Consider the following 52,492-nt stretch of genomic DNA (forward strand, 5'->3'; position numbering starts at 1 on the left):
CCTTCAAATTTACATTTTGAAGATATAAAAGTATAATCAAACAGTATTTTACTGATAATTAATTTCTTTTTACTACTTTAGGGATCAACTATAACCTAAGTATGAGATTTATAATTGTCCTAATAGGAGTAGTGCTGTTTGCTTGTACTCCTCACAAAGAAGAAAGCAATCCTGTTAATGATTTCCCGTCTAATAGTAATGACCTTGCCACAAAAGTAGCTATAGATACAGCTGATTTACTTGATTTTCACTACCTAATAAATTCTGTAGGTAAAATACAGTCTCCGTCCTCTATTGTTATGAGGTGTGAGCGGGGCGGGATAGTTGAGAATGTTTTTGTTGAGATGGGAGATGCGGTTTCCAAAGGTCAAATTCTTCTGAAACTTAATAATGAGAACTTACTCCTGGAACGGGAAAAAGCAGAGTTGAAATTAAATCAGGCGGAGCTTGAATTTGATAACGTTTTGCTTGGGTTTCCTTCTTTAACATCCAAACAAAAATTGAAACAAGATTCACTCATGGTAAGGCTTCGTTTAGGCAGTGGGCTGAGAGAGGCAGAATTAGCATTAAAAGAAATCAATCTTAAAATTAAAGATAGTGAAATAAGGGCACCATTTTCCGGTATTATATATGACAGGAAAATTAGCAATGGTTCGTATGTTAATTCAGGAGATGAATTGTTAAGTATTTACCAAAAGTCTCCTTTACTCTTAATTGTTACTTTGTTAGAAAATGAGGCGCTTTTGCTTTCAAAAGGTATAAAGGTTGAAGTTAAGCCTACCGGTTTTGCGCATCAAAAAGTTCAGTATGGCTATATCAACTATATTAATCCAAATGTTAATGAGAAAGGCCTTGTAGAAGTTGGGATAATTCTTCCATCTCCAGGGAAAGAGCTCATATTAGGTATGAATGCGGAGGCAACTATAAAGGTGCCAAATGGTAAAAGGCTGTTAGTTCCTAAGAATGCTGTTGTTATCCGTTCAGGAAAAGAAGTGGTTTTTACGCTTGAAGAAGGCTTAGCTAAATGGAATTACGTTCAGACGGGTGTTGATAATGGAGTTAAACTAGAAATACTGGAGGGGATTTCCCCTAAAAGTGTAGTGATCACTTCTAATAATCTTCAGTTGGCTCATGATGCACCTGTTGAAGTAGAAAAACCATGACTAGTTATATTATTTCCAGGCCGATTGCAGTAATTATGAGTTTTACTGCACTAATAATCTTCAGCGTAATAGCTTACCTGAAATTACCTGTCTCTTTATTGCCTGACATTGATGTACCTGAGCTTGCTGTAAGGGTTGATTATCCTAATACCTCTCCGGAAGCCATTGAAGCGAATGTGTTAGCGCCAATAAGACAAAGCTTAGCCACTATGCAAGATATCAGAAAGATTGAATCAGTAGCTTCTAATGAAGCTGGCATGGTGAAAATAAGTTTTGAATATGGTGCCAGAATGGATTTAGCTTATGTAGAAGCCAATGAGAAAATTGATCGACTCATGGACCAGTTTCCGCGTGAGATGGAAAGACCGCAAGTGCTTAGGGTTAATTCAACAGACATACCTGTTGTAAGGGTACATGTAACCCCTACTAACAATAGAGATTTATTGGAGGCCTCCAAATTAACAGAAAATGTGCTTAGGAAGCGTCTTGAGCAGATTGAAGGGCTTTCGCTCGTGGATATCAATGGGTTAGTTTTTGAGGAAATTCAAATAGAGCCAAATAGTGAGAGAATGCGTATTTATGCAATTACTGAAGATGATATTCTTCAAAGCATACAAAATGCTAATCAAGAATTAGGAGGTATCCAGGTAAAAGATGGTCAGTATCAGTATTTTTTGCGTATGGCTAGTAGGTTGGTAGATACTGAAAGTATTGAAAGTATACCTATAATTAAGGATGGAGATTATATAGAGCTAAAAGAAATAGCCTCTGTTAGGTTTGCTAGTAAGAAAGAGAGTGGAAGTCATCTCTTAAATGGGAATAGTTCTATTGTTTTAAATCTACATAAAAAAAGTAGTACTGATATGACTTTGCTATTGCCAAAAGTAAAAGAGACATTATCAGTTTTTGAAAAAGATTACCCAAACATCAGTTTTACTACAACCCAGGATCAATCTATTTTTCTTAAGGCAGGAATAAATAACCTATTAAGTAGTTTGTTTTTTGGAGGATTTTTTGCCTTTGCTGTTCTATTTATTTTTATGGGGAATCCAAAGCTTCCTCTTATCATGGGAATCAGCCTACCATGCTCACTTACCATATCTTTCTTATTCTTTTATTTTTTTGGGTTGTCAATTAATATAATTTCTTTAAGTGGATTGGCTTTAGGTTTAGGTATGCTAATAGATAATGCTATTATTGTACTAGAGAATATTCATAGAAAGAGAGAAGAGGGAAAAGAGCTTATAGTGGCTTGTACAGAGGGTGTATCTGAGGTGAAAGGTGCTTTAGTAAGCTCTGTTCTTACTACTTTGGCAGTTTTTGTTCCTCTAATATTTTTAAATGGCATCAGTGGAGTCCTCTTTTACGATCAGGCATTATCAGTTGCTATCATTCTTACAGTTTCATTAGGCGTAGCTTTCATATTACTTCCGTTACTATACAAGCTTTTTTTTTCTAATTTCCAGGTTAAGGGCCAGACTGATTCGCTTTTTTTTAAAATATTAGTTAATAAATTTAATAAAATTCACAAGGCCGTTTTTAGCAAACCACTTATAGCCTTTTTTGTGATGCTTATTATATTACCCTTTGGTTACTTTGCTGCCATGCAATTACCAGTGCAAGGAATGCCAAGCATTAATAGAACTGACCTGATAGTAAAAATTAATTGGCAGGAACCTATAAGCCTTCAGGAAAATATAAGAAGAACGCAACAAATCATAGGTAACCCAAAGGATGGTTTATTAGAGAGCGATGCTGATATAGGTATTGCAGACTATTTACTTCAGATTTCTAATGCTAGTATTCAGGAAACAGTTGCCTATCTCAATTTTAATAGTACTCAATCCAGGAATAAAAATATTCTTAGCATAAAGAAAGAAATCGACTCTAAATACCCTAAAGCAAATGTTAATATTGAAGAGGCTCCTAATGCATTTGAATTACTATTTTCTACCAGTAACCCTTATATAAATATAAAATGGCGCTTGCCCTCTTCTGCAAAAGAAAATCTCAATGACTCTTTGCAGCAAAGTTTTCCAGTGACAGGTTTTGAAGCAGGAAAATCTTTAGTAAAAGAGACCAACATAGTTATCAATATTTTAAATAATAAATTATTACAATATAATATTCCTCAAGAACTACTTTACAACAAATTACAATATATTCTGACTAATTACCCCGTTACTAATCTAAAATCATTTAGCAAAGTTACCCCCATTGTATTGATGGAGTCCCATGATCGGACCCTTTCTCAATTAATAGCAAACAACATAATAACAACTTCCTCCGGTGTCAATTATCCTCTGAGTACTTTTGTTAAAATTGATTATGCACAAAGACCTAAGCATATTTTAGCTGATGCCTCAGGTATTTACTATAATATGATCTACAATCCATCCAATAAGGAAGAAAATCTTGAACAAAACCCAACCTTTCAACTAAGTAAAATTAGAAATTGGATTGTAGAGAATGGACTGCTGGCGGAAATAGAGGGGGAATATTTCTCCAATCAAAAAAACTTGCAGGATTTATTATTTATCTTACTAATTTCTATAGCCCTTTTGTATTTTATTCTCGCTGCTCAATTTGAAAGCTTTTGGCAGCCATTGATTGTGATATTTTCTTTACCTTTTGGTATAGCAGGGGCTATTCTGTTTTTGTGGATAGGAGGAGCAACCCTAAATATAATGTCTGCAATAGGAATGGTAGTAATGTTGGGTATAATGGTAAATGATGCAATCTTAAAGATTGATACGATCAACAGAAACCTTAGTAGTGGTATTCAATCTAATGTTCAGTTAACTGAAGCCATACACCTGGCAGGAATAGTTAGGTTAAAGCCTATACTGATGACATCTATTACCACTATTTTAGCACTATGCCCTGTTTTAATAGCAGGCGGTTTAGGAGCAGAACTACAAACTCCATTAGTTTTAAGTGTAATGGGAGGGTTAATCGTAGGTACTGGCACCGCCCTGTTTTTAATACCACTTGTTTATTACATTGTCAAAAGAAAGTTTGTCCAATGATTTTACTCTTTTAAAAGTTAGTAAATTGTCTTCTTTCCGTTCTATCATAGCGTTCATTGTAATTAGCATTTTAGGAATTTCATTGATTCCTGAACTTAGTGTCAATTTAAACCCTGTGAAGGTTGATAATACCCTGCAAATAAGTTATTCAATTGCTGATGCGAGCCCTCAGGAAGTTGAAAGATTGGCGTCAGCTCCTATTGAGAATGTAATGAGCCAATTACGCGATCTGGACAAAATAAGCTCTGTTTCAAGATATAATGGAGGCAATGTTTCTTTAGAATTTTCCAGGAATACTGATATGGGATATAAACGCTTTGAAGTGGCAGCCTTGCTAAGACAACTCTATCCTCAGTTAGCTAAGCGTGTTTCATATCCTTTTATAAGTCCATTACAAGATCAAAATCAGCAACAAGACTTATTGAGGTATACCTTAAGCGCACCTTTAGCAGCTTTTAAAATAGAGGAAGTATTAAAAGAATCAATTTTAAAAAAAATTCAAAGCACGGAAGGAGTTAAGGCTACCCCCATTTACGGAGCTACTCCACTTCAGGTGGGTATTTATTATAGCTCTACTAAATTAAGCTCTTATAGTTTTACACCTGCAGATTTAAAAAGAGCTTTAAGTAATGCTGGAGGGTTAAGATACCCTGGGCTGGCTAAGATGAACTCTCAGCAATTTTTGTCGATATTACTCGATGGACGATTCAAAAATATACAACAGCTGGGGGAAATGTATGTAACCAATAGTGAGGGGAGAAGCATGCGTTTAAAAAATCTGGCGGAGATTATTCCAGAAGAACAAACTCCTCAGAGCTATTATAGAATTAACGCTAAAAACTTCGTTACACTGGCCATAGAAGCAAGAGAAGGTGTAAACAGACTTCAATTAGCTAGATTGCTAAAGAGTGAAATTAACTCTGCCACAGAGTTGCTTCCTTCGGGTTATGAATTACGACTTGTTTCTGATGATACAGAATTTATTGAAAAAGAACTTGATAAACTTTACCAAAGATCGCTATTATCCATTCTTATTCTCATAGGCTTTATATTTTTGATTAATAGAGATTGGCGCTATTTGTTAGTTTTATTTAGTGGTATTGTAGTGAACTGTTGCCTTGCGATCATAGGTATCTGGCTGTTTGATATTCAAATACATATCTATTCGTTAGCAGGCCTCACTATTTCTTTTGGCCTCATTGTGGACAATGCCATAGTAATGATAGATCACATACATAAATATAAAAACAAGCATCTTTTTTTGGCATTATTTGCTGCATCTTTAACTACCATTGCAGCGTTACTGCTTGTTTTTTTACTTCCTGAAGATCAAAAAAATAATTTGATCGATTTCACCAAAATTGTCGCAGTTCTACTAGGTGTTTCTTTACTGGTAGCTTTATTTTTTACACCAGCTTTGTATCAGCTGTTATTTGAACAAAAAGCAGCTGGTTCAAAAAAGCAGTCCTATAAAGGGTTGCGTAGAAGAGTTAAGCTATTTAGAATTTATTATTTATTTATAGCTTGGAATGCTCATTATAGAAAATGGTGGTTTATAGCTTTTCTGCTAGCATTTGGATTGCCTGTTTTTTTGTTACCCAGCAAGTGGGAAGGGCAGGAGTGGTACAATAACACTATTGGATCAGATTTATATCAGGAAGATATTAGACCAATTAGTGACAAGCTATTGGGAGGAAGTTTGCGCTTATTCGTAAGGAATGTATACGAAAGATCCTCTTATAGAGAAAAAGAAAAGACCCGACTCTATGTAAATGCGCAGCTGCCTTATGGCAACACCCTGGAACAGATGAATGTTATTATTAAAGATTTTGAATCTTATCTTTTAGCTCAAAAAGGTATACAAACTTTCACTACTAATATACGATCTGGCCAATTTGCTTCCATAGAAATTGTTTTTGAAGAAGCGTATGAATTAGGAGGTTTGCCTTATCAATTAAAAGCACGGCTTTCTGCCAGAAGTACTAACTGGAGTGGAGTAAAGTGGAATATTTATGGAGTGGGGCAAGGTTTTTCTACAGGTTCCTCTGATCAAATTCCTTCTTTTAGAGTAGAAATGAAGGGGTACAACTACTTTGATTTAGAAAGAGAGGCAAAGAAATTGGCAGCTATGCTGTTAGAGCATCCCAGAATACAAGAAGTTAACACAAATGAAAGGCTTTCCTGGAATGATAAAAAAAGTGAGGAGTATGTACTTGTACCTGATGTTGCATTGTTGGCAAAAAAAGGAATTTCACTCTCAGATTTTGCTGACGGAATAAGGAGTGCAGCTAGAGCAGGCTCATTTAATAACTACTTCGAAATTGGAGGTCAATGGTGGCCAGTAAAAGTGCAGGAGACAACAGCAGGTAGATTTGATAAATATACCTTAGATAATAATAGTATCATGTATAGTGAGAAAAGAATTCCTGTTGCTGAGGTGAGTGAACTCTTTTTAGAAAGCACCAGCAATGCCATATATAAAGAAGACAGGAATTATATTAGATCAGTTTCTTTTGAATATTATGGTTCTGGCAGATTTGGAGATAAATACCTTAAAGAGGTTTTAGCAAAGTATGATAAAATGAAACCTTTAGGATACTCCGCTGCAAAAAAGACTTTTAGTTGGGGCTTTAATGAAGCTAAAAAGCAATATGGTTTATTGCTGATTTTGATTGTGGCTATCTTCTTTATCTGCTGCATATTGTTTGAAAGCTTTAGATTACCCTTTTTTATCCTGATTTTAATCCCTATTGCTTTTATAGGGCTCTTTCTAACTTTTGGTTGGTTTGAGTTTTACTTTGACCAGGGGGGGTATGCAGCTTTTATTATGTTAGGTGGACTCACTGTAAATGCTGGTATTTATATTTTATATGATTTTCAACACAGAAAAAGCCAAAATAATAGAAATTTTATGAAAGCTGTGAGCTATAAAAGTATGCCAATCTTACTCACTATTTTCTCAACTTGCTTTGGGCTTGTTCCTTTTGTATTGGGCGGGCAAAATGAAGTGTTTTGGTTTTCTTTAGCTGTGGGGACAATCGGAGGACTAATAGTAAGCTTGCTAGGTGTGTTTTTTTTGCTTCCTCTAATGGCTTTTAAAATCAAGAAATAGAGTACTATAATATTATCTAGATAAATGATTTCTTTTCTAAGAGTTATTTAATATATTTATTAACTGTTAATAAATATATTAAACCATAACCTTATGAGTGGACTTAAGCATTTTGAGAGATACCTTTTTATTAATGAATTAATTACGAAGGAGCGAACCGGTCAACCTGCTATACTTGCAAAAAAACTGAATATTTCTGAAAGGCAAGTTTACCGAATCATTGAAGATTTAAAGCTCCACTATCAAGATCAATATACTATTGAGTTTGTGCCTCAAAAGAAAAGCTATGTTTTTATTAATAATTCCGAAACTGACAAGAAATGTCAGGGAGAACTCATTAATTTGAAAATGAACGATGCGCAAAGTTCAATTAATAAATTTCAAACTTAATATTTTCAAATTATGAAAAAGATCAGAAATATATTTTTAGCAACATCTTTATCCGTGGGTTTAATTTTTTCAATTAACCTTTTAGCTCAAAATGAACCGCCCGGTTTAGAAGATCCAGATTGTCAAGAAGGTTGCGCTTGTGTCGGTAATGCTGATGAATTCGACAAGAACTATGATCCTAGAGTTTATAATTGTGTGGGTTCAGGATGTAATTGTAGTGGGGGAGGATGATTTTAATAAAATAATGGCTGTCTCAAACTGTGAGACAGCTGTTTTATATCTAAGAAAAATTAAGACAAATATTCTGTTTTAGTTTAAAGAGGAATATTTTTAATTTTCATATAAGCTAGAGTAAAACTATAATTAAAATGTACCTTAGAAGAGCTTTTAAAGTAGTCTCTTTATCTATCAATATTAAAAACTATGAAAAAACAGTGCTTATATCTTTTGATATTACTATTAATGGGATGTAATTATTCTAAAGAGAATAAAACTATTTCAGGGCAAGTATCTATTGAAGAATTGAGAGAAGCTACATTGGAGGAAATTATGGAATGGGAGAATGATGTTCAGGAAGATTTAACACTTACATATTCTCGTGAGATTGATTTCCCTGTAGACTCCACCTCAAGAAATTTCAGCATTTATTCCGGCTATTACCAGGATAATGAAACAGGGGAAGAATTTTTTGTAAATAACAATGAATTTATCAACAGCATAGATTTTTATTCTATTGAAAAAGAAGCATTGCAACATCGCGTATTGATTGATAAAGATGAATTTACTGGTTTACGGAATATATCAGGCTTTTATGTAGCTAATAGAGATTCTATTTATGTTTACTCGAATAACCAGTTAAAAATGCTTCTTGTTGATTTTAAAGGTAATACTTTAGCGAGTTATAGTTTCCCTGCTACTTATGCCAATAAACTACTGACGCATATGTTTTCCAAGTTTTTTGTTAAAGATGATGTTGCTATAATTAATTACAACTCTTTCCTTCCTGCTAAATTTTTAGCCGATTCTCTTACCGGTGCTACAATTGATTTAAAAACAAATGAAATAAAAAAAATAGGTGCTTTTTTCCCAAAAAGTTATATAGACATTGGATATGCCCCTACTTTTTATAATTCTAGATTTAATAGAGGTCAGAGAAACTCTATTGTTACAAGACTTGCTGCACTTCCACTTTTATTCAAGTATGATATTTATTCAGACTCTCTCAAAGCTTTTGTGGTTAAAAGTAAATATCATACAAAAGTTATAGAGCCATGGGATGTAGAATCAGAAAGAGCATATGAGTATTTAAAAGGAGACTATTATTTCACTCTCTACGATGAATTTAGGCACGTTTATTACTCTGTGTTCAGCCTTGAATTACCCATAAAAGATCCTTCTACAGGCCTATTAAATGACTTGGAAGATAAACAGATGTCTATAATAATTACAGATACTACATTCAAATATAGAGGAGAAGTACTGCTTGAGAAAGATATTTATTTCAGAAATATGGTAGTGATAGAAGACGGTTTATTGATTTCTACAGCCAGTATCAATAATAGTACTGAGAGGGAAAATTTAATGGGTTTTCATTTGTATAAATTGGATTCTTTGTGACCCCAGATTAATAGGGTTCCAAACGTGTTTTTACATCTTATTGGACAGAATATTTTCATGATTACTTAAAACCCTAAAGTCAACTGCTTTACCTCAATTTTGCTTTCTTCAAATTCAAAGTTGGAAAGTGAGCAGCCCAGCAGCCTGATTTTTTGTAATACTATCAAATCATCCACTAACTGAAGTATGGTATCCAAAAAAACTTGTTCCGTTTCTACAGCCAAGGTTAATGTTTTGCTTCTGGTAATCTGAGTAAAGTCATCAAACTTCACTTTTATATTCACAGTGTGTGCTTTAGCATTGCTGTTATCATATCTTGTCCAGCATGTATGAGCAATGGGAAATAATTTATCAATTATTTCATCTTTGGTAAAAACGCTTTCTGAGAAGGTGTTCTCTGCGCCTACGGATTTCCTGATACGGTTAGGATTAACTGCTCTGTTATCGATTCCCCTGCTAATCTCATAATAATACTTTCCGGATTTCCCAAAATAAGAAATCATTTCAGCCAACGACTTAGCCTTCAAGTCGCGACCATGGAAAATCCCCATTTTATGCATTTTTTCAGCCGTTACTTTCCCCACTCCAAAGAATTTCTTTACCGGAAGTTCTTCAATAAACCGCTCTACCTGATGAGGCTTAATGATAAACAATCCATCCGGCTTACGATAATCTGAGGCTATTTTAGCTAAAAACTTATTGATAGAAATGCCTGCAGAGGCTGTAAGACCTATTTCTCTTTTGATGGTTTCTTTAATATCATTCGCTATTTCAGTGGCAGTTTCTATTCCCTTCTTATTTTGGGTAACATCCAGGTAGGCTTCATCCAGGCTTAAAGGCTCTACTAAATCAGTATGAGAGAAAAAAATCTCCCTGATTTGGTAACTAAGCTCTTTATAGCGTTCAAAGCGGGCTTTTACAAAAATAAGATCTTTACATTTGGAGGCTGCAATTTTGGAAGGCATCGCTGAAAACACACCAAATTTTCTGGCTTCGTAACTTGCAGCTGCTACTACACCACGCTCTTTGTTGCCTCCCACAGCAACAGGCTTACCACGTAATTCAGGATGGTCCATTTGCTCCACAGATGCAAAGAAAGCATCCATATCTACATGAATAATTTTGCGTAAAGTTGGGTTCTCCAATGATTCTCCGTTTAAAATGACTTATTACCGTTTGTACTATTGCTGTTAGTTTGACAAAGATATAAATTAGAAATTATAACTGATTTAAAGAGTAATCCATTCAAAGTTGAATAATAAACCTATGAAGAGAAGAGATTTTTTACAATTAACCGGAATGGGAATTGGAGGTGCTTTATTAACAGTTCCGCTGCTGGGAAAAGCAGTAGATGTTAATCGGCTTCTGGAATTACCCATGGATGTGACTGAAAAGAAGCGTTTAGCCAATATTGGTTTGAATGCAGCAAAAGGAAATGGAGCATCTTATGCGGATGTGCGTATTGGTCGATATCTGAACCAGTACATTTTTACGCGTGAAGATAAATTGCAAAATGCAGTAAACACCGAATCATTTGGTGTAGGAGTCAGGGTATTGGCTAACGGCACGTGGGGCTTTGCCTCTACTAAAGATGTTAGTGAAAAAGGTATACAGAAAGCAGCAGAAACAGCCGTTGCTATTGCAAAAGCTAATTCAAAAATCCAAACTGAGCCTGTGATTTTGGCTCCTGTGGGTTCTTATGGAGATGTTTCCTGGAAAACACCCCTGGAGAAAAATGCTGTAGCAGTACCTTTAAAGGAAAAAGTAGATTTATTACTTTCTGCAAATGCTGAAGCGATAAATAATGGTGCCAATTTTGTTAACAGTGCGCTTTTCCTTATAAATGAGCAGAAATATTTTGCGAGCACTGAAGGTTCTTACATTGATCAGGATATTCATAGAATATGGCCAAACTTCAATGTAACTGCCATTGATTCAGCTAGTGGTAAATATAAAACAAGGGAAGCATTGAGCTCACCTATGGGGATGGGATTTGAATACATGGATGGCCGAGCGTCAAGTAAAAAAGAAGGACCTGGAGGCACCATGCATTATTACGATCACTATGACATGATTGAGGATGCAGGTTTAGCTGGAAAACAGGCTAAAGAAATGCTTTCTGCAGATTCCATTAAGGCCGGAAAATATGATTTAGTGCTTGACCCTAATCACCTGGGATTAACCATCCACGAAAGTGTTGGCCATGCTACGGAGCTGGACAGGGTGTTGGGTTATGAAGCCAATTATGCGGGAACTAGTTTTGCAACCCTGGATAAATGGAAAAGTGGTGATTTTAAATATGGTAGCGACATTGTGAATATTTTTGCTGATAAAACTCAAAAAGGTTCTTTAGGTGCAGTAGGATATGATGATGAAGGTGTAAAAACTAAGAAATGGGATATTATTAAAAATGGTATCTTAGTTAACTACCAGGCAATTCGTGATCAGGCTCATATCATTGATGAAAAGGAGTCACACGGATGCTGCTATTCACAAAGCTGGAACGATGTGCAGTTCCAAAGAATGTCAAATATTTCATTGACTCCAGGTAAAGAGAAATACTCACCAATGGATATGATTAAAGATGTAGAGAAAGGGATCTATATTGTAGGTAGAGGTTCTTATTCAATTGATCAGCAACGTTATAATTTTCAGTTTGGAGGAACATTATTCTTCGAAATTGAAAAAGGAAAGATCAAAGGACCTGTTAATGATGTGGCATATCAATCTAACACACAGGAATTCTGGAACTCCTGTACTAAGATTTGCGATGAAAGTGATTATAAAACTTTCGGTTCGTTTTTTGACGGTAAAGGTCAGCCTTCACAGATTAGTGCAGTTTCGCATGGAAGTTCTACTACAAGGTTTGATGGTGTAAATGTGATTAATACCGCACGTAATATTTAAATTAAGACAAGATTCAGGAATAAGAAGATATAATATTTATGGAGCACCTGTGACATAATGTTTAGTGATTTTCATTCTTGATTCTATTTATCTATAAATCTTATAAAAAAATGGCAATATTATCAAAAGAAGAAGCAAAGCAGATTTTAGAGAAAGTGATGAAGCTTTCTACTGCAGATAGCCTTGAAGCCAGCTTATCCGGTAGCAGTCAGGGTAACATCCGCTATGCAAGAAATACGGTTTCTACCAGTGGTTTTAATGAAGATGTTAGTTTGGGTGTGACTGCGAATTTTGGAAAAAGGTCGGCCTCCTCAACTATTAATGAATTTGATGACGCCTCATTGAGGAAGGTGGTTAAAAGGGCAGAGGAGCTTGCTAAATTAGCTCCTGAAAACCCTGAATTTATGGAGCCTTTAGGGCCACAGGAATTCAAAGAATCTAAAACATTTTCGCAGAAAACGGCTGACATCACACCTGAATTTAGGGCGGAGGTAGCTAATAGCAGTATAGGTCCTGCTAAAGCTAAAGACGTAACAGCAGCTGGCTTTCTGGAAGATGGAGCAGGCTTTTACAGCATTATGAATAGTAAAGGCCTTTTTGCTTACAACAAATATTCCAATGTGGACTTTACTGTTACAATGAGAACAAACGATGGAACAGGATCTGGCTGGGTTACCAGGGATTTCAATGATGTTTCAAAGTTTAATGCAGCAGAGGCTTCAAAAACAGCTTTAGACAAAGCAATTATGTCTAGAGAAGCAAAAGCTATTGAGCCGGGAAAATATACTGTTATTTTAGAACCTGCTGCAGGGTCGGATTTGTTGCAGAATATGTTATATAACATGGGAGCCCGTCAGGCAGACGAAGGAAGAAGCTTTTTGGCTAAACAGGGAGGTGGAACGAAGCTAGGCGAAAAATTAGTAGACGAAAGAGTTACTATTTACTCTGATCCTTTTAATGAGATAGTGCCGGCAAGCACATGGTCGGGAGATGGTATTCCTCAAGAGAAAGTTAGCTGGATAGAAAATGGAGTAGTTAAAAATATGTTCTATAGCAGATATTGGGCAGATAAACAAGGTGTGAAATGTGTTCCTGGTCCGTCTAATGGAATTATGATAGGAGGGGATGCCACTACTGAAGAGCTAATTAAAAGTACTGATAGAGGCATTTTAATTACCCGGTTGTGGTACATCAGAACTGTTGATCCTCAAACTTTACTTTATACAGGCTTAACCCGTGACGGAACCTTCTATATTGAGAATGGAAAGATTAAGCATCCTATTAAAAATATGAGGTTCAATGAAAGCCCTGTAATTATGTTGAATAATTTGGAGGCTTTAGGAAAACAGCAAAGAGTAGATGGTAATTTAATTCCGGTAATGAAGATCCGTGATTTTACTTTTACCAGCTTGTCCGATGCTGTATAAAACCTATATTAGTATTAAGCTTATTATTAAATGTTATAAATGATAAAAACAGCGTTCTTTTGAGCGCTGTTTTTTTTATTACTTGTGTATATTTTTTGGTTTAGAAATACTGATTTACTACTTTAGTATTGAACCAAAATCTTGCACTTATGAGATACTTAAATTACTTCCAGCGAATCAATTTACTTCATAAACTTATTAAAAGAGGCAATACGGGTAAGGCAAATGAACTAAGCAACAAGCTTAACATTTCCCGAAGAACTTTATTCCTTTATTTGGAAACCTTTAGAGACCATGGTGCAGATATTAAGTATTGCAGAAAAACAAATACTTATTACTATGAAGAAGAGTTTTTGATTGAAGAAATCTTTTCCTAAACAGTGCAATAAAATTGCACTGGCTAAACATAGCTTTATGATTTAACCAAATAAAATAAAGCTATGTTAAATGCAAAACTCAAAAATGGATTAGCAGCACTAGTAATCGCTGCAGTAAGTTTAATCAACCTTGCACTGCTCTACGCTCCAGACAATAATGAAATTGCCGGAGAAGGAGAAATTGTTTACACAAGTAGTATTTATAATGCTGATGGTGCTACCTATGCAGCTACTCCTGCAGTTATTTTAACTGCCAGAGCAGCTGCTTTAGTTACTAAAGCAGCTGTAAGATCTGCTGTTGCTTATACGGTGGTTTGTTCTTTCTGTGGTAGTGAAGAGGAAGAAAAGAAAGAAGTATCGCTTACTTTAGAGACAGAAAAGAATATGCGATTAACACAATTGAATTAACATTCTTTTCAGGTGGCAGCTTTGTCACCTGATTTTCCTTTTTCTATTTTTAATATCTAACCGCATTAAAAATGAAGCTCAACAAACTAAAGATAATTACTATACCTATTCTTGGGGCTTTTATTTTCTATTGGGTGACCACTATCTTTTTTAACTTACCTGATAACTATATAAAGCTTCAGTTTATTGGAAGCGAAAAAATTTTTAATTCCTCATTATTTCAAAAATGGTCATTTTTCGCCCCACCTCCTAAGCATAATGACAGACTTTATTATTCATTCCATAGTAAAGATTCGTCAAATACAGATACTATAGTACTGGAAGTGGTAAAACCGATTATAGAATTAAAAAGGAAAGAAGCTCCTTTTAATGCTAGATATGAAGTGATGGACTATATTCTTAATAACTCCATGATCCAGCTTAATGATTTTCTTGTGGATCAGCGAAAGCGAATAGAATTTAATTATCCTGATTCAACTGAAAAGGAATTTATTCAACCATTAATGGAGTTTACCTGGAATAATAGAGATTACCTTAAAGCTATTCAAACACTGGCAAACTATGGTGAAATTGTAGCAGTAAAAAATAATATTGACCTCAATAAATACCATTACAAATTCTACATTGTAAATGAATCCATTAAATCATTTTCTGACAGGTCTCAAAAGGATGCTGTGATTTCTAAAACGCAATCAAAGATTTTTGAATCTCCTTTAATTAAAAAGTCATGACAGCGGATATTAATAAATTATACAACAAAAGTAACAGAACTTATGCATTAGCACTTCTAAGAGTGGTTATAAGCATCTTTCTAATTCGAAAAGTGTTCTTTAATATCGCCAATGGAGAGGTTCTTTACAGCAAAGGTAGTTTTGTAGCGCATGAAAATATTTTCTTTTTAGGAATTATTGAAATAGGTGATTGGATCAGAGGCTTTCATGTAGAAATAACCTTATTTTTTTCCGTATTATGTGTGCTTATGCTATTCGGAATAGGCAAAAGGATTACTATCTTATTTGTATTTCTGTTATTTGAGCTGTTTCAAAGGATGAATGGCCTTGTATTAAACGGAGGAGATAACCTAATGAAGTTTATTTTGCTTTATATGTGTTTTGCTGATTCCTTTGATTATTTTAGTATTCAGCAAACTCACTACAAAGGCGGTTCTAAAAATAAAATTAATAACCTTATTACAAATCTGGCAGCATTTTCTATTATCATGCATCTGTGTCTTGCCTATTTTGTTTCCGGTATTTTTAAACTACATTCAGATGTGTGGTTCAATGGGGTAGCTTCCTATTATACCTTATCATTAGAAAGATTTCAGGGGACTCCTTTTAATAATCAACTGGCGCAGAATGGATATTTTGTAACAATTACAACTTATGGTACCTTATTTCTGGAACTATATTTTCCAGTATTGATATGGATTAAGAAAATCAGATATCCATTATTAATTGCAGGTATCTTATTGCATCTAAGCATTTTTTCCCTAATGATGATTTATGATTTCCAATTTGTATTCATTATGGTCTACTGCCTGTTTCTATCTAATAAAGAATGGGAAACCTTATTTGCTAAAGTTAAAACTGTGAAATACTGGAGAAAATGGAAAATTGGAAAATTCTATCGTATCTGAGGGGTTTAGTTGAACTAAAAATATACAGGGTATTTTATTTTTTGATATTCCTCTACCCATTTTATGAGCCATTTAAATTTATTATAATTTTCATTTTCCTGGATGTGCTCTATGAAATTCTGGAGAAGAATTCCAACAAACATTCTTCCCGGATTTCTACTTCTGCGTTGGTTTATCACCCGTTCCTCTATTGGCAATCGCTTTGTCAAATGTGGGGAATGTTATACAGGTCTTTTATTGCATCTCCCCAATCATACAAAGATATTGCTGCTGCAGCTAAGTCAGAAGGAATCACATTTAAACTGCCATTTGAAGGAAAGTGGTATGTTTATAATGGAGGTATAAAAAAGGAGGATTCACATTCATGGAATATCTACAACCAACGTTATGCCTATGATTTTGTAATGATTGATGAGGAGAGTAAGTCTTATTGTTCATCTGCGCAGGATATTGAAGATTATTATTGCTACGGTAAAAAAGTACTGTGTCCTGCAGACGGAACGATCATTCATAAAAAAGATGGGTTAATAGATTATGATCAACCTGGTAAAATAAATTTCTGGACTAAGGATTTCAGAGGCAACTTTCTCATTATTGAGCATAGTAAAAAACACTATAGTTTTTTAGCTCATTTTAAAAAGGCCTCCATTACAGTGAATATTGGAGATATTGTGAAAGAAGGCCAAACTTTAGGCTTATGTGGTAATTCAGGTCATTCTACAGAGCCCCATATACATTTCCATGTACAGGATCATCCTAATTTTTACCTTGGTCTGGGGCTCCCCATCCCATTTTTTATTACCGATGATGCTGAGAGACAATTTATAAGCAAAGGAGAATTTATTACTGCTCAACATTAAAACATCATTCATAAACTGAACTACAACAATGGAAAAACAAATAGTTAAAAAACTTTTTATAGTTAATTCATTTATTTCACTGACTGTTTTGTTATTGTTTCATGTAACCGCCAATTACTTCTTTTTAAGTGACCCAATAGGCTTTTCTACAAATGATGTCTCCATCTTATCAATATTGCTGGCAATACTTTTTTTAACAATAGGAACAGTTTTAAATATAGCTTTTCTTTTTAACAGGAATATTGACCCTCATAAATACAGTAAAACTAAGTTTGTATTTATAAGTAGCATTATCGTTATACTGACTACTTTTCTTTTGGATGCTACTTATCAACTATTTAATAAAGATGTGTCTCTTGCTTATAGCAAGGCTCTATTTACCATGTTTGGTGGAGCTGAAATGGATGAAATTTCATTAAAAGTATTTTACAAGATGCCATTCTTCCTTAAAAATATTTTCTCTAACCTAATAAGTATATTTCTATTTCAATTGATTTCTATTTATCTGTATTCTAATCTCTTTAATTTTAATAAAACTACGTTCAACAATCCTCAATAAAGATTCTGCTAAGGAGAATATAATCCGCTTTTTTGTATAATACCTTTACCTTGTAGTTTAACCTCGAACAGGAAACCAACCATTTATATAATTCCTGTATTTTTCGTTGTTGCGGCTTATTTTTTGACGTAAAATAGCAGCAATGAATGAATTTTTCTTCACACGCCTGCAATATGAATCCGGTGACTGGAATGTGGACCAGCGCATGCCAAGTAATTTACTCAATTCACTGATTGAGTATACAAATATTCCGGTAGATACGGTAGAGAAAGTGGTGCCTCTTAGCAGTGACGAGATTTTTAAGAGCCCTTTTTGCTATTTAAGTGGTCACAAATTGGTGCAATTTACCCGAAGAGAAAGAGAGAATTTTGAAAAATATGTTCAAAATGGCGGGTTTGTATTTGTAGATGATTGCAACCATGATATTGATGGTCTCTTTGCAAAGTCATTTGAAAATCAAATGGCTGAAATATATGGACATGAAGGATTACAAAAAATTTCAAATAAGCATTCCATTTATTCTAGCTTTTTTGAGTTTGAAGATGGTCCGCCCACCACATCGCAGGAGCTTAATGGCTGGGGCGATGATATTGTGCATGACTACCTGAAGGCTGTTATCCAAAATGGTAAAATTAGGGTTTTGTACAGCAATAAAGACTATGGGTGTGAATGGGATTATGATTTTAGAAATAAACGGTGGCTGGCAGAAGATAACACCAAATTTGGAGTAAATATAATTATGTATGCTTTATTTAATTAAAGCCTAGATTAATCAATCAGAATGAGCGAAACGGAGATTCAACAGTTAAGTAATAAGTTTCAATTGGCAAAAAAGGAACTTGCTAAAGTAATAGTAGGGCAGGAGCAAATCATAAATGAAGTATTTATGGCGCTGTTAGCCGATGGTCATATTTTATTGGAAGGAGTGCCAGGCTTAGGTAAAACTTTGCTGGTTAGGTCTTTATCCAGAGTAATGTCTATGGATTTTCATAGGATACAGTTTACGCCTGACTTAATGCCTTCGGATATCATAGGAATGGAAATTTTGGAAGAGGACAGAAGCACCGGCAAACGCTTTTTTAAATTTAGTAAAGGCCCTATTTTTACTCATATCCTCCTTGCGGATGAAATCAATAGAACCCCTCCAAAAACACAATCTGCTTTGCTTGAGGCTATGCAAGAACGTGAGGTAACCTATGCAGGTCAGACCTATGAGCTGCCTAAACCTTTCTTTTTGCTGGCAACTCAAAATCCTTTAGAACAATCAGGCACTTTTCCGCTGCCTGAAGCGCAACTGGACAGGTTCCTTTTTTATAGTATTGTGCAATATCCTGCGGAAAATGAGGAACTTGAGATACTTAAGCAAACTACAGGAAGCACTGTAAGCGAAATTATACCTCAAATTTCGGCAGAAGATATTCTGAAGGCAAAAAAATGGGTAAGGGAAGTTGTTATAGATGACCATATTATTGCTAAAATTAATGATTTGGTAAGGAGTACCAGACCACAGACTAGTGAGAAAAAACAAGTGAAGGATTTTGTGGATTGGGGTGCTGGTCCCAGAGCAGGGCAATCTATTATTTTAGCTGCTAAGGCCAGGGCTTTTATGCAGGGAAGGCTAGCCGTAATTCCTGAAGATGTGGAAAGTGTGGCACAAGCAGTTCTCAGACATAGGGTAGTAATGAATTTTACAGCAAGAACGGAAGGGTACACTGTGACTGAATTAATTAAAGAGTTGCTAAACGTTTTTAAATCGTAATAATTTACTTAACTCAGGTTCAAAATACATATTTAAATATAATTAAATTCTATTTTAGCAATTGCGTACTCTTCAGGAAATATTTTCACTTACTAATTTGGAGGCCTTAAAAGCACTGCAAATTTATGTCCATCATTTGGTGGATGGGCTTATCACAGGGATGCATCAAAGCCCGAAGAAGGGTTTTGGAATAGAGTTTAAAGAGTATAAAAATTATGCTCCCGGAGATAGCCTGAAGCAATTGGATTGGAAATATTTTGCTAAAACAGATCATTATATGATTAAAGAAGCAGAGGTGGAGCGGCAGCATGATTTTCTATTTGCATTTGATTTAAGCAGGTCAATGGAATATTCTCAAGATGGAATTTCGAAATTCAATCTGGCTAAGGCTTGTATTGCGTCTTTTACATACCTGACAAATAAGCAGCACGATAATTTTAAAATAATCAATTCCTCAAACCATTCTACTAATTATGAAGATTTTCTGTTTGGATTGATAAAGCAAAAAATAGAGGAAGACTTCAAAACAAGTAAGCTTTATCCGACAGCATTGCAGAGTGCTAAAAGTACGGCTATCATCTTATCAGACGGATATATGGAAGACTATGAGATTGAGAAATTAATTAGTAACTGGGCAATTTCAGCTCAGAAATGTATTTTCATACATTTTCTATATCAGACAGAATTAAAACTTGAGTTCGATAGGGAGAATTATCGCTTTCAGGATCTTGAAACAGGACAAATTATGCAGGTGAACACAAAAGAGGCCAAATCTGAGTATGCAGATAAGGTAGAAAAATGGCATGAGCAAATTAAGCATAATTGTCTAAAGAATGGTGTATTGTATTTTCAGATGGATGGCAGAAAACCCTTACAAAATGAATTAATGAAGTTGCTTAATCAAATGAACTTTAACTTCGGATGATTTTGGCTAATCCTATATGGCTCTGGGGCTTATTAGCTTTATTGGTTCCTCTGGTAATCCATTTACTTAGTAAGAAGCAAACGAGGATACTTCCGTTTGGAAGTATTAGATTTCTGAAGGAATCAGCCAGTAGCCAATCCAGAAGTATTGAACTTTCGGATATTTTAATGCTGATATTGAGGTTATTCCTCCTTATTATAGTGATAATATGGCTGGCAGGCTGGGTTTCATCTGAAAAGCTTGAAAAAAAGAATTGGCTCATTTTAGGACATGGTATTGATTTACCTTCTGCCTACCAAAATGCTGTTGATCAGCAGTTATTAGAGGTGAAAGACGTAGTAGCGCTTAAAGGTGAAAAAACTTACCTAAATGAATGGTTCTTTTTAAGAGAATTAGGACAAAGATACCCACAAATTGATTCTTTAATATGGATTGACAACTTTTCCAGTACAGATTTCTGGGGGAGGGTACCCTCACTTTCCTATACCTATAACCTAATAGATTTTGGAAATAAGAACAATCAAAAGCCACTAATTGAGATAGATACGTTATTTTATGAAGTCAAAGGTCTTCCTGAAGCCGGTAAAGATTTGATTGATAAAGTATTGCTGTCAATCAGTCAATATAGTGGGTCTGAAATTATTTATTCAGATAATTCGACCCGGGTGACTGACATTTTATTTAGTAATGCTCCATCTTCAGATATTCCAATTCAATTTATTTTTAACCTGAGTGAGAATAACACCTATCGACTAGAAGATCAATGGCCTGCCAGAATCATCCATTTATCCGAAAACTATGTGGATGATGCTTTATTGCATGATGAGTTACTAGTAATAATCACTGAGTTTCTAGCACAATATTCAAACCCATTATGGGCATATAATAGCTTTGAGGAAGCTACGGCAGAACCCCAAGAATTAAGGAGTAAAGTATTGAGGCAAAGCAATGAAATAAAAAGCCATGAGTGGCTATTTTGGATGATTTTAGCAACGTTGCTGATAGAAAGAGTGTGGGCTTATAAAAGAATAAATGCATAGAGATTTTAAACCATATTGGCAAAAGGTAATAATTCTAATGCGAGGATCATTTTTGGGTGCAATCTTCATAACAGCTCTCTCTATCATGCTGTTATTACTGGGAATATTAAGCCTACTAGGTGTTTTCTGGCAAGTTCCTTTTGCAATAGTTTTATTCCTGACTTTATATTTAATACTTTTCATTTGGTCTGATTTTAAGAGAGTAAAGGAAAAGAGTATTATCAATTATCTCCATCATTGCTTTCCTGAGTTAGAATATAGCCTGGGTCTGTTTGTTGAGAAAAACTTAAGCATAGTAGCAAAAATTCAAAAAGAAAGAATTGTGGGTAAATTACCTCAGGTAAAGAGAATTCCTTTACCGGAGCAATGGAAAAGCTTATTACTTTTACTGCTTGCCAGTATTGTGGTCTTTTATGTTGGTTTCAATTCTAATTTACAGGAAGTGGGCGAGAGTAATCCTGCTACTGATAACTCAGTAACAAATGATGAACTCAAATTACCAAAAGTTGATACTTTATACACTACCAAAGGAGATGTTTTTGTCACAGTAATTCCCCCAGCTTATACAGGGAAACCTCAATTCTCCTGGCAGGATGGAGAATTGGTTCCTGAAGGTAGTGTAGTCCAATTTGCTGTTTCTGAGGGGGATATGGAGCCCAGGTTAATCTTGCAGGGAACAGATACGCTTAATTTCTTAGAAAATAAGAGAAAAAATAATAGCTGGCTTCTAAACCGAAAGATCAACTACTCTCAAGCCTTTCAACTACAATTCTTATCCTCAGATTCTTCCATAACAGAACCTATCAGTGTGATAGAAATATTGAATGATCAAAAGCCTGTAATACAGTTTAACTTAACTGAAACAAGAGTTGAGCTTAATTGGACCGATTTACAAAATAAATTGGCGGTACCGTTGGAAATGAGAGATGATTACGGGCTTTCTGCGGCCAATGTTGTAGCCACTTTAAGTAAAGGCGATGGTGAATCTGTCAAGTTCAGGGAGATGAAATGGCCATTGCCTGGTTTTAAAAAGGGAAAGAAAGTACAGTCATTTACCTATAATTTAAAAATAGATACTCTTGGCTTGGATCCGGGGGATGAGCTCTACTTCTTTATTGAAGTAATGGATAATAAGCAGCCTGATTACCAACGTACTAAGTCGGAGGTGTTCTTCATAGAGGTTAAAGATACGGTACAGCAGGAATCTGTGGCTTTTGAAGGACTCGCTCTTTCTACCGAGCCAGAATACTTTAAAAGCCAGCGACAGATTATAATTGATACAGAAAAGCTCTTGAAAGAGAGAAGAAGTATTTCCAGATCTGAATTCGAGCAAAGAAGTAATACCATTGGTGCAGATCAAAAGATTTTGAGGCTTCGTTATGGTATTTTCTTAGGCGAGGAATATGAAGTAAGCGGTGGACTTGGAGAAATGGCCCACGGCAATGATGATGAAGACCATGACCACGATCATGAAGAGCATGAGGATGAAGGACATGACCCTCATGATCCCAATATAGATCATTCTGGCCATGATCATAGTAATGAAGCTATTGGATCACAGCCCGGAGAGACAAAGTTTTCCAATTCACTTTACAATTCACCAGAGATGGAAGCTTATGTTCATGCACATGATGATTCCGAAATAGCAACATTTTTTGATGCTGAAGTGAAAGCAAAACTGAAAGAAGCATTATCCAACATGTGGGATGCAGAGCTTTACCTAAGAACATACGAGCCAAAGAAGGCAATTCCTTACGAGTATAAAGCGCTTGAATTGATAAAAGAAGTACAAAGAGCATCACGTATTTATGTAGAAAGAATGGGCTTTGAGCCCCCTCCACTAGAACCTGACAAAAAGCGTTTATCCGGCAAGCTGGATAAGATTCAGGCGGAAGCAATATCATTTAATGCTGAAACTAATGAGTTCTTGCTAAATGTTCAAGCATTGCTTACTGAAATGAAAGCCATTAGCTATACTGATTTAAAGGAAGAAAAGATAAAAGCAGTGAAAGATTTAAGTAAGTTATTAGTGAAGCAAATGGTAAATAGCCCGGTAAGGTATGCCAAAATTCTGGCAGCCATTAGTACCTTCCGTGAAGAACCATCTCATGAAAATTTTCAAAAAATTATAGGATTAGCAGAAACAGTTCTTCCGGAAAATTTAAATAAAATAGTACCAGAAGCGAGTGGTGGCTTACGTTTACAGGAAGTTTTTCATCGGCAATTAAACAACGAATAATTTGATAGCTTTTTCATTACTTAAAGAGATTCAGGAGTGGCATGTGCTGTTGTTTGTTATTTTTACCTCCGCTTTAGTTTTTTTGGAATGGCGCAAGAAGAAAAAGAGGAGAGTTTGGCGAGTTCTGACTATAATACTTGCCGGTATCTCATTGTATATCATTTATTTGCAGCCTGTAGCTTTATCCAAAAAGGAAGATAAGTCTATTTTAGTAATTGGGAATGGTGTTAAACCTGGTATAAAAGATTCTCTTCTCCAATCAGATAAGTTGGAAGTATATGAGTATGATTTTGAAACGACATTATTAAAAACTCTTTCATCCAAAAAAGTAAAACTTAGCAGCTTAAATGAATTACCTTTTAAGGTGGATACTTTATTCACTGTAGGTTATATTCCTCCCATTAATCCCCATTATTATGGGTATAGAAGGGACTTGATTGATGATTCCTCCCAATACAGTATAAGCTATCCGAAGTGGTTAAAGCTGGGAGAGGAGCTTATTATTAAGGTAAATAATGATTCTGATGATGCGATCACTGCTAAAGGTATAGTAGGTTTGGATTCTGTTAATACAATTGTTGAAGCAAACACAGAATCGGTAATTTTAAAAACAGCTCCTAAAAATACGGGAGTAGTATTCGGCAATTTGCAGCTTAACGATGATGTTTATTATTACCATACAAGTATTCAGAATGAAAAAAAATATGTCTTTCATATAGTTAGTGAAACTCCTGATTTTGAATGGCGTTTTCTAAAAGATTATCTTGAGAGCCTGGGACATGCAGTATTTTATGAAAGTAAAATCTCTAAAGAAAAATACAAATCTTCCTTCTCCAACTGGCCTGACTCTCTTTCAAAGCAAAAATATAGCAAACAGCCTTTAGCTTTGGATGTATTATTGGTGGATATGGAAGCATGGAACAATATGGGAGGGCAAAGAAAAAATGATTATAGCAAAATTTTAAATACGCGTCAGGGGGCACTCATTTTAAGGGCCAACCCCAATGTGTCTGTTTCTCTGCAATCTATAAACCCTACTCTGAAAAACAGGATTTTCTCAGCTAAAGAAATTAGTTTAAATAATGGGGTTAATTTATTAAATATCAGTGGATTAAATTCATTTCAGAAAGTAGATGAGCTATACTTATACAAAAATATTTTACCGACTGTGAGTATTGGTTTTTTACAAATTCAGGATACTTACCAATGGAGTCTGGCAGGAAAAAAGATTGAGTATAGAAATTATTGGTCTTCAGTTTTAAACCAATTAATGAGAACCCACAAATCAGAGTATTCTTTTACTAATGAATGGCCGGTAGTATATCAACCTTTTCATGCTTCATTTTGGTCTGCTCAGCCTCTGGATTCAATTGAGGTGATTTGGAATGGATCAGATACATTGCGTAAGTCTGTTGTTCAGGATCCTGTATTTAATGAGCGCTATCAATTGGTCTTCTATCCTGAGAAGGTAGGACAGTATCAATTGTCAAGAGGAGAAAAATCTTCAGATGGTTTCTTTTACGTACATCCAGATAGTACCTCCTCCCAATTATTAATGGAATCATCTTATAATTACAATTTCAATTCTTACTTGAGCAGGATAAATGATAGCCATTCCAATAATTCATCGAATAATAAAGAAGATTCTTTAACTTTTTGGTTTTTTTTGCTGTTTTTGCTAAGTATTAGCTTTTTGTGGATCGAAGAGAAAATATAGCAATATGTTAAAATGCATTTTTTTGAAATTTATAGTGTTCTTTCTTCTAACAGTATGTCCTTTAATAAGCTTCAGCTATTCAGGACAATCTACTGATACTCTTTCATTATGGCCTACAAACGTGGCATATTATGAAACCATTTCTCTATTATCTGAATACATTCAAAGAGAATCGGTTACAGGGAATGAAAAGGAAGCTGGTCTTTTTCTTGAAGAGTATATTAAATCTACAGATTTAAATCTGAGGGTTTTCTCAGATCAGGCAAACAAATACAATATAGCGGCTTCTCTGTATCCTCTGGATAGCAACAAACCTAATATTATTTTACAAAGTCATATTGATGTGGTTCCCGCAGAAGCTTTAGAAAGTTGGGACTATGGACCTTACAGTGGCCATTTTGATGGGAAATATATTTATGGTCGGGGCGCGTTAGATTGCAAAGGTGTTGGGATAATGCAATTGAAAGCTTTGATGGCATTTAAATCAGACTATGATACTGCTGACCTGCCCTTCAATATCACAGCTTTATTTCTTTCCGGAGAAGAAACCGGGGGTAATTTTGGTGCTGCATATATCTTATCACAGTTTAAAGAAGAGCTTAATCCAGTAGTTGTTTTAGGTGAAGGTGGAGCAGGTTATAAAAATGTGCTGAAAAATAATCCGGAAAAAACAGTTTTTGGTGTTTCTATTGCTGAAAAACAAAGTTTATGGGTAAAATTGAAAGTAGTAAATGAAGATGGAGGACATGGAGCTGCACCGTCTGCAAATTATGCTAATTTACAATTAATAAAGAGTCTTAATAATCTGAATACCAGAAAAGTAAACCTTCTTTTTCACAGAAGCACCCGACAAATGTTTAGGCGTTTGGGTAAAGCAGAAGGGGGTATCAGAGGTTTTTTTATCAGAAACATCAATTGGTCAATTCTGGCTCCTTTCGTTCGAAAACAGATTGAGAACGATCCTTTCTTCTCATCACTCATTACTAATACAATCACTGTCTCTAACATTTTTAATCCTCCGGGTCCTCCAAATCAAATAAGTAATTATGCTGTGGCTGTTTTAGATTGCCGATTGGTACCTGGTACGTCTACCAAAAACTTTCTAAATTACATCAAAAGAAAGTTGGATAATGATAATATTGAAATCTCAGTAATCTCTCAGAGCCCTGAGGCTAAGCCTTCTAAGCTTAATAATTATTATAAAGCAATAGAAAGGGCTATCGCAGAAACGTACCCTCAGTCAGAAACAATACCATTTCTTTTTCCGGCAACCAGCGATAATAGTACATTCAGGTCATACGATATTCCTTCCTACGGATTTATCCCGGCTGTAATTAGTGAAAGAGATATCAATAGTATTCATAGCCATAATGAAAGAATTAGTGTAGAGGATTTGGGCTCAGGCATAAAAGTTTATTACAACTTTTTAAAACAAGTTCAGTTAAAAGAGCCGTTCTCAATATTTAATATTTTTAATGACGCTGACGAAGAAGAATGAAGAAATCTAAGGTTTTTCTAATAATTGCTGCGGTTTTTATGGCAATCGTGTTTTACGTTATCTACGATATGGCTTCAAAAACAACTTTTCCAGGTGGAAATAAAAAAAAGGAGCAAACAAAAAGTACTCAGGACAGTATTTATAAAGATACAATGCAGGTTGAAATAAAGAGAGATGAGCCAAACAGGAAAAAAGATTGATATTGAGAAGGTTGACTTGGAGAAAATGAAAGAGGGTACTACCAATAAACCCGGTATCATTGAATTTCCTCACCATTCCGGCAGTGCATTAATTAAACCTGAAGATAAAGGTAAAATTAAGGGTAGGGCAGTAGCAGCTATGCATCAGCAGACTGAAAGTCAGATGAATCAGTTGTATGAGCAGATGCAATTATTGGCCAATCAGGCAAAATCCCTTCAGAAAAGGGTGGAGATTTCTGAACGCATTTATTTAGCCAAGATGAACTTTGAGCCACTTATTAATCATGTTTACCATCTATATGAATCCGAAGAGGGTAAAGATATACTTTCGCTTATTGCACCAAATGAATGGGGAAAAAGTAAAACTTATATTAGGTATTTAGCTTCAGTAAAATTGCTGGCGGATCATACCTGGGAAATAATTGCAAAGCCGGATGAAGAAGAGGGGTGAGGGTTTAACTAATTGATTTTCATTTGTTTATTAAGGTTCTTTTGAACTAAGTAAACCTTTTATTTCTTCCATCCCTTCACCAGCTGATTTCTGAATAGCCGTAATTTTTTCGTACCCATAGTAAGGCGGAGTTTCAGGATCTACCACATAAATGGGAGTACCACTTTTTACTTCATGAATTAATCCGGCTGCCGGGTAAACTTGTAAAGAGGTGCCAACCACAAGCAAAATATCAGCCTTGGCTACTATTTTTGCTGCAGGCGCAATCATAGGCACCATTTCTCCAAACCATACGATGTGAGGACGTAACTGGGAATTTTTAGCACACACATCACCTTCTTTTAACTCCCAACCTTCAATATCATAAATTAGGTTCGGGTCTACTGTACTGCGGGCCTTTCCAATTTCACCATGCAAATGAAGAATGTTGGTTGAACCAGCCCTTTCATGTAAATCGTCTATATTCTGAGTGATGATCTGTACATCAAACTCGGCCTCCAGTTCAGCCAAAATCTTATGAGCCCTGTTAGGCTGTGCCTGTTGGATGCCTTTTCTTCTTTGGTTATAAAAATCAAGTACCAGGGCGCGGTTATTTTGCCAGCCTTGTGGTGAAGCTACTTCTGTTACATCATAACCTTCCCAAAGCCCATCTGCTCCCCTAAAAGTAGGAATGCCACTTTCAGCACTTATTCCGGCTCCTGTTAAAACAACTAATTTTTTCATGGTACAAATTGTATTTTTATGCTTAAGAATTTCATTTTATCTTAAAGATAGAAAACGGGAATTAATAACATAAAATATCCTGTAACTTCGTTTTCGAAAATAAAAATTAAAAGTTTATGAATTACAAATTATTCATTTTAGGCTTTGCATTTGTAAGTGCAACAGCCTGTGTAACGCAGAAGAAATATGATACTTTGCTGGCTGAAAAAGTACAAGCAGATGCTAAAAATCTGGAGCTGGAAGAAGATTTAGAGAGCAAAAGAAGTGAAATAGCAACATTAGAAACCCGCCTGGAAGAAGCAAAAGAGAGTTTAGCAAAAAGCAGAGAGGCATTTGAAAAAAGCCAAAACAGTCTGGATTCACTTCAGGCACAATACAATACGCTCAACAGCTATTATAAAGACTTAATGGGCAGCAGTGGCAAGCTGAATAAGGATTTAGCTGAAAAGCAGAAACTTCTCTTACAAATGGAAACAGACTTAGAAATAGCTAAGCAACGTAATGATGCATTGGCCACAGATTTAGCTGAAAGAGAAGCTAAAGTAGAAGAACTGGAGCGCATTCTGGCAGAGAAAGATGCAGCTGTTGCCGCATTGAAGCAAAAGGTAAGTGAAGCTCTGTTAAACTTTAAGGAAAATGACCTTACTATAGAAGTGAAAAATGGTAAAGTATATGTTTCACTTGCTGAGCAACTATTGTTTAATTCAGGAAGTATTGTGGTAGACCCGAAAGGGGTGAGTGCTTTGAAAAAATTAGGTCAGGTGCTTAAAGAAAATCAGGATGTAAACATAGTAGTTGAGGGACATACAGACGATGTGCCTATCGGAGGAAATAATAAATACATGAGAGATAACTGGGATCTTAGTGTTTTAAGAGCTACTTCTATAGTAAGAATTTTAACAGAGAATGGTGCATCACCGCAAAGGGTAACGGCTGCAGGGAAAGGAGAGTATGCCCCTAAAGCTGCAAATACTACTGCTGAAGGCCGCCAGAAAAACAGGAGAACTGAGATTATACTTACTCCTAAATTGGATGAACTTTTCCAGATTCTTGAAGCAAACTAATCAAACTAATAGAAGGTGCTATTCTGCTCAATTGGATCTTCTATTAGATGAGCAGAATTAAACATTTTGTGTGAAATAAAGAAGGTCAGATGGAGGGCATCTGACCTTTTTAAACTTTATTATGTTGATGTTATAATTATTTTATAAACCTTAATAAGGTTGTCGTTTCAAAATAATAAAAAATAATAACATCAACAATTGCTTATTAATAGAGGTATTCTAAAGCAACTCTATCATAATAGCCAAATACTCCTGTAGCACTTGAACTGAAGCATGATAGCATGATTGAGTTTGCATCAAAACCGGATGGAGTACCAGGGATTTGAACTGCACCCACACCGCCAGATCCTTCATTTCCACCACTTCCACAAGATAGAGAACGGTTGAAATAATCAGTATGTCGCAGACCTAAACAATGGCCTATTTCGTGGGCAATTACATGGCTGTTCACTGCACGAGAATAATTATCTAAACCACTTAGAATTTGAACCCACTTATAAGGTGCTCCACCACTTGGGAAACCGGCAGATCCACCAGCGCCTCCAGCTACTCTATACACGACAATGTCGGCATTAGTACTTGAAGAGAAAGATAGGCTAAAATTCAAATTGATATTCAACTGGTTATACCTATTGATCGCATCCTGAAGGCCTTGACGCATCTTAGTAGTCAATGCATTAGAGCCTCCTGTATATCCAATAACAGATATTGTTTGCGGAGAACTTACGAGATTGAAGGTACGATACTGCTCACCCATAGCTCCATGATGATCAATATCACTTTCTAACATTTTATCCAACATCTCAGGTGTAATTACAATATCTCCCTCCAATACGTAATTTGTTTGACCTGCTGTTCCAGATAACTCATCTCCATCCTGTAATTGGATGTCACTCACATCAAAACCCAAAGTTTTGAATTTTTCAATCACATCATCCGAGATATGATTTGTTTTCAGATCGAGTTCTTCTTTGTTCTCACAAGAACTCATGATCACTGTCGTTGCCATGATTGTCAAAACAATCATTAAGCTGTTTTTTAATTTACACATAATAACGTAAGTTTTTGGTTACATTCGAATTATATTGTTTTCTTTACGGAACAAAAAATTATTAATAATAAATTTTTCGATATTATTATAAAAATACAATTCTTACTCAATATTATTTAAATGTTATCTGATAATCAACCAAATATTAATCAACTTATAAATGCAAACATATCTCCATTTAAACGCTATATAAATGTTGTAACATTCTTTTTGTTATATTTTTTATTTAACACACCCGTTGGTGTCACTGCTCAAAGTATAAATAGTTATCCTGAATGGATACAATTTTATGAAAATAGCCATAACCCTAATTTTAGAGAGCAATTCACGGATGAAACAGCTTTATTTTTGTTTAACAGTGCTATAAGTTTAGACAGTTTAAAGGCGCACGGCTTTGAGGTGTATAGAAGACTAGCTCCCGATCTTATAATAGGGAAATTGAAAACGAATAATCAAACTCAAGGAAAAGAAGGTTCTCATTATAGCTTTTCTCAGTTTGAAATTAACAACCTTTGGAAGCTATCCCCGGATCTTTTGAAAAAAGAAAGCTATAAGGAAATAATTAATGGAAAATTTTGGCTTCATGTTTCTGACTTAAGTGCTTTTCAAGAATTTGCCATACGTAATAATTACCTGAAAATTATAATAAATAGAAGGGGTTATTTTTTAATTGAGTTGAAACAAACTTCATTAAATTACTTATTAGAGCAACCCTTTATACAATATGTTGGGCAGGAAGCTACAATGCCGAAGAACGAGGCCACTGTATTAGATTTAAACCTTCATCCTAACAGGATTAATGCTGTGCACCATATATATCCTGCTCTGAAAGGTCAAGAACAAATTCTTAGTCTCCAGGAACCACTTTATGATATAGATGATATTGATCTTGCAGGAAGATATGTTGAAAGTTCGCTCGAAAGTGAGTTTACTGATGTACATGCAACGCAGATGGCTACTATTGCGATAGGTGCAGGGAATTCCTTTATTACCGGAGAAGGTGTTGCTGGCAAATCTTTACATACTTCCTCTGATAACTCTAATATAATTCCTGACACTCAAGCAGATTATGAGCGCCTGGACGTTCAGATTCAGAACCACTCATATGGTACTGAAATTGAATCCTTTTATGGTGCTTCCGCTGCAATGTATGATGAAAGCGTTAATAACCTCCCTGAATTGCTCCACATAATGTCATCCGGCAACTCCGGAAATCAGTCGGCACAGGCAGGTAATTACGCATCTATCTCAGGTTTTGCAAACCTTACCGGTAATTTTAAACATGCTAAAAATGTTTTAACTGTTGGCTCAGTAGACACTACGGGGAATCCTATTTTACTAAGTAGCAAAGGGCCTGCACATGATGGAAGAGTTAAGCCTGAGCTTACTACTTACAGTATGGCCGGCACCTCCAATTCTGCTGCTTTAGTTTCCGGAACAGCCATTTTACTACAACAGCTCTACAAATCACAATACAATACTGCTATGCCTGCAGCTTTATTAAAAGGTTTACTAATTAACTCAGCGGATGATGTACATAATAAAGGAGTAGATTTTAGTACAGGATATGGTCAGTTAAATGCTTTGAGAGCAGTTGAAAACCTCGAGAATAAACAGTTTTTTTCAGATGAAATATCCAATAATGATATCAATACACTGCCTCTCAATATTCCTTCAGATGTAATAAATCTTAAAATAACATTGGTTTGGAATGATCCTGCTGCCAATCCAAATGATGAAAAAGCTTTAGTAAACGACCTTGATTTAACTGTTGTTAGGCCCGGCTCTCATATTGTTATGCCCTTAGTTTTAAATACTTCACCCAATGAATCTGCCATCACTTCTTTAGCCATAGAAGGAGAAGATCATTTAAATAATATAGAACAGGTGGTGATAGAAAACCCGGAAAGTGGTGTTTACCAAATCAGGGTATCCGGTTTTGATATACCAGTAGAAAATCAAAAGTACTACATTCTTTATCAATGGGATGAAATAGATCAATTTCGCTGGACAAGCCCAACTGGTTCAGATAACATACCTTATAATGGAGAAACAACCAGCCACTTAAGATGGGAGTCTTCTTTTTATGAGGAATATGGGGATATATTCTATCAATTAACGCAAGGTATTGAAGCAGGAACCTGGAAATCTGTTAAAGATGGTGTGTTACTTTCAGCAGAAAATTATAGATGGGAAGCTCCACAGGTGAATAGCCCTGCTTTATTTAAAATGATCATTGGTGAAAAAGAGTTTGTCTCTGACACATTCTCAATCTCAGTACCTTTAAGGCTAGGAGTAGGTTTTGATTGTACCGATTCTTTAAAATTACAATGGCCCTCTTTAGCAAGTGCTGATCATTATGAAATTGAAACATTAAAGGATAATGAACTCCAAACTTATTCAATAGTGCAAGACACCTCGCTGGTAATTTCTACAGATAAACTTGAAAGTAATTATTTCCGAGTAACCCCAATTGTCGAAGGTAAAAGATTGATCCAAAGTTTTACTATTAATTATCAACTTCAAGGTGCTGGCTGCTTCCTTAAAACATTCTTTGTAGAGGCTGTTCAGGATACAGGAGTTTTTTTACAGGTGGAACTAGGGGCTGTTAATGGTATACAAAATATTGATTTTGAGAAATTAAATGAGAACCAGGAATGGAAAACAATTAGCAGCAACAGTCCTGATAAACTAAGATATTCCATTTTAGACTCAAATCCTGATGATGGGCCAAACACATACAGGGTAAATATCCAGTTTTCTAATGGAACAAGTCTCCCAAGTGAAAGTTTAACCATCTTTTTTGTTAAATCCAGAGATTTTATAGTGTATCCTAACCCTATACGAAACAATGAAACATTGAGAGTTTTCAGTAAGAAAATAGAGAGAGATCATATATTTCAGCTTATTAACCCTCTGGGCAAACAGATTCTAGAGTCCTCACTTACTGATGAACGTACTTTCATCGATTTACCTGTACTTTCAGATGGTATTTATTATTACAGAATTTTTAAGTTAAAGGAGCAGGTTGCTAACGGTAAAATTGTAATAGTTAAATAAATACTGGTACACAGATTATAAAAGGAAAGCATTTTATAATAGAACGAAAAAAAGAATTTTTCAGTTTTTAATATCTTTTAATCAATATTGTCCAAAATAAAATTGCCTATGAAATTAATTTTGCCTAACATTCTAAATATTTATAACCAAAAACTTATAAAATCATGATTAAAAATGTAAAGACCTATTTAGGCGCTTTAGTTGTAGGCGTAGTAATGTTTTCTGCTTGTCAGCAGGACGAAGTAGCGAAATTAGATGAGTTTGCAGTAGACCCTTTGGTAATTGAGAAATTAAAGGCTCTGGGCTTTGATGTAACAAATCAAGCTCCTACCTTATTTGAAGATGGCTATTTGGTGGAAGGCGATATTTACCTTACCGACAAAACCATTTCAGAGATGAGTAAACCTTCTTTTTTACCTAATTCTGAACAGTATAGTACAGATAACCTGGTCTGTGGCCCCCGTAATATTACTGTTTATGCTCCTCAAGGAGGTAGTAATGGCTACAGCTCTGCTATGATAGCAGGTTTAGACGAGGCCATAAACAGGTATAACAATGAAAATTTAACCTTAACTTTTCAAAGAGTTACTTCTTCCTCTAATGCAGATATTGTTATGACAAGATTAAGCCGAAGAGATGAAAGAAGAGGTGTATTAGGTTCTGCCGGATTCCCTACAAATAGCTGTGATCCTTATGGAGAGATCAAGATGAGTGGTGTATTGGAATCTTCTTATGGTTTATCAACCAATGGTATTGCTACTATCATTGCTCATGAAATGGGCCACTGTATTGGTTTCCGTCATACTGATTATTTTAACAGAAGCATTAGCTGTGGTGGATCTCCTGTAAATGAAGGCGCTTCCACAGTAGGAGCTAACCATATTCCTGGTACTCCAACGGGTGCATCGGCTTCTGCTGCTTCATGGATGTTAGCTTGTACTGATGGTAGTAACAGGCCATTTAATAACGATGATCAAACGGCTTTAGACTATCTTTATTAATTAGAGAAGTTAAAAATCAACATATTGTATTTGTGAAAATGGAAGCTCCGATGGGGTTTCCATTTTTTTATGTATCTGAATGAACAAATAATTGCAGTTTTTTATTGATAGGATATGACTATCTTTGTAAATACTTATTAAATAGACAGAAAGATTTTGGAGTTTAATCAATTTAATTTTCATCCTACCTTAAAAGAGGGCCTCGATATGATGGGCTTCACAAATGCGACCCCCATACAAGCAGAAGCCATTCCCAAAATACTTGATGGGAAGGATTTGATCGCCTGTGCACAAACCGGTACAGGAAAAACGGCTGCTTTCGTTTTGCCTATTTTAAACAAATTAGCTTCATCTGAGGGTAATTCGAAAGAAGTTAATACATTAATTATTGCCCCTACAAGGGAATTGGCACAACAAATAGACCAGCAAATTGAGGGGTTTTCATATTTTACCAATGCCAGTTCCATTGCTATTTACGGTGGTGGAGATGGTGCAGCATGGGAGCAACAAAAGAAAGCCATCAGACAAGGTGTTGACATATTAGTTGCCACTCCTGGAAGACTGATTGCATTATTGAATTCCAATGACACCAACCTGTCTCATATAAAGCATCTTATATTAGATGAAGCTGACAGGATGTTAGACATGGGGTTTTCAGACGATATCAATAGGATTGTAAAGCAACTGCCTACTAACAGGCAAACATTGCTTTTCTCTGCAACAATGCCCCCTAAAATAAAGAAACTAGCGTCTGCTATTCTTAGGGATCCCGAAGAAATCAGTTTAGCCATTTCTAAACCAGCGGCAGGAATTTCACAAAAAGCTTTCATGACCTTTGATGGCCAAAAAACTCCTTTACTTAAATTCTTATTAGGTTCAGGTAGGTTTGAAACAGTAATTGTATTTGCCGGTACCAAAGACAAGGTTAAATCATTGGAGAAAGAGTTAAAAGGGCTTGATATGCCTCAAAAGTCATTTCACAGTGACCTGGAACAAACCGAAAGGGAAGAAATTATGAGGGATTTTCGGGCTAAAAAGATAAGAGTACTAATAGGAACAGATATTTTATCACGTGGAATTGATGTGGAAAATATAAGCCTTGTAGTAAATTATGATGTGCCTGGCGATGCAGAAGATTATGTTCACAGAATCGGAAGAACAGCAAGAGCTGCCACAACGGGCGAAGCCATTACCTTTGTAAATGAAAAGGATATGGAGAAATTTAACCGTATAGAGGAGCTGATAGAGAAAGAAGTGATTAAAACCAACAGCTTACCTAATCAGTTAGGCGATGGTCCGGAGTATCAGAAGAATGCAAAGAAATACAAAAAGCCGGGCTTTTCTCGAAAAAAATCATTCCGAAAAAAGAAAAACTCATAAGTACCTCAAAAAATCAATTTAATTAAGATGTCATTTAAAGAATTGGGGATTTCAGACAAGCTTATACAGGGCTTGGATGAAATGAATATTAAAGAACCCACTAAAATACAGAAAGCTGTTATACCTTATTTACTTACTAATGCTGGTGATTTAGTAGCCCAGGCCCAGACAGGAACAGGTAAGACAGCCGCTTTCGGTCTTCCTATTTTACAACATATCAATGTAAAAGGGGAGAAGATTCAGGCTGTTATTATTGCTCCGACAAGAGAGCTTTGTCAGCAATTAGCTAAGCAGCTTTTTAAATTTACTAAGTATACTGACAAAATATATACTGAAGCAGTATTTGGAGGAGCAAAGATTGAACGACAGATTCAGGCTTTGCGTAGACCTACTCATATTTTAGTAGCTACCCCCGGTAGGTTAACTGATCTGATAAGAAGAAAAGCGGTAGACATCAGGCAGGCAAGCACCCTGGTACTTGATGAAGCGGATGAAATGCTTAGTATGGGCTTCAAAAAGGATTTGGAGTTTATATTCCAATCCATGCCTCATAAAAAGAACGTATGGTTGTTTTCAGCTACCATTCCTACAGACATCAAGTACTTAATAAAGAAGTATTTAGACCCTGACGCCAAGTATATTCAAACATCAGGAAACGAGATTGTTAACGAAAACATTAACCATCAGTTTGTTCCGTGTGATAAAGATGAAAAGTTGAGTATTTTACAGTATTTCCTAAAAACACAGAAAAGTGAAAGAGGGGTAATTTTCTGTAATACAAAGGCTTCTGCCCGATCACTTTACGAACAACTTCAAGCCAGAAAACAATCGGTAGGTATTCTGGAAGGAGACATGCAACAGAAGGAGCGGGATAAAATGCTTAGAGCATTTAAAGGAAGTAAACTAAATTTATTGATTGCTACGGATGTAGCAGCCAGAGGAATAGATATTGCAGATTTAGCTTTCGTGGTGCACTTTGAAATTCCCAGGCAACTGGATTACTACATCCATCGAAGTGGCCGAACAGCCAGAGCCGGAAAACAAGGAATCAGTATGGCCTTTGCTACCAAAAATGATTTAAGCCAGATTCAAAAAATTGAATCGGAACTGGGAATTAAAATGAAAAAGGTTCCATTTTCTTGATTTAAGGAAGTACATGAATAAAACCTTATCTGAAATGTTGTTGAAAGAAGTTTCAAGTGATAAATTAAATTTAATAAAGTTAGTTGTATTTCTTTTTGTATTTGTTTTGTTTGGAAGCTGTGCATCCAGGGAACAAAGACAGCAAAAACTCATTCAAAAAGGCTATCTGGAGCTTGAAGCTAATAATGTCGAACGCAGTATTGAACTTTTTGAAGATGCTACAGAGCTGGTTGCTGAAAATGCTTCAGCTTGGAATGCCTTAGGAGTCGCTCTCTACAAGAATGGCAATACTTATGAAGCAATCCATGCTTTTGATAAAGCCCTTATGCTTCAACCTGATTACACCAGAGCTTATTACAACCGAAGTAATGCTTTTTATGATGCCGGTGAATATTATAGAGCTTTAGATGATCTGGAGCCGGTAATGAATAGTTATGAAGATTCAGCTTTTGTATATCTTGCGAAAGGGCTTTCCCTTGTAGGGCTGAAAAAGTATGAAGAAGCCAAGAAAGCTTTCATGTGGGCAGCCTCAATGGATAGCACTAATGCTGAGATTTTTGCCAATATTGGTATTGTATATTATTATCAGCAGGAATATGGACAGGCTGAAAAGTATACACTCTCCGCGCTGAAGAAAAATGAAGGTGAAGCCAATGCCTGGAATTTATTGGCCTTAATCCAGACTGAAAAAGAGAATTATTCCGGAGCACTTGAATCTGTCAATAAGGCGATTAGCTATGATAAATTTCAGCCTTATTTCTTGAACAACAGAGGCTTTATCCTCACTATGTCAGGCGATTATGAGAAAGCTGAAAGAGACTTAAGGCAGAGCATATCTATTGATGAACGTAATCCATATGTTTACAGAAACCTGGGTATTCTTGCTCTTAAAAAAGGTGACTACACTGAAGCCATTCGGCAATTGAAAGAAGCCCTAAAAAAGAACGAGTATCTCTCTTCAGCCAATTTTTACCTTGCAGAAGCTTATAGGCTTAACAGTCAAAAAGAGCTTGCTTGTGAGTACTATCAAACCTCTACTTCTTTAGGTGAGAAGCAGGGGATAGAAGCTTATGAGAAATTCTGTCAGGAGATTGCCATGTAAACCTTAATAAATTTCTTATTTTTGCCTCAAATTTTAGGATAACGATATGTTTGATAATCTTAGTTATAAATTAGACCGCGCATTTAAAACCCTGAAAGGTCAGGGACAAATTACAGAAGTAAACGTAGCCACCACTGTGAAGGAAATTCGCAGGGCTTTGGTAGATGCTGACGTTAACTTTAAGGTAGCCAAGGAAGTAACCGATAAAATTAAGCAGGAAGCATTAGGAAGAGATGTATTAATTTCCGTTTCTCCGGGACAACTTCTTATTAAAATTACCCAGGAAGAACTCTCTAAAATGATGGGAGAGAAGCAGGAGGATATTAACATACAAGGCTCACCTTCTACCATTCTGATTTCTGGTTTACAGGGTTCTGGTAAAACTACCTTTACCGGTAAATTGGCCAAAAGATTAAAAAAACAAGGAAAACAGGTTTTAGTAGCTGCCTGTGATATATACAGACCTGCAGCTATCGATCAGTTAAAAGTGTTAGGAGAGCAAATTGGAGTAGAAGTGTATGCTGAACCTGATAATAAAAATGCAGTTGAAATTGCCGGGAATGCCATCAAATACGCTAAAAACAACGGGAAAAGTGTCGTAATTATTGATACTGCCGGTCGTTTAGCAGTGGACGAAACAATGATGCAGGAAATTGAGGCTTTAAAGAAAGCACTTAATCCTTCTGAAACCTTATTTGTGGTGGACTCCATGACAGGACAAGATGCAGTTAACACTGCAAAAACATTTAATGAGCGTTTAAACTTCGATGGTGTTGTTTTAACCAAGTTGGATGGTGATACCCGTGGGGGAGCTGCCCTGTCTATCAGAACTGTAGTTGATAAACCAATTAAATTTGTCAGCACCGGTGAGAAGATGGATGCTATAGATCTGTTCTATCCTGATAGGATGGCTCAGCGAATCCTTGGTATGGGGGATGTGGTCTCTTTGGTGGAAAAAGCACAGGCAACTTTTGATGAGGAAGAGGCTAGCAGATTATCGAAAAAGATAAGAAAAAACCAATTCGATTTTGAAGATTTCCTTTCCCAGCTTCAGCAGATTAAGAAAATGGGAAATATCAAAGACCTCTTAGGTATGCTCCCTGGTATGGGTAAGCAAATAAAGGATTTGGATATTGATGATGATGCTTTTAAACCTGTTGAAGCAATTATCCGATCAATGACTAAAGAAGAGAGGAGTAATCCTGAGCTAATGAATGCTAGTAGAAAGCAGAGAATAGCTAATGGTAGTGGTACTTCTGTTCAGGAAATCAATAATTTGTTAAAGCAATTTAAAGATATGCGCAAAATGATGAAGACCATGAATAAAATGAGTGGTACTAAGCGCGGGCTTGCGGGTTTTAACCCATTTGGAGCCAAATAAAGTATAAAAGCGGAGTTAAATGATTTTTCATCTTTTAACTCCGCTTTATTCTAAAAAATACCCTCAAGAACTATTATAGACCTATTATAGACCTATTCGGTACATTCTTCCGCTGTCAGTGATTGCATATAAAGCACCATCTTTTCCTTCCAGCACATCCCTAAAACGCTGATTTTCATCTTTCAGTAAACGCTCTTCACCGATTACACGCTCATCCTCTATCACTAACCTTACTATATGCTGACCACTCAGCCCTGCTAAAAACAAATTGTTAGACCATTCGCTGATCATATTTCCGGAATAAAATGTAATACCGCTCGGCGACACTACAGGATCCCAATAATATATTGGTTGTTCCATACCTTCCTGTTGAGTGATGCCCTGACCTATAGGTCCACCTGAATATTCAATACCATATGAAATAGTGGGCCAACCATAATCTTTACCCGGCTTAATCAGATTTACTTCATCTCCTCCTTTTGGGCCAAATTCCGCTTCCCACAAATCTCCAGTAACTGGATGTGTAGCAAGTCCTTGTACATTTCTATGGCCATAGGAATAGATTTCCGGTAATACATTATCTTGTCCTATGAATGGATTGCCTTCTGCCGGCTCACCTTCTGTGGTAATACGGAGTACCTTACCCAATGCGGCATCTAACTCCTGTGCCTCAGGCCTGGATTCTATATCTGATCGCTCTCCTGTACTAACAAAAAGATTTCCTTCTCCGTCCCATTCCAGGCGTGAGCCATAATGCAAAGCACTTTCAAATTCTGGAATAGCAGTATAAATAACCTCCGCGTTTTCAATGCTGGATTCATCTTCTGCCAATTTTCCTTTGGCTACCGCAGTGGCAGTTCCGTTGCTTCCATCTTGTGAAAAAGACCAATAGACTATTCTGTTATTGCTAAAGTCCGGATCTATGGCCACATCAAGCAGTCCGCCCTGTCCTGAACTATTTACAGAAGGAATGCCGGAAATAGCTGTACTAACAGCTCCGGAAGTTGAAACGATACGCATAGTACCCTCTTTTTCCGTTACCAGGATTCTACCATCAGGCAGATTTGTCATTCCCCATGGTCGGGATAGTCCGTCAGCAAATTGCGTTACCTGATAGTCAGTTTCAGTTGCAACCCCATTAACTCTGGTTTGGCCTGAAAAGGCAGGTTCATAATCGGTATTGGGAGGTCGTGTTTCAACCGGAGATAATAGGCTATCTGTATCTGTAGCAGTAGAGTCAGCTGTATCCTGAAGATTTGAGGATGAATCTTTAGAATCGCAAGAGATATTCCCTATACCTAATACTGTAAAGATAATTAATGAGAGGCTTGTTAATTTTTTCATATTTTTTTGTCTAATAGTTGATCAACCAATATTGGCAATTTATGAACTTAGGCTTACGAAATATCTGAGGGTATTGTTATTAAATACACTATTTCAACTCACTTAAAAGTAACAAGTTACCTACTTTTATTTTTTAATTTTGAAATTTCATTTTATCTATATTCCCGTTTCTGATGAGATGTATTGAGAATAGTAATCTACATTGAAAATCGCTGACTTTAAATATTTAAGGCAAGCTGATTAAAATCAATTTACCTGCCGAATAGAATGAATGTTTATGTAATTTAGTAGTCGTATAATTTTGCTTCTTTGAAATTAAATAGAATCATTTCTTGTTTAATAAATAATTTATTTATTAAATTAACACTTTAAAATATATAATTTAATTAACTGATTATTAGTCGTTTTTAGTTATATTTTTAACTGTTATCAGTTTAATCTATAATAGAATTTTTTTAATAATTTTATATTTGTGAGAAGAGTAGTTTGTTATTCCCTTGTATTAGTATGTTTGAGTATTGTAGCGTTGTTCTTGTTGAAAAAGCCTATTTCTCCTATAGAGAATACTCACCGCCCTTCCAGAACCTATTTAGCTGGTACACCTGTACAAGCAAACAATTCTATGCTTGAGTATTTTACAATGAGCACTTTTGGTATCGGGATGATGGGTATGGCATTTGGCTTTATCAATTTGGGTTCTAAAAGAATTAAAAAGCACAATGATTTTCTTGAGGAAATGGTGAAAGACAGAACCCTTGTATTGGAACAAAAACACCAGGAACTTATACATCAAAATGAGCACTACAAGATAGCGCTTAACATGATAAGAGAGCAAAAGGATGAAATCGAAGTTGCGCAGAAGGAATTACTTGCAAAAAATATAGAGGTGACAGAAGCGCTTGAAGAAATTAGTGCGCAGAATGAGCTGATAGATGTTGAAAGAACCAAACTCCACCAGGCTCAGAAAATTATTAAGACACAGAATGCAAAGCTCCTGAGTATTGCCAGAAATCTGGATCAACAGGTGCAGGAAAGAACAAGAGAGTTATCTGTTTCAAATAACCTGCTGCTGGAGAAAAACAAAGAACTGGATGATTTTATTTACAAGTCTGCACATGACTTACGGGGGCCTATTGCAAGATTTAAGGGGTTAAGCAGCCTTATTAACCTTGAATATAAATTAGGAAATAATATCACTGATCACCTGGAGCATCTGGATGACTCTGCGAGCCAAATGGACTCTATGTTAAAGCGACTAAGCAATGTCTATGAAATTAATGCAAAGCCCGTAAGCATTCAGCAAATGAAAATTGATGAGGTGATATCCGGTGTTTTAAGGCAATTGCAAGTTGAGGCAAATTACCCGGTAGTTAATATCAAAATTGACAATGAATGCAGGAGAACTGTTTTATGTGATCCTAACCTGTTGCAATTGATTTTTAGGAACCTTATTGGTAATGCAATCAGATTTGCGGATCTTGGCAAAGCTGAAAAACATGTGAATGTAGTTGTAAAGCAGGAGGAAAAACAGCTAAAGATTATTGTGAAAGACAATGGACTAGGTATTAAAGAGGAGCACAGGGAGAAAATATTTGGTCTTTTCTTTGTAGGATCGGAGGTTACAAAAGGTCCGGGCTTGGGTTTATATATCAGCAGAATGATTTCGAAGAAACTCAATGGCAGCATTGAGCTGCTTAGTACTGATTCCACGGACGAAACCATATTTCAGGTGGTCATTCCCATCTGAAGGAAGATATATAAAAATAGTACTCCTGAACAAAATACAAATAAAAGGTTAGTAGGAGTTATCACGAAAGGAGAGTTGTATTTTCAAAAGAAAAAAAATACAGATACAGTTAGTGGTTACATTTCATTTAACTCAATGTAACCATTCATCACTAACTCACTCAACTAAAGCAACTCTTCCCATACAGCTTTTACAAAAGGCATTTTAGGAACTGAATTCATGATTTTTAGGTCCTGCAGCAGACTAGTCTCTTCATTGAGAAAGCGAAACAATAACCGCAGGTCGTTTTGTTCATACATTAATTGAAATACTTGCTGACCATCAGCTTTACCGGTTTTGAGTACATTAATGAGTACTTCATCATAAAACTTAAATCTTAGAGAGGCATCAATAGAAAAATCATCTGAGCCGGATAGTAAGGAGCGGATTATTTTCTGAACGTGTCGGAAATTTCGAATAAAGGAGTATCCTGTACTTGGCTTCACAGTACCTGCAAGTGTGCCGATAGGAATGATATTTTTTTCCCGCTTCGCAAATACAGCATTCGTCATAGGGATTTTATTAAACTCCTCATCTAGAATTTTATATTCAGAAATACCCAAAATTTGCTCTATATAATTTACCAAAGCTTTTTGGTAGGCATTTTTCTCCCACAGGTCTGCAGAAAACAAAGTATACTCTACCAGCGCTTCAGTTTCTGAAGTCGGCAATATATAAGCGAAAGAAAGTCCTTTTTCTATTGCGGGCACCCGCATATCCATATAGGTAATAACATCGGGCTTAAATTGTTCAGTTTTAGTTCGGATAGTCCACCCGAGAAAATGTTGCCAGATAAAGTGCTTGCCCTTACCATTAAGTGAAGGGAGCAGAGAACTATTAAAGTAATTTTTGAAAAAATACTCCTTAAAGCGGAAAGAGTGAGTAGGAGTGAAGACTTGTTGGCTGTTAGCATCTTCACCAATAACCGAATCCTTCAGCCAGGTAATATTAGGGCACGATTGGATCTGTAATTTAGCAAATTCATAAAATTCCTTACCTTCAATTTTGTAGTATGAGAAAGGATTTAATGTGTAGATCTTGTGGTAATTATGTCCCCAAATTTCAGCCTCATTCCACTTCTTTAAGGTAGGTAATTGAGTTAACCAGGGTTCATTTTCATTCCAAAAACTCCATGTCCTGTCATTTTTGCTTTTATTATCCGGCTCTATAATCAATAAAGTTTTCCCGGAAAGAATGCCCGATTCTACCATTTTCCATGCTAAGGTAAGCCCTGCAAGGCCTGCTCCTCCGATCACATAATCATACATGGCGCCAGATTTAGTCACTAGTAAAAGGAATTTTTTTATGATTAATTTTGCTTAAAGATCAATGAATTCTTTGATACAGCAAACATTCCGCAGATAAACTATCGACTATTATATTCTGTTATGTTTTTTTTGTGTGTTAAAACAAATATTTATTATTTGCAAAAAATTCAGTTATCTTAATGTTAATTTAAAAGAACCGGAGTAACATTGAATAGTAAGAAAATTATTTTATTGCTTAGCATTTTAGGCGTTACAAGCTTAAGTTTAGCCTTCTATACAACCAAAGAAGCCAATTTTATCCACTCAACAGATGATAACTCTTACGATCATCTTAATTTTGTTGATTTCAATATTGTTGCACCAGCTCCTACAATGGACAGCGCACAATTTGTGCCTGAATTTGATTCTACCGTTCACCAATTTCTCAATAGGTGGGACATTAAGGGGGCATCCATTGCTATCATGAAAGATAACCGCTTAATTTACTCAAAAGGGTATGGTTATGCCAATCTGGAAAAAGAGAAGCCTGCGGATACCAAAACATTGTTTAGAATTGCCAGTGCCTCTAAATTAATAACGGCTATCGGCATTATGAAATTGAAGGAACAGGGTTTACTCAATTTAAATGATAAGGTATTTGGCTCCAGAGGTATTTTAAGCGAGTTCACAGAGATGAAGGACTCGAAGCATCTGCAAATAACTGTAGCGGATCTTTTAAATCACCGAGGCGGATGGAGCTGGAGAGACGGAGACTTTATGTTTCAGGCTGCCAAAATCCAGAAAACAATGGACTTACCCGGGCCTCCTTCTCAGGATGACATAATCAACTTTGTGCTGCAAAACAGGTGGTTGCGTTACAAACCCGGTACTCAATACGCATATTCCAATTTTGGCTATATGGTTCTTGGCAAAATCATAGCTGAGAAAAGTGGCATGAACTACGAAACTTATATCAATGAAAACATTTTAATGCCTAATGGTATTTATGGGATGCGCATTGCGGGAAATTACGAATGGGAACGTTTACCTTTCGAATCACATTATTATAATTACCCTACAGCTTACCAGTTTCCATCCTTTGATGGCAACTATGAGGCCTGCGATAAACCTTATGGAGGAAGTGATATAAGTACTTTAGGCGCTGCAGGCGGTTGGATAGCTAATGCTTCTCAGCTAGTTAAGTTAGTAGCTTTGATAGACCCCAGGCATTCATTTTACAATATTCTGTCTGACGAAAGTATTCAGCAAATGTTAGGAGGGGAGGATTATCGTGATGCTTATGGATGGAAAGCCACTGATGGAGAAAACTGGGAGCGTACCGGTACACTGGCAGGAACTTCCTGTATGGTGTATAGAAAAGAGAATGGATACAGTTATGCTGTTATCCTGAATTCAAGTGTTTGGATGGGGTATGCCTTTAACCAATACATCCAGTGGATGATGGATGATGCGCTTAAAAGCTTTGAAGGTAAAGAATTTAAGAACCTTTTCTGGGAAAATAGACCTGAAAAAGCTATTTTACCAATTACATTATAGCTGTTACCATTTATAAAATAATTTTTAAAGAAATTCTCTGCTACGTACACTTAATGATTAAATTACGTTTCTTAAGGAGAATTTAAATAACTGATTTATGTTAAGACATCTTTTAATTGTGCTCTTTTTTGCTACTAACACAGCAGTATTTGCCTTTCAGGCAGAGGAGCCAAAATTATCGCCTACAGAGGAGCAAGCAATGGAGGCCAGGCTGGTTGCCGGATTGCTTAGCCAATATCATTACAAGAAAATACCTATTGATGATAAGCTGTCTGCCATTATTTATGATTCCTATATAGAAACGCTGGATGCTAATAAGCATTATTTTTTAGCCTCTGACATGCAGGAACTTGATCGATTTAAAGATCGATTGGATGATCATATAAAATTAGGGTATCTGCTTCCTGTTTATGAGATTTTCAACCTGTTTGAACAGCGTTTCGAAGAAAGAATGAACTTTGTTCAAAATGAGCTTTCATTTGATTTTGATTTTACTACTGATGAATCCATCATCGTTAATTCCGATTCTTTAAAATGGGCATCCAGTAAGGAAGAATTGAATGACAGATGGAGAAAGCTGATCAAAAGCCAGGCATTAGATCTTAAACTTTCGGAAAAAGCTGATACTGCCATCACCAGGTTACTGAAAGAGCGTTATAAGAGGTTAGATGAAACCATCGGTAAATATGAATCAAGAGATGTATTTCAGTTATATATGAATACATTTGCTGAAAGTTTTGATCCGCATACAAGCTATTTCTCTCCCATTACTTCCGAAAATTTCAAAATCAGAATGAGCCAGTCTCTGGAAGGTATTGGTGCTACTTTAACTACTGATGGTGATTTTACCAAAGTAGCTTCAGTAGTGGCCGGAGGACCTGCTTTTGAATCCAAGCTCATTAATACTGATGATAAGATAGTAGCAGTGGCACAAGGGCCAAAAGGCGAGTTTGTGGATGTGATAGGATGGAGACTCGATGATGTAGTGCAACTTATCCGTGGACCCAAGGGTACTTTGGTTAGATTAAAAATAATACCCGCTGGTAAATATGTAGCTACTACGCAAGCATCTGAAATAAAGATAGTAAGAGATAAAATTAAGCTGGAAGAACAGGTGCCTTACAGTGAGGTGAAAGAGGTATATAGAGACGGTAATAAATATAATATAGGAATTATTACCATTCCTTCTTTCTATCTTGACTTTGAGGCTATGAAAAAAGGTGAGGAGTATGGAAGCACTACTGGTGATGTAAAGAAAATTATTGCTGAATTGAAAGAAAAGAAGGTGGACGGGATTGTGGTAGACTTGCGCTCAAATGGAGGTGGTTCTTTGCAGGAAGCTATTGATTTAAGTGGTTTATTCATCAAGAAAGGCCCAATTGTACAGATCAGAAACTCTGATGGAAGTATTGAGGTAGGAGAGGATGAAGATCCTGAAATGGTGTATGACGGCCCTTTGGCTGTTTTAACAAACAGGTTTAGTGCTTCTGCTTCAGAAATTTTCTCAGGAGCCATACAGGATTATAACAGAGGAGTGATTGTTGGAGAAAATACCTTCGGAAAAGGGACAGTTCAAAATCTAATCTCTTTAAACCAATTTGTGCCCAAAGTAGAGACAGAACTAGGTCAGGTGAAATTAACATTGGCAAAATATTATAGAGTTAATGGTTCTAGCACACAACATAGAGGAGTAAAGCCGGATATTAAAATGCCTTCGCCTTACAATGCTGAGAATTTTGGTGAAAGTTCTTATAAAAGAGCTATAGAATGGGATCAGATTGAGTCATCTAAATTTGAGAAAACTAATTTCTTAAATGAGCAGATTGTTTCTCAGCTTAATAAGAAGCATGAAGACAGATTGAATAACCTGGAATACTTGAAGAGCCTTAAACAAGATGTAGATGAAGCCATTATGGACCAGGAGCGGACTTCAATCAGTTTGAACATGGAGAAACGTAAGGCAGAAAATGAAGAAGCATTGAAAAGAAGAAATGCCAATAACAAGCTAAATGAAAAAATCTCTTCCGATCCTGATATTAAAAATAAAGTAAATACAGACGGAGAAATTAAAGATCCTTACTTAAGAGAAGGAATTGTAGTGTTAGCAGATTTGATTGCTTTAGGAATAGGGTAAAATCAGTTCATCATACTTTTCTTTCCGGAAGAATTATATACTTCTATGAAATGAAGCTTTATAAGCTATTTCACAAATAAAAAGTTATCACTTTACTAAAAAGGCCATTAAAGTAAAATTTTAATGGCCTTTTTTATTAATTACGAATCCTTGCTATTCTATTTCTAAATTCCCTATGCAGGATAAGCTTATTTGGCATAAAATTATGAATCACCTAAAATCAGCTGGTTATTGCGAGCGCAGCGTGGCAATCTTTTTGCCCCAGGTGTTCTGTGCAATAAGATAGTTTTTTTCTCAAATTAAAATTAGCTCCGTCATTCCCTTGCAGAAGGGAATCTGTCCATTTCAACAGCATGTTGAAATAACGTCTTCTTATAGAATTGCCTTTGCTATAAATCTACAATTAAATAGTCATTGCCAGGCACAAAGTAATCTTTTCTATTATGCTAGAAAAGTCAGGTAATGAAATTTCATTTCATTGAAAAGATCCCTGATAATTTTTTCCGTTGCTCTCCAAGAATTTTGGGGATGACGATAATTGCCGGCTTTTGTGGTAGTGACAAATACATCATAGTGCCTGTTGATTGAGATTGTTTTTTTTCACTGGTCTGCGGCTTACAGTCCAGCAAAAAGGGGAAGGTCTGTGGCTCACAGACCTTGGTTTTTCTGTTCATTTGTGCAATAAGATAGGTTTTTTTACTCAAATTACAATTAGAACGTCATTCCCTTGCAGAAGGGAATCTGTTCATTTCAACAGCATGTTGAAATAACGTCTTTTTTATAGAATTGCCTTAGCTATAAACCTACAATTAAATAGTCATTGCCAGGCACAAAGCAATCTTTTCTATTATGCTAGAAAATTCCGGTAATGAAATTTTATTTCATTGAAAAGATCCCTGATAATTTTTTCCGTTGCTCTCCAAAAATTTCTGGGATGACGATAATTGCTGCCTTTTGTGGTGGTGTTGCTTATTTAGGTCTTTTTTTTCCACTGGTCTGCGACTTACAGTCCAGCAAAAAGGGGAAGGTCTGTGAGCCACAGGCCTTGGTTTTAAATCTTGATGGAAAGAAAAATGCCAATCAACTGGTTATTGCGAGGTACGAAGCAATCTTAGTAATTAAGTATCACCTAAAATCAAATGGTTATTGTGAGCGCAGCGTGGCAATCTTTTTGTCCCAGGTGTTCTGTGCAATAAGATAGTTTTTTTACTCAAATTACCATTAGCTCTAGGATTCCCACGCTACTTGTGCCGATCATTATCGGGAGGTGGGAATCTGTTCATTCCAACAGCATGTTGAAATAAAGTCTTCTTATAGAATTGGCTTTGCTATAAACCTACAATTAAATAGTCATTGTCAGTCCACGAAGCAATCTTTTCTATTATGCTAGAAAAGTCAGGTAATGAAACTTCATTGAAAAGATCCCTGATAATTTTTTCCGTTGCTCTCCAAAAATTTCTGGGATGACGATAATTGCTGGCTTTTGTGGTGGTGACAAGCCTATACCTTTCTAAAATACTTAGACAAATAGCTAAATGAAACGCTTAATTATTTATATAGCCTTAATTTATCTGTAACTTATTCAAAAGGGTTGATTATTCAACCGCTTTTGTTCTTGAAAATGGCGTTTTTACACAAAAATGAATTATTGCATAATTCATTTTATTTTTTATACTAATCAAAGCGTTTGTTATTGGGGTTTAGATAAAACGAAGTATATAGGTTTTAATTAAGGATTCGTACCCTATTTAATTCGATTAATCAGTTTTATGAACATTTGCTCAAATTACATTTGTACAAAATGTAGATAAACTTTTCATATTAAAATATTACCCGATCATACACGTGTAATTTTTAGCGAAGATTAGCTCTTTTTAAAAATTAGACAACTCCATACCTTTCAAATGTAATTTCGAAAAATAATGAAGTTTTTATTTTAAAAACGACATGTATAGGGAATACAGTATTCTTATTTATATAAAAATAATTATTTAAATATTATGACTTAATTAATTCAAGAGCACAGTGCCTTTTACTAAAAGGGAATATCAGTTTCAACCAAAAATAAATTTATGCTTTTCAAAAATTATAAATTATTTTTCCCCAAACCTCAATTACTTTTTTTTGATAATAATTGGAAAACAGGCGGGATAGTTAGATTAGTTTTTTGCTTTAGTTTTCTTCTAATTTTTTCATTAGTTGAATGCTTAGCTCAGGACTCACCTTCTGATTTACATATTTTTTCATTAAATAAGAAAAATGAATTGCATTGGACAGCCAGTCCGACAGCAGGGGTGACCTATAATATTTACCGATCGGCAGAACCTGATTCAAGCAATTTTTCACTCTTAGCAAATGTTAGTACTACTAATTATTTAGATGAAGATCTGGATAATGGTATATTCTATTTCTATAGGGTGGCATCGGTATTAGGAGGAGTTGAAAGTACCCCTACGAATGTAGATGCTTCCACCCCACAAGCATCTTTAGGCAGTTACATAGAATTGGATGGAAATGACTATTTAAGGGTTGCTTCTAATGTAGGTGAAATTCGAGCAACATCAAGAAACTTCTCCTTGGAATTGTGGTTCAATTCAGAAGATGTGACAGGGAGCAACAGACAATATTTGCTTACGCGAAAAGCCTCTGGTAATGGAAGTGCAGCTCAAATATATATCCAGGATGGAGAAATAACTGCTCATAACTATATAAATATACCTGGAACCTTTCCCGAATTACCTTTTGCTACTGGTTTGCAATCAAACACTTGGTATCATTTAACTATTACGCAAACAGTTGCAGGCTCACTCAGAACCATGAAAGCTTATTTAAATGGGGTGCTTCAAAGAACATGGGATTTGCCTGAGGGCTTCACTTTAAATTTTGCAGGAACAGATTCGCAATACTGGTACATAGGAGCCAGAGAAGGAAACACAAATAGTTTAAGAGGGAAAGTAGCTGAATTTAGGCTTTGGAATAAAACGCTGAGTGATACTGAAATAAATTCTAATTATCAAGTCCGTTTAAAAGGTGATGAAGTGGACTTGAATGGTTTGTTTCATTTTGACGATATCTATAACATAACAGCTTACAATTATACTTCTATACTTAGAAATGCCATAACTTTTGGTGATCCATTTGCTCACGATCCACATGTTAAAGCAACTGATGATAGTGAAACTATTCTTGAAGACGTTGCCTCAGAGTTTAATGTAAAGGCAAATGACATTTTTTCCAATCCAAGTCAATCACCAAAAGTTAGAACAGAGATAATCACCTCACCTTCAAACGGGACTGTTGAAGTATTAAGTAATTATAATATTCTATATACTCCGGATGCTGATTTTGTTGGTACGGATATAATAAAATACCTTATAGTTGATTCCACAGCTCTTGGGGATATCTACCAATTTTCTGATACTGCTTTTGTAAATATTACCATAAACCCTGTAAATGATGCCCCTTCTTTTACAGCGGGTGCAAATCAGACAATCAATGAAGATGCAGGACAACAAACAATTATTAACTGGGCTACTAATATTAGTTTAGGACCTGCTAATGAAAATGCCCAAACACCTGGTTTTATATTAACGAATAATAACAATGCATTATTTTCTGTACAGCCTGCAATCGATGCTACAGGTGAGTTAACTTATACATCTGCTAATAATGCAAATGGTAGTGCCACAGTAGATGTAGTATTAAAGGATGATGGTGGCACATCCAACAATGGAGTGGATTCTACTGCTCATGTTACTTTTACTATTACAGTTAACCCTGTTAATGATGCACCTGTTATTACTTCAGGAAATACTTTTTCAGTTCAGGAAAACACACTGGCAGTAACTACCATTACAGCTACCGATGTGGATGCAGGAGATACACAATCCTTTAGTATTACCGGTGGTGTTGATGCATCTCTTTTCAATATTGACCCTTCTACTGGTGTACTGACATTTTCAATAAGTCCGGATTATGAAAACCCATCAGATGATGATGGAAATAATGATTATGAAGTTACTGTTACTGTAACTGACGGCTCAGGTGCTACTGGTACAAAAGATATAACTGTCAATGTTACTGATGAGAATGAATCAAATTACTTCATCACCACCTGGCAAACTACCACCAATAATGAGCAAATCACTATACCTACAGTTGGTAGCGGCTACAATTATAAGATTATTTGGGGAGATGGTTCTCAAGATAGCAATGTAACCGGAAATATTGACCACACCTACACTACCGCTGGCATCTATACAGTAATGATTATTGGAGACTTCCCTCGAATTTATTTTAATAATGTAGGTGACAAAGATAAAATCCTAACAGTGGAACAATGGGGGAATATTACCTGGTCAAGCATGCAAAGTGCCTTTCAAGGCTGTGGGAATTTATCTATACCTGCTATTGATGCACCAGACCTGAGTAATGTAGAATCCATGAAAAGCATGTTCTATGATGCTAAGTCATTCAATAGTGCCATTGGCCATTGGGATGTCAGCCACATAACAGATATGTCATATATGTTTTGGTCAGCTAGTGCTTTTAATCAGGACATTAGTGATTGGAATGTTTCACTTGTTACCGACATGTCATATATGTTCCATATGGCAAGTTCATTTAACCAGCCAATTGGTAAATGGGATGTAAGCAGTGTAATAACCATGCATAATATATTTTATAGAGCTCAATCATTAGACCAAAATCTTGGTGCATGGGTATTAAATGAAAACCTTAATATAAATTATAATGCCTGGGCCGGTTCGGGAATGAGTTGTAATAGCTATTCTGCTACACTTCAAGGTTGGGCAACCAACAACACATCGCCCAATACGCTTATCAACAAAACCTTGAGAATCCCACTAAAATACGGCTCTCAAGCAATAGAAGCGCGTGCGAAATTAACCACTCCCGTTGCAGAGGGAGGTTTTGGATGGATCATTACAGATGACAGGTTAAATACCGGAACAAACGACTGTAGCACGACTAAGCCTTTCGTTACTACCTGGAAAACCGATAACCCAGGTACTTCTAATGATGATCAGGTCATCATTCCCACTGATGGAGGGGGGTATGATTATTACCTCCATTGGGTGGATGTCACTGATGCAGCAGTTAACGCTACCGTAGGACCTTTCACTGGAAATGCAACACTCACTTTTCCTGCAGTTGGCAATTATCGGGTTACTATTGTAGGGG

At 35.9% G+C, this 52,492-nt stretch carries 41 protein-coding genes; 36 read left to right on the forward strand and 5 right to left on the reverse strand.

The window, feature by feature from the left end:
• Window positions 1–101: 101 nt before the first annotated feature.
• The 6 genes from IEV85_RS21865 to IEV85_RS21890 all read left to right on the forward strand — a co-directional run bounded on the left by IEV85_RS21865 (window position 102) and on the right by IEV85_RS21890 (window position 9,311).
• Window positions 102–1,163 (forward strand): efflux RND transporter periplasmic adaptor subunit, encoded by a 1,062-nt coding sequence (locus IEV85_RS21865; RefSeq protein ID WP_188467404.1) that lies wholly within the window; start codon window positions 102–104, stop codon window positions 1,161–1,163.
• On the forward strand, window positions 1,160–4,192 hold the full coding sequence (locus tag IEV85_RS21870) for an efflux RND transporter permease subunit (protein WP_188467405.1): 3,033 nt from the start codon (window positions 1,160–1,162) through the stop codon (window positions 4,190–4,192). Before IEV85_RS21865 ends, IEV85_RS21870 begins: the two co-directional genes overlap by 4 nt.
• 25 nt (window positions 4,193–4,217) lie before the next feature.
• Complete coding sequence (locus IEV85_RS21875; protein WP_188467406.1) at window positions 4,218–7,304, forward strand: efflux RND transporter permease subunit; 3,087 nt, start codon at window positions 4,218–4,220, stop codon at window positions 7,302–7,304.
• 93 nt (window positions 7,305–7,397) lie between these two features.
• Window positions 7,398–7,694, forward strand: a complete 297-nt coding sequence (locus IEV85_RS21880) for a hypothetical protein (RefSeq protein WP_188467407.1) — start codon at window positions 7,398–7,400, stop codon at window positions 7,692–7,694.
• 12 nt (window positions 7,695–7,706) lie between these two features.
• Window positions 7,707–7,925 (forward strand): hypothetical protein, encoded by a 219-nt coding sequence (locus IEV85_RS21885; protein WP_188467408.1) that lies wholly within the window; start codon window positions 7,707–7,709, stop codon window positions 7,923–7,925.
• 192 nt (window positions 7,926–8,117) lie between these two features.
• Window positions 8,118–9,311 carry a DUF4221 family protein gene (locus IEV85_RS21890; protein ID WP_188467409.1) on the forward strand — a complete coding sequence of 398 codons (1,194 nt, stop codon included), beginning with the start codon at window positions 8,118–8,120 and terminating at the stop codon, window positions 9,309–9,311.
• 65 nt (window positions 9,312–9,376) lie between these two features.
• Here IEV85_RS21890 and dinB read toward each other — a convergent pair whose 3' ends face one another.
• Window positions 9,377–10,456 (reverse strand): DNA polymerase IV, encoded by a 1,080-nt coding sequence (gene dinB / locus IEV85_RS21895; protein WP_262892164.1) that lies wholly within the window; start codon window positions 10,454–10,456, stop codon window positions 9,377–9,379.
• A gap of 121 nt (window positions 10,457–10,577) precedes the next feature.
• On the opposite strand from dinB, the gene IEV85_RS21900 reads away from it, so the two are divergent.
• From IEV85_RS21900 to IEV85_RS21980, 17 genes are all read left to right on the forward strand, one after another.
• Window positions 10,578–12,218 carry a TldD/PmbA family protein gene (locus tag IEV85_RS21900; protein WP_188467410.1) on the forward strand — a complete coding sequence of 547 codons (1,641 nt, stop codon included), beginning with the start codon at window positions 10,578–10,580 and terminating at the stop codon, window positions 12,216–12,218.
• Between the two features lie 110 nt (window positions 12,219–12,328).
• Window positions 12,329–13,645 carry a TldD/PmbA family protein gene (locus IEV85_RS21905; protein ID WP_188467411.1) on the forward strand — a complete coding sequence of 439 codons (1,317 nt, stop codon included), beginning with the start codon at window positions 12,329–12,331 and terminating at the stop codon, window positions 13,643–13,645.
• 149 nt (window positions 13,646–13,794) lie between these two features.
• The gene (locus IEV85_RS21910) at window positions 13,795–14,022 is read left to right on the forward strand and encodes an HTH domain-containing protein (RefSeq protein WP_188467412.1); all 228 of its coding nucleotides are present in this window, start codon (window positions 13,795–13,797) and stop codon (window positions 14,020–14,022) included.
• Between the two features lie 63 nt (window positions 14,023–14,085).
• Window positions 14,086–14,430, forward strand: a complete 345-nt coding sequence (locus IEV85_RS21915; RefSeq protein WP_188467413.1) for a hypothetical protein — start codon at window positions 14,086–14,088, stop codon at window positions 14,428–14,430.
• A 71-nt stretch (window positions 14,431–14,501) separates the two neighbouring features.
• Window positions 14,502–15,161: a hypothetical protein gene (locus IEV85_RS21920; protein WP_188467414.1), complete on the forward strand. Its 660-nt coding sequence runs from the start codon at window positions 14,502–14,504 to the stop codon at window positions 15,159–15,161.
• Window positions 15,158–16,069, forward strand: a complete 912-nt coding sequence (locus tag IEV85_RS21925; RefSeq protein WP_188467415.1) for an HTTM domain-containing protein — start codon at window positions 15,158–15,160, stop codon at window positions 16,067–16,069. Before IEV85_RS21920 ends, IEV85_RS21925 begins: the two co-directional genes overlap by 4 nt.
• Window positions 16,039–16,929: a peptidoglycan DD-metalloendopeptidase family protein gene (locus tag IEV85_RS21930; protein WP_188467416.1), complete on the forward strand. Its 891-nt coding sequence runs from the start codon at window positions 16,039–16,041 to the stop codon at window positions 16,927–16,929. Before IEV85_RS21925 ends, IEV85_RS21930 begins: the two co-directional genes overlap by 31 nt.
• Before the next feature lie 28 nt (window positions 16,930–16,957).
• Window positions 16,958–17,488, forward strand: coding sequence for a hypothetical protein (locus IEV85_RS21935; RefSeq protein ID WP_188467417.1), 531 nt, complete (start codon window positions 16,958–16,960; stop codon window positions 17,486–17,488).
• A gap of 142 nt (window positions 17,489–17,630) precedes the next feature.
• Window positions 17,631–18,248, forward strand: a complete 618-nt coding sequence (locus tag IEV85_RS21940; protein ID WP_188467418.1) for a DUF4159 domain-containing protein — start codon at window positions 17,631–17,633, stop codon at window positions 18,246–18,248.
• 21 nt (window positions 18,249–18,269) lie between these two features.
• Window positions 18,270–19,247, forward strand: coding sequence for an AAA family ATPase (locus IEV85_RS21945; protein ID WP_188467419.1), 978 nt, complete (start codon window positions 18,270–18,272; stop codon window positions 19,245–19,247).
• Window positions 19,248–19,308: 61 nt separating this feature from the next.
• Window positions 19,309–20,172, forward strand: a complete 864-nt coding sequence (locus IEV85_RS21950; protein WP_188467420.1) for a DUF58 domain-containing protein — start codon at window positions 19,309–19,311, stop codon at window positions 20,170–20,172.
• A 2-nt stretch (window positions 20,173–20,174) separates the two neighbouring features.
• Window positions 20,175–21,212, forward strand: coding sequence for a BatA domain-containing protein (locus IEV85_RS21955; protein ID WP_188467421.1), 1,038 nt, complete (start codon window positions 20,175–20,177; stop codon window positions 21,210–21,212).
• An 85-nt stretch (window positions 21,213–21,297) separates the two neighbouring features.
• Complete coding sequence (locus tag IEV85_RS21960; RefSeq protein WP_188467422.1) at window positions 21,298–23,451, forward strand: DUF4175 family protein; 2,154 nt, start codon at window positions 21,298–21,300, stop codon at window positions 23,449–23,451.
• Between the two features lies 1 nt (window position 23,452).
• The gene (locus IEV85_RS21965; protein ID WP_188467423.1) at window positions 23,453–25,168 is read left to right on the forward strand and encodes a hypothetical protein; all 1,716 of its coding nucleotides are present in this window, start codon (window positions 23,453–23,455) and stop codon (window positions 25,166–25,168) included.
• Between the two features lie 22 nt (window positions 25,169–25,190).
• Window positions 25,191–26,666, forward strand: a complete 1,476-nt coding sequence (locus IEV85_RS21970; protein WP_188467424.1) for a M20/M25/M40 family metallo-hydrolase — start codon at window positions 25,191–25,193, stop codon at window positions 26,664–26,666.
• The gene (locus tag IEV85_RS21975) at window positions 26,663–26,866 is read left to right on the forward strand and encodes a hypothetical protein (RefSeq protein WP_188467425.1); all 204 of its coding nucleotides are present in this window, start codon (window positions 26,663–26,665) and stop codon (window positions 26,864–26,866) included. Before IEV85_RS21970 ends, IEV85_RS21975 begins: the two co-directional genes overlap by 4 nt.
• Window positions 26,841–27,317 carry a DUF2452 domain-containing protein gene (locus IEV85_RS21980; RefSeq protein WP_188467426.1) on the forward strand — a complete coding sequence of 159 codons (477 nt, stop codon included), beginning with the start codon at window positions 26,841–26,843 and terminating at the stop codon, window positions 27,315–27,317. The genes IEV85_RS21975 and IEV85_RS21980 overlap by 26 nt, the downstream gene beginning before the upstream one ends.
• A 30-nt stretch (window positions 27,318–27,347) precedes the next feature.
• Here the strand turns inward: IEV85_RS21980 and IEV85_RS21985 are convergent, their stop codons facing one another.
• Entirely contained in the window at window positions 27,348–28,040 is a 693-nt protein-coding gene (locus tag IEV85_RS21985; RefSeq protein WP_188467427.1) for an SIR2 family NAD-dependent protein deacylase, read from the reverse strand.
• 116 nt (window positions 28,041–28,156) lie between these two features.
• Here IEV85_RS21985 and IEV85_RS21990 point away from each other — a divergent pair, with 116 nt between their 5' ends.
• Window positions 28,157–29,104: an OmpA family protein gene (locus tag IEV85_RS21990; protein ID WP_188467428.1), complete on the forward strand. Its 948-nt coding sequence runs from the start codon at window positions 28,157–28,159 to the stop codon at window positions 29,102–29,104.
• A 205-nt stretch (window positions 29,105–29,309) separates the two neighbouring features.
• Here IEV85_RS21990 and IEV85_RS21995 read toward each other — a convergent pair whose 3' ends face one another.
• On the reverse strand, window positions 29,310–30,131 hold the full coding sequence (locus tag IEV85_RS21995; protein ID WP_229712693.1) for a M57 family metalloprotease: 822 nt from the start codon (window positions 30,129–30,131) through the stop codon (window positions 29,310–29,312).
• Window positions 30,132–30,275: 144 nt separating this feature from the next.
• On the opposite strand from IEV85_RS21995, the gene IEV85_RS22000 reads away from it, so the two are divergent.
• The 6 genes from IEV85_RS22000 to ffh all read left to right on the forward strand — a co-directional run bounded on the left by IEV85_RS22000 (window position 30,276) and on the right by ffh (window position 39,222).
• Entirely contained in the window at window positions 30,276–33,215 is a 2,940-nt protein-coding gene (locus tag IEV85_RS22000; protein WP_188467430.1) for a S8 family peptidase, read from the forward strand.
• A 164-nt stretch (window positions 33,216–33,379) separates the two neighbouring features.
• Window positions 33,380–34,216, forward strand: coding sequence for a M57 family metalloprotease (locus IEV85_RS22005; protein ID WP_188467431.1), 837 nt, complete (start codon window positions 33,380–33,382; stop codon window positions 34,214–34,216).
• 156 nt (window positions 34,217–34,372) lie between these two features.
• Complete coding sequence (locus IEV85_RS22010) at window positions 34,373–35,596, forward strand: DEAD/DEAH box helicase (protein WP_188467432.1); 1,224 nt, start codon at window positions 34,373–34,375, stop codon at window positions 35,594–35,596.
• A gap of 27 nt (window positions 35,597–35,623) precedes the next feature.
• A complete protein-coding gene (locus tag IEV85_RS22015) occupies window positions 35,624–36,739 on the forward strand; it encodes a DEAD/DEAH box helicase (protein ID WP_188467433.1) in 1,116 nt (371 codons plus the stop codon).
• Window positions 36,740–36,752: 13 nt separating this feature from the next.
• The gene (locus tag IEV85_RS22020; protein ID WP_188467434.1) at window positions 36,753–37,841 is read left to right on the forward strand and encodes a tetratricopeptide repeat protein; all 1,089 of its coding nucleotides are present in this window, start codon (window positions 36,753–36,755) and stop codon (window positions 37,839–37,841) included.
• 46 nt (window positions 37,842–37,887) lie between these two features.
• A complete protein-coding gene (gene ffh, locus IEV85_RS22025; RefSeq protein ID WP_188467435.1) occupies window positions 37,888–39,222 on the forward strand; it encodes a signal recognition particle protein in 1,335 nt (444 codons plus the stop codon).
• 84 nt (window positions 39,223–39,306) lie between these two features.
• Here ffh and IEV85_RS22030 read toward each other — a convergent pair whose 3' ends face one another.
• Window positions 39,307–40,566 (reverse strand): PQQ-dependent sugar dehydrogenase, encoded by a 1,260-nt coding sequence (locus IEV85_RS22030; protein ID WP_188467436.1) that lies wholly within the window; start codon window positions 40,564–40,566, stop codon window positions 39,307–39,309.
• 535 nt (window positions 40,567–41,101) lie between these two features.
• On the opposite strand from IEV85_RS22030, the gene IEV85_RS22035 reads away from it, so the two are divergent.
• Window positions 41,102–42,313: an ATP-binding protein gene (locus IEV85_RS22035; protein ID WP_188467437.1), complete on the forward strand. Its 1,212-nt coding sequence runs from the start codon at window positions 41,102–41,104 to the stop codon at window positions 42,311–42,313.
• Window positions 42,314–42,477: 164 nt separating this feature from the next.
• Here IEV85_RS22035 and IEV85_RS22040 read toward each other — a convergent pair whose 3' ends face one another.
• On the reverse strand, window positions 42,478–43,638 hold the full coding sequence (locus IEV85_RS22040) for a lycopene cyclase family protein (RefSeq protein ID WP_188467438.1): 1,161 nt from the start codon (window positions 43,636–43,638) through the stop codon (window positions 42,478–42,480).
• A 189-nt stretch (window positions 43,639–43,827) separates the two neighbouring features.
• On the opposite strand from IEV85_RS22040, the gene IEV85_RS22045 reads away from it, so the two are divergent.
• From IEV85_RS22045 to IEV85_RS22060, 5 genes are all read left to right on the forward strand, one after another.
• The gene (locus IEV85_RS22045) at window positions 43,828–45,156 is read left to right on the forward strand and encodes a serine hydrolase domain-containing protein (RefSeq protein WP_188467439.1); all 1,329 of its coding nucleotides are present in this window, start codon (window positions 43,828–43,830) and stop codon (window positions 45,154–45,156) included.
• A 97-nt stretch (window positions 45,157–45,253) separates the two neighbouring features.
• Complete coding sequence (locus IEV85_RS22050) at window positions 45,254–47,290, forward strand: carboxy terminal-processing peptidase (RefSeq protein WP_188467440.1); 2,037 nt, start codon at window positions 45,254–45,256, stop codon at window positions 47,288–47,290.
• Window positions 47,291–47,752: 462 nt separating this feature from the next.
• Window positions 47,753–47,878, forward strand: coding sequence for a hypothetical protein (locus tag IEV85_RS25135; protein WP_262892165.1), 126 nt, complete (start codon window positions 47,753–47,755; stop codon window positions 47,876–47,878).
• A gap of 280 nt (window positions 47,879–48,158) precedes the next feature.
• Complete coding sequence (locus IEV85_RS22055) at window positions 48,159–48,491, forward strand: hypothetical protein (protein WP_188467441.1); 333 nt, start codon at window positions 48,159–48,161, stop codon at window positions 48,489–48,491.
• A gap of 1,063 nt (window positions 48,492–49,554) precedes the next feature.
• Window positions 49,555–52,492, forward strand: a 2,938-nt coding sequence (locus IEV85_RS22060) for a BspA family leucine-rich repeat surface protein (RefSeq protein ID WP_188467442.1), incomplete at its 3' end; no start/stop codon positions are given.

The organism is Marivirga lumbricoides (genome assembly GCF_014636295.1).
GTDB classification, from domain to species: Bacteria; Bacteroidota; Bacteroidia; order Cytophagales; family Cyclobacteriaceae; genus Marivirga; species Marivirga lumbricoides.

Bases quoted from the DNA above. Each gene is read 5' to 3' on its own strand.
- IEV85_RS21920 (WP_188467414.1), top strand. From the start codon at position 14,502: ATGAAGCTCAACAAACTAAAGATAATTACTATACCTATTCTTGGGGCT.
- IEV85_RS21935 (WP_188467417.1), top strand. From the start codon at position 16,958: ATGGAAAAACAAATAGTTAAAAAACTTTTTATAGTTAATTCATTTATT.
- IEV85_RS21940 (WP_188467418.1), top strand. From the start codon at position 17,631: ATGAATGAATTTTTCTTCACACGCCTGCAATATGAATCCGGTGACTGG.
- IEV85_RS21915 (WP_188467413.1), top strand. From the start codon at position 14,086: ATGTTAAATGCAAAACTCAAAAATGGATTAGCAGCACTAGTAATCGCT.
- IEV85_RS21990 (WP_188467428.1), top strand. From the start codon at position 28,157: ATGAATTACAAATTATTCATTTTAGGCTTTGCATTTGTAAGTGCAACA.
- IEV85_RS21925 (WP_188467415.1), top strand. From the start codon at position 15,158: ATGACAGCGGATATTAATAAATTATACAACAAAAGTAACAGAACTTAT.
- IEV85_RS21910 (WP_188467412.1), top strand. From the start codon at position 13,795: ATGAGATACTTAAATTACTTCCAGCGAATCAATTTACTTCATAAACTT.
- IEV85_RS21960 (WP_188467422.1), top strand. From the start codon at position 21,298: ATGCTGTTATTACTGGGAATATTAAGCCTACTAGGTGTTTTCTGGCAA.
- IEV85_RS22030 (WP_188467436.1), bottom strand. From the start codon at position 40,566: ATGAAAAAATTAACAAGCCTCTCATTAATTATCTTTACAGTATTAGGT.
- ffh (WP_188467435.1), top strand. From the start codon at position 37,888: ATGTTTGATAATCTTAGTTATAAATTAGACCGCGCATTTAAAACCCTG.
- IEV85_RS21870 (WP_188467405.1), top strand. From the start codon at position 1,160: ATGACTAGTTATATTATTTCCAGGCCGATTGCAGTAATTATGAGTTTT.
- IEV85_RS21885 (WP_188467408.1), top strand. From the start codon at position 7,707: ATGAAAAAGATCAGAAATATATTTTTAGCAACATCTTTATCCGTGGGT.
- IEV85_RS22005 (WP_188467431.1), top strand. From the start codon at position 33,380: ATGATTAAAAATGTAAAGACCTATTTAGGCGCTTTAGTTGTAGGCGTA.
- IEV85_RS22050 (WP_188467440.1), top strand. From the start codon at position 45,254: ATGTTAAGACATCTTTTAATTGTGCTCTTTTTTGCTACTAACACAGCA.
- IEV85_RS25135 (WP_262892165.1), top strand. From the start codon at position 47,753: ATGAAATTTCATTTCATTGAAAAGATCCCTGATAATTTTTTCCGTTGC.
- IEV85_RS22015 (WP_188467433.1), top strand. From the start codon at position 35,624: ATGTCATTTAAAGAATTGGGGATTTCAGACAAGCTTATACAGGGCTTG.
- IEV85_RS21930 (WP_188467416.1), top strand. From the start codon at position 16,039: ATGGAAAATTGGAAAATTCTATCGTATCTGAGGGGTTTAGTTGAACTA.
- IEV85_RS22020 (WP_188467434.1), top strand. From the start codon at position 36,753: ATGAATAAAACCTTATCTGAAATGTTGTTGAAAGAAGTTTCAAGTGAT.
- IEV85_RS21980 (WP_188467426.1), top strand. From the start codon at position 26,841: ATGAGCCAAACAGGAAAAAAGATTGATATTGAGAAGGTTGACTTGGAG.
- IEV85_RS21900 (WP_188467410.1), top strand. From the start codon at position 10,578: ATGAAGAGAAGAGATTTTTTACAATTAACCGGAATGGGAATTGGAGGT.
- IEV85_RS21995 (WP_229712693.1), bottom strand. From the start codon at position 30,131: ATGATTGTTTTGACAATCATGGCAACGACAGTGATCATGAGTTCTTGT.
- IEV85_RS21890 (WP_188467409.1), top strand. From the start codon at position 8,118: ATGAAAAAACAGTGCTTATATCTTTTGATATTACTATTAATGGGATGT.
- IEV85_RS21880 (WP_188467407.1), top strand. From the start codon at position 7,398: ATGAGTGGACTTAAGCATTTTGAGAGATACCTTTTTATTAATGAATTA.
- IEV85_RS21975 (WP_188467425.1), top strand. From the start codon at position 26,663: ATGAAGAAATCTAAGGTTTTTCTAATAATTGCTGCGGTTTTTATGGCA.
- IEV85_RS21985 (WP_188467427.1), bottom strand. From the start codon at position 28,040: ATGAAAAAATTAGTTGTTTTAACAGGAGCCGGAATAAGTGCTGAAAGT.
- IEV85_RS22055 (WP_188467441.1), top strand. From the start codon at position 48,159: ATGAAATTTTATTTCATTGAAAAGATCCCTGATAATTTTTTCCGTTGC.
- IEV85_RS22000 (WP_188467430.1), top strand. From the start codon at position 30,276: ATGTTATCTGATAATCAACCAAATATTAATCAACTTATAAATGCAAAC.
- IEV85_RS21905 (WP_188467411.1), top strand. From the start codon at position 12,329: ATGGCAATATTATCAAAAGAAGAAGCAAAGCAGATTTTAGAGAAAGTG.
- IEV85_RS21865 (WP_188467404.1), top strand. From the start codon at position 102: ATGAGATTTATAATTGTCCTAATAGGAGTAGTGCTGTTTGCTTGTACT.
- IEV85_RS21945 (WP_188467419.1), top strand. From the start codon at position 18,270: ATGAGCGAAACGGAGATTCAACAGTTAAGTAATAAGTTTCAATTGGCA.